The sequence below is a fragment of the Lachnospira multipara ATCC 19207 genome, from assembly GCF_000424105.1.
Taxonomy (GTDB): Bacteria; Bacillota; Clostridia; order Lachnospirales; family Lachnospiraceae; genus Lachnospira; species Lachnospira multipara.
This window is the reverse complement of record NZ_AUJG01000019.1, coordinates 1-43,600: the sequence shown is the minus strand read 5'-3', so window position 1 is coordinate 43,600 and position 43,600 is coordinate 1. Positions and strand designations below refer to the sequence as shown.

The following is a 43,600-nucleotide window of genomic DNA, read 5'->3' as shown; positions in this document are numbered from 1 at the left end:
ATTAGACATCCCTTATGGAGAAGACATTTTTGATATAGAGTTTCCGAAGCAAATGCAGGAGGAATAGCGTGCTTGTTATTAACTGTGGATCGTTACGGGAAGGATAATGATTACGGAATGTTGAAACATCAATTTGGAATAATGATGACGGATCCGGCGCCGGAACAGATATTTGAAGAGTATGAGCCGGAAAAGTATGACTGCATCGCAGTTGACGATGAGTATGTTCAGGAAGTGGCTGAGATGCTGGCAGGAGTCAGTGTTTATTGGCACGGCTTGGACAGACCTGAGTCGGGGCTGGCGTATCATGGGATCACATTAATCCCGCCAGAGTCGATTGAGGAAGTGATAGAAGCGGTCAAGGATGTTCCCGAAATGAGGCGGCTGATGGAAATGTTGGTGGTCGCAGAGAGGGAGCGGAAGTTTGTGATACATTTTGGGGTGTAAAATGATGTGAGGCAAGGTACCCGTGGTTGTCGGTGATGAGCCGATGGCTGCGGGCTTATTTTGTTGTAGTAAGATATTTTACTGCAAAAAAAGCGTCGTTCACTGCAAGAAGGTGAAAAGCAGATACCATTATGACGATATAATAATGATAAGGTAATCTATGATGAAGGGAATGATTCTATGAATGTTGCAGTATGTGATGATGAAAAGAAGACGAGAGAACAAATCGTGGCAATGATAAAGGAACAATACTCTGATGCAAAGCTCAGCTGTTTTACTACAGCTGAGGAAATGATTGCAGGGAGAGGCTTCTTTGATATCTGTTTCCTGGATATAGAGATGGGGAGTGTATCAGGGATTGAGCTTGCAAAAAGGATCCGGAAAGTGCAGGGAAATTCCGGGAAACGGAGCATCATCATTTTTGTGACAGCATTTCGGGAGTATATGGAGGATGCTTTTGATGTGAATGCCTTTCATTATCTTGTGAAGCCAATAAAGGAAAAGAAGTTTGCTGAAGTTTTCCAGCGGGCTGTTAAAGAGGTTGTGACCGGCGATGAACGAAGAGAGAAATACATTCTAGTCAAGGATGGTGAGAGTAAGAGAAAATTGCTTCTACGGGAGATTCAGTACATTGAAAGCAGTGACAGGAAGGTGGTATTCCATATGGATAACGGGCTGACTGAAACCTATGCCCGTATGTATGACCTTGAAAATGAGCTGGGAGATTTGTTTTTCAGGACACATAGGTGCTATATCGTAAATCTTGAAAAGGTGACGGCATATTCTGCGAACAGTATTCAGATGCTTAATGGTGACAGCGTTATGCTTGCGGAGAAGAAGTACACGGATTTTGTAAAGACATATCTTCGCTACGCTAAAAACGGAGGTATTGTAAATGTTTGATCTTTCGACTTTAACATTGACAGTTCCGTTATATATTGCAGATGCTGTTTTGAGCGGTTTATATGGGCTGGATTTGTTAAAAACACGATATGAAAAGAAGATAACGGTCATTCTTTGGACTATGATCTATCTTGCAGTAGATATTGTTATATATGAGATTCTTGGGATAGATAGAGATGTGATGGGGATTGTTATCAATCTCGCTGTACTGTTTGCGCTTCAATCACTTTTATTCAAATGGGATTATAAGAGACAGATTTTTGTTACCTTCAGTTTTGCAGCTGGGAGAGGATTGATTAAATATATTATCAGTGTGCTTTATTATTTAATCTCTATGTTGACCGTAGGCATAATAGAGCGAATCATATCATCTTCCGAAGGAATGACGCTGGAAAGGGCAAATGCAGTTTCAACAACAATTTTGATCATACAAGGTATGATCTGTGTAGCGGTATATGTAATCATATTATGCGTGTATCTGAAAACGCTAAGCAGAAAGTACATTTACAAAGGGTATGAGACAAGCTTTGGCGAAAACATTTTCTTGGTGTTCCCTTGTTTTGCGGCTCTTTGTGTTTCAATCACCATGCGGATCCTGATACTAAGATTCAGTGAAGGGATAGGGGTGCTGGTATATGAACAAGTCCCGGAAACAATGTTTTGGGTCATAGTAATCTGCATTTTATTACTTGGAACTATCATAGCGACTATGATGCTGTTCCAATATTTGATAGAGCGCAATGAAGACAGTAGGAAACAGGTAATTCTTGAAAATCAAGTGGAGCAGCTGCATAGGGAAATTGAGGATATAGAGGAAATCTACTCTGATCTGCGGGGGCTGAAGCATGATATGAGAAGCCATCTGAACAATATCACGCAATATGTAAAAGGTGTTGAAAATGGCGATACCAGAGAGCTTGACGAATACATTGGACAAATTGAGGATACTGTAAACAGGCTAGATTTTTCATCAAAAAGCGGAAACCCGATTACGGATATCATCATCTATCAAAGGCAACAGGAAGCCAGGAAGCATAGTATATCTTTTGATGTTGATTTCGTGGCTCCTAATACTGAGCAGATCGATATCTATGATGTCGCCGTTATACTGAATAACGCATTGGATAATGCTTTTGAAGCCTGTCGGGGATTGGATGGACACCGGGAGATTTCACTTAAATCCTACATGAAGGGAACACTTTTCTTTATTGAGATTGAAAATGATTTTGATGGAAGCGTGACTATGGACAGAGAAACTGGACTACCTATAACAAGTAAGAAGGATAAGAGGGTGCATGGTATAGGCCTGTCAAATATCCAAAAATGCGCAAGAAAGTATATGGGCGATGTGGATATCGAGATTCGTTCAGATGGCGGTAGGAAGAGGTTTATGCTGACCGTGATGATGAGCGGAAAGATTTCACTGCAAAAATGACGGTGTTCACGCAAAGTCTGTTAATTAGTGGTGATTATCATACGATAGAGTAGGTAGAAGAATAATCTCATACTATGAGAGACAGGAGGATTTGCATATGAAGATTTCAGGTTCATATAACCCTTATTCGATAAACAATAATATGGGAACAACAAGTAAGAAGCCGACTAATGTGAAGGACTATTCAAATTATCTGACGCAGAAGTTCGGTTGTCTGACTCCAGGGAAGAGTGCTTCGGTATCTGTTACTGGTGGATTGTTGAGAAAAGCTATGTCTGATGAAAAAACCGGGGAATGGCTGGAAAGAGAATTATCGAAGGTGCCGGATTATATTGAGGCAGCTCAGAAATCTTCCATAGCACACGGAGGCACACTTAAATCGGTATCCATCGAGTTTGGAGAAGAATACAGTACAATGACAACGGTAGGTGTATTTGGAGACGAAGGAAGTACAGATCCAGAGATAGATAAGTGGTTGGATAAGATTAAAGAGAAAAGAGCAGAGCAAAAAGAAGCTGAGAAAAAACTTGAACAGAAGCAGCAAGAACAAAAGATTGATGAGGCTTCATTTAACATGGAGTTTAGAGGAAAGGATTTGGAGGATCTGACAAATCAGTTCACGATGAAGCTGTCGGGAACGATGACACTGCTTTCTGGTGGGGCGTTTGATATACGCGGATGAATTGAAGAAGGTCAAAATTATGTCGATGGAGATAAGCAACGGTGTTACATCGCAGGTTATGGATTTGAAAACCCCTACGTCGGGTGTGACGAAAAAAGAAGAAATCAAGACCGGTTATAAGAATGTGGATGATTATTCCAAATACCTGCAGGACAAGTATAGTTAAATGAATGCAGGTAGTACTTCTATGCAAGGTGTTCCTGTTAATGTGAATGTATCGAAAGCTTTTTTGCAGAAATGCAAGGATGATCCGGAAAAAGCCGCATACCTGGAGGAAAACCTAAAAGCGATTCCTGATTGCGTTAAGTCGTTATGCAGTGCAGTAAATGCTGCTCCGGGAAGTCCGGTTGTGACATATGCCTCGTACAACATAGATGAGAATGGAAATATTTCCTGCACAAGTGGAAGTACAAACGATCCCGATGGGAAAATTGCAAGAGAGAATGCTAAGAAAAAAGCTGAGGAAAATAAGGCAGCTAAAGAGAAGGTGGAAAAGAAACGTGCTGAGAAAAAGGCAGAACAGGAACGGATTGAAAAACGCCGGATAGAGAAAGCTGAAGTGGATGGAAAGACAGATGAGTTTACTATTTCTGCTGTTGGAACAAATGTCAGAAGTGTTACCGCTAAGCTGGCTGAAGGAGTGTCATCAGGGGGCGTAAGCGGTACTGTGGGATTTGATGTGAAGGCGTGAGTGCATAATTAGGTTTCTTATAGCTTATATAATGACGGCTGGCGGAGATTTGGGTCTCTGTCAGCCGCTTTTTTTCTTATTCCTCAATCATCCGAAGAGCCTCAACAATGTAAGCAAAGGCTTTCGGACTTTGGCTGCGCATATAGGAAAGCTTTTTGTATTGGCTTTTGCCTATATTTGCCTGAAGATATGGTTCGGAATCTTCTATAGGTGTGAAGGGCTGACCTGTGAGCATACAGGAGGCGAGGTACATCACACGGCTTGCCTGGTTGGCGGCGATGGTTGCACTGTATTTCATGGACAGGACATGGCCGCCGATGGAGTGAATTCCCTTGATAAAGAGAGGGAATTCATCTTTGTCATAGACACCTTTTCCAATGATGCAGGCGCAGGAACGGATGGTATCCCGGAGGACATCTTCACGGGTTGCCGTTATGTCGCGGTAGCCAATTTCATCCAGAACAGCGCGGTTATAAGTGGCAACGAGATTCTGGTAGTTGTCTATTTTTTCGGAGAGGGTTGCAACATCGAATAACTGCTTGATGATTTCAAGTTCTTTGTCTATTCCGAATGGTACGCCGGTGGTGTGCGGAGCAAAGGCTGTGAGCTTGTCTCCGAGGATGCATTCCGGAGATGGAACGGTGACGGTTATCGGCGTGCTGTCGGTGAGAAGCAGGTCGTTCTTTATTTCGCAGGTCTGTGTGGCAAGATATGGACTATCAGCAAAGACAATATCCAGAAGGATATAAAAGTCATCATTCCTCAGTGGTGAGTCATAGATGAACTTGAAGTGGCGCTTCTCTATATTGTTTTTGCCGACACGTCGGTCTTCCTCGAAGGTCTTGAACGGGAATATCTTGGCTGCTTCGTTTATGTAGTGGTCAACATCGGTACCGGGCTTTACGAGGATATCAATGTCGGTTGAGAGCCTTAAGGGGTGGTCGAGGATTAGCATCAGGGAAGTTCCGCCCTTGAAGATGAAGGGCATTCCGACACGGGTGATGGCTTCCAGCAGGCCAAAGGCAAACAGGACTCTTTCCAAAAGGGAAGGGTCTTTCTTATATTTCTCGCGAAGAGAGTTCACATATTCTATGGTGTAGGTTTCTTTTGTTATCATGGGGTTCTCCTTATCAAATGGTCATCAGATGTATGTCGGTTTTTGTCTTTATGAAGGATAGCAGGCTGTCATAGAGATTGCGGCGTTTGGCATACCGGAACATACGGGTTTCGTCTATATTGTATTTGCGGAAAACATCTTCATATATGCGTGGATATTCGCTTCGCTCGATCAGGCTTCCTGAAAGTTTCTTGGACAGCAGATCCACCAACAGTTTTTCTATCACGCAGGAATGATTTGCATCCGATGCGGGAGCCTCAGAGAGGAGCTTTTGAACGACGATATCTGTTTCGGGAGCACGCTGCTTGTAAAAGGTATCGTATGTCGGCTGGATCATGGCATAAGGGTATTTTTCATGAAGCAGTTCGTAGACTGTATCCACAAGCATTGCTTCCACTTCTATAAATATTACATTCTTTGCGATCTGATGATTGATGAAATCGTTCATCTGGATCAATTCCCACATTTGAAAATTCACAAGAGGGTAGGCCTCGGTGATCTCTTTTTCAAGATCAAGGTATTCTTGGGAATGCGGGTAGGAATAATGTTTCTTTGCAGGAGCATCCTGAGGGATGCGGTAGTATTTACCGGTGCCTGCGGATGCAAGGCTGCCTTGTTTGCGCAGGGTGACAAGCATCCAGTTGATGGAGGCTTCGGTGCAGTCAGGGTATATGGAGTGGACTGTTTCGCGGAATGTATTTTTATTGAAAACCTCTCCGGTGGGGAGGTGCGGTAGTACGGTGGCTGCATTCATGGTAGGGATCACCTCGTGTTTGTAAATTCTATAATTCGGCAAAAAAATGAGAAAGTGCCGATTTATAGTTTTTATTATAGCGGATGAGGAGATAAAGTCAACTATAATTCGGCAAAAAACATAAAAGGTGACATAATATAGTTCTGAGAACTTTTGATTAGTGATGAACAAAAGAAACAGGGGAAATATCCGATAGAATAATAAGGTGTTGAATATGCAAAAAAATGTAAAGAAATTTTTGTTGTGGCCGCACATTTTACTAGGAATGAGACGGTTTATTCTGTGGTGTATGGTAACGGTGTGATGAAAGAGACAGACTCTTTTACGGCGGATGAAGCCGAGTTCCTGTATGCGGATGCAGATGATTTTGCTTCAGCCGTTGAAAACGGTAAGGTTGTTGTGGAGCTTAAGGCTACCAAGATGATTGATATCGGAAGGAAATTAGGTAGAAGAGGATGGGACGGTTAAGGTGATTATGCAGAAGTTAGCCGATGAGGCTGAGCATGATCTGAGCAGGATGACCGTTATTTCCGATGATGGGAGCTATTATGCGTTCGTGAAGTATAATGTAAATTGGCAGAATCTGTGTGCGCTGTATAGGTATGATGGCAGTGAGGGTAAACTTACTGAGGTTTGCCGGTGGGATAATGTGGAAATGACGGGGATTGCGTTAGATTAAGAGGTATTCGTCTTGTCTTTGAAACATATATTTATAGCCAATAAGGATTACGGCTCCCAAAACGGGATATATTTCGGCAGTGCTTATGACAGAAGAGGATTATGTAGAAGAATAAACTACATATGTTTACTGTAGGTGGCGGCTGTGCTAAGCTGACCCTCGCGAAAAGGCTCTCTATTCGGGTTTTGATTACTCGGGTATGGGAGCCTTTCTTTATGCCTTTTTGCACAGCCGTGGGTCCCTGCAGTCAACTTATGAGTAAGGATTGGAGGGGATTTTAACTTTTGGTCCAGTGGACCAGAAGTGGACCAAGATGATTTTAGGGAAGGATATCCTAAAGCGGGCGACATAGGAGCACGGAGTTTTTTGCGTAAAGTGGTTGTAACTTTAGGCGTATCCTGTTAATCACTTTATAGGATGACCCACCAAAGAAAGACCAAAATGACCGAAGGGTGGCAAGCATTGATTTTACTGGAACCAAGACTTGGCGAAGCAGAAAAGAAAGCAATTTATGTGAAGTGACAAAAAAGAACTCGCCAACACATAGCGGAGATGAAAATGCCAATCAGTGGCGGAAGGTTAGCAGGCTGAAATGCCTGTTTTTTTATTGCCCATTTAGTAATGAGGATAATTCCAACCCAAATGTAATTTAGAAGATTACCCGAAGGGAGGAACGATTCATGGGTACGAAGAAAACAATTTTACATCCTTTGGATACCTACATAGATCTGTATTCATATCTATCCAAGGGACAACACACAGAAACAGATACAAAAACGTATCTGGAGAATAATGGCCGAAGCAATACAAATGCTCGTAAGTGCGTGGCATCCGCAAGAGATGGTGAAATGCCCTTTATCACTGTGGAAGACGGAAAGGTCAGTTTAGATTTAAAAGCCTTATCTAAGGAATTAGAAGGAGTCTGTGCTGAGTTAAATCTTACGGCGGATATTTCTGAAAAGAAAAGGAAACCTGAAGATGATATCCCGACCGTTACTACGGGAAAATCACAAAGCTTTGAATCGATGCGAAAAGACAAGAATGCTGCAGTTGCTGAAACCAAAAAGCTGAAAGACGAACTGGCAGCAAAAGATGCAGAAATCTTGGAATTAAAAAAGAAGGTATCGGAAGGGATATGTGAATCCATTTTGTTGGATATGGATAAGAAGATCCTGATTCCTGCATCCGTAGCATCTGAACCTGCCGAGGTTCTGGCAAAGGACTTCTTTAAGGATAGCCCCGGTACAGATATCGACTTCATAAAGTATGCATCCAAATCAACAGAAGAGACGGAAGTTGATAGCCCATATGAGAGGAAGGTCGAACCCGAGAAGGCACTTACTGTTCGAAATGCAATCCGGCGTGTGTGCAGTCAGTTCAAGGACGGTAGGGTGTTTAAACGCATTCTTAACAGGCAGGCCGTTGAAGCTCAGCAGGATAACGAGAGGCAGAAGGCAATTCGGATGTTGCTTGAAAACAACGAGATGGATAACCAGACGAAGCTTACCACCTATGCGTTGTGGTATTTCCATGGGGATCCTGAGATGGAGGCATTACTTACCTATGCAGGAGATTACTGTATTGATGCAAATTATGTGATCCAGCTTTTGGAGCAACCCAAAGAGTATCAGAATTACAGAACCATCCATACATTTTTAAAGCAGGCATTATCGGCAAGCGAAGCCCATATCAAGAAACAGACCGTAAAGGAATTGTTATGTGGAGATTGGCAGGCGGTGGCGAACTATTGTGGAAAAGCTTGTCATTTCAGATTGGTGCCTGTGGAAGAGATACAGACATTTAAGGAGTTGCTTTTGAAAAATGATCAGACAGGTGCTGCCTGTGAAGCTTGCAAGATGTTAAAGACCACTTTTGGTCCAGTGGACCAAAAGTTGAATGGAACTCATATTGCGGATGAAAAACCGCAGATTCAATCGCCAGGATTTTTGCAGGAGGCGTATGGCGATGTGGATATCCACGTTCAGGTAGATGAAGACATGGTCTTTGATGATTTTAACGAAGAGGAGGCTGATGGAAATGATTAGTAAGAAAGTACATCTGTCTTTGTCGGAGGAAGAAGTAGCGAAATTCGACATGCTGAGAAATGAACTTGGAATGAATCGTTCTCAGTACTTCTGTTATCTCCTGTCAGGGCAGAAGAAGCAAATGCCGGATTCCATCAGATACAAAAATCTGATAGCAAAGCTTTCGGATATAGATCTGCATCTTAAACACATTTGTTTAAAGGAAGGTATGGATGCCGGGGATATTTTGTACGTGCATGAGGCAATTAAGGATTTAAGAACAGCACTTGATATTACTTCTGGTCCAGTGGACCAAAAGTCGAAGGGAGGTGAAAAGCATGAAAAAGTCAAAGTCTAATCGCGAGGAAAAGATGAGCGAGATACAGGAACGTTTGATGAATGGAACCAAGGAGATATACGAGAGTGGCAAGTGGGCAGAGTACATTTCTGTCATGTCAAAGTTTCCAAATTACAGCATCAACAACTGCATTTTGATTGCATCACAGTGTCCGCATGCAAGTTATGTCTGCGGATATAAGAAATGGAATGAGTTTAATCGAAACGTGGTAAAGGGTGAGTCCGGCATCATGATCTTTGCTCCTATAAAAGGAAAGGTTGAAGTGGAGGAGCCTAAGTTTGATGAGAGAAATCAGCCAGTACTTAACGATGACGGTACCCAGTCCACGGAGAGGGTGACAAGGGAATATAAGTCTTTTCGTCCGTGCTACGTATTTGATCTGTCACAGACAGAAGGTGATCCGCTTCCGTCACTTACCACGAGGCTGGAAGCAGGTGTGGAGGATTACGAGAAGCTAAAAGAAGTACTGATATCAATCAGTCCGGTTCCGGTGAGTTTTGAAGAAGTGCCCGGTTCTGCAAATGGCTTTTATTCGCCGACAGAAATGCGAATCGTGGTGCAGGAAGGAATGCCGGAGCTTCAGACTATTAAAACCATGCTTCATGAAATCGCTCATGCAACCTATGGTCATGGCAGTAAAGAAGATAAGTGGGACAAGCAGAGTAAGGAGATTCAGGCTGAGAGTACTGCGTTTTGGGTAGCAGGAATGCTGGGACTTGATACCGGTGATTACAGCTTTGGATATATAACCGGCTGGAGCAAAGATCGTGAAGTGTCAGAACTTAAAGAGAATCTGGAACTTATAAAGAATACAGCAAATGAACTGGTAACAAAGATTGATGAAAAGCTTGCGGAGTTGGAAGCAAAGCAGGAAATGCCGGAAGAATCAGAGACCCAGATTCCGGTAAAGAAAAAAAGTAGATAAAAATTTTGCCTCAGTTTAGTAATAAGGATTTTTCCAACCCAAATGTAAGGTGTAGGAACAAATCCAACAAAATTTTTTAGAAGGAGGAAAAAGCTATGGATTTTGTAACCAACACAAATGTAGTCATTGACTACGAAAAGAATGCTAACAACAGAGCAGCGGTTTTAGCATACGACACACTTATTGCTGCAAAGAAAAATAAGGAGAGAAAGGAGAAGAAACATGCTTAATTTTTCTGAATTTCAGGATTATGCGTTGATGACTATTCCGGAGCGTTTGCCGGAAGAGTACAAGGGCGCACAGATCCGCTCCCATGAAGTGGAGAAGAACAATGGTCTTGTGCTTCACGGGATTACAGTAACTCCGGAGGACAGCAACATTGCTCCGAATGTTTACCTTGATGGCTATTTCAAGCAGTACGAGGAGGGCAAGGATCTGGATGCTATCATGGATCAGATCACTCATACAGTGGTATCCAATATCAAAGCACCGGAAGAGTTCGGTAATATCGCGGAGAAGTTTCAGGACTTTGATTTTGTGAAGAGCAATATCGTTATGGTGGCAGTAAACACTCAGCGTAATGCGAAGCTTCTTTCACAGATTCCGCATAAGGAGAAAGAGGATTTATCCCTTATCTATAAGGTGATGATTGGTCGCGATTCGGAAGGCACTGCAACCATTACCATCCGTAATGAGCACATGGCTATGTGGGGAGTGAATGCGGATGATCTTTATGAACTTGCTGTTGCAAATACGAAGGAAATCCTTCCGGTAACAATCCAGTCCATGAATGAAGTTATGAGAGAGATGTTTGGAAAAGACGGTATGCCTGCGGAGATGGCAGACGTGATGTTTGAGGAAATGCCTCCGACACAGCAGATGTACATTATCTCCAATGCAGCAAAGGTCAACGGTGCAGCGTCCATGTTTTATGAAGATGCACTTTCTGAACTTTCCAAGAAGGTCGGAACCGATCTTTATATCTTACCTTCTTCTGTGCATGAGGTTATTGCGGTAAGTACCGATATGGGTACACCGGAGACCTTATCCGAGATGGTAAGAGAGGTAAATGGCACTCAGGTATCCGAGGAGGAACAGCTTTCAGATCATGTTTATCGTTTCGATGCAGCCAAGAAGACATTGTCTCTTGCTGACACAACGATGGAAGAGCTTAAGAAAGCAGCAGGTGCCGAGAACATGTCAGTTGAACCGGTAGCAGAGGGCAACCGTCCTCGCCACACACGCAGATAGGAGGAAGTGTTATGCAGGTATCAGAAGTAAGACTTAATTTGCTCAATACCGACAATGCGGTAAAGGCAATCGGTAGCTTCGCACTTGACGGAGCATTTGCAGTTCGTGGAGTAAGAGTGATGGAGGATAAGAACGGCCACAATTTTGTGGCGTTCCCATCCAGAGCAAAGTCAGATGGATCCTATGAGGATTTGGCTTTTCCACTTAGTAAGGAATTATATGCTCACATCACCGGAGCGGTAATTGATGAGTATAACGCACAGGTGGAAAAGCAGGCGCAGGAGCAGAATCAAGCCCAGGAGGCTTCTCAGGAAGCGACCCAGACAGAGGCCGCGAGCGAAGCAAAACCTGCTCCGAAGCGCGGAAAGGGCAGATAAGGAGGAGTGCTACATGCAGGTAACGGAAGTCAGACTCAAAAAGTCAGATTCCACCGATAGCTGTAAGGCGTATGGAAGTATCACATTGGATGGAGACTTTGTGGTATGTGGAATCAGGGTTTTGGAGCGAAAGGATGATGGACAGCTTTTTGTGGGCTTCCCGTCAAGGGAGAACCAGAAGGGTGAATACAAAGACATTTGTTTCCCGATGGCACAGACCTTAAGAGAAGATATTACCATTCAGGTTTTATCGGAATACGAAAAGCTGGCATAGCAGTTGGGACCGTCCTTTATGGGCGGTCCTTTTTTAGGAGGTAGCGATGGCAAAAGGAATCGTTGTTAAGGTATGGAATGTAAAAGCCGGTAGTTCAACAAGAAGCGCGGCATCACAGATATCGGATTCCATTGATTATATTGAGAATCCTGAAAAGACCGGTGTGCCACTAAATATCGCAAATGTAAATCAGCTGGGGAATGAGCTTACCTATGTTACGAATGAGATCAAGACAGTGGCAGGTCTTTATGTGGGATGCAGGCATATATCTGATATTTCCCATGCTACAGATGAAATGATGCAGATAAAAGAGTTTTACGGAAAGCTTGATGGCAGAGTGGCAACACATGGAATTATTTCTCTTGGTGCTTCAGAGTCAGATTCTAAGAACGCTGCAAAGCTTATGGAGCTTTTAAACGAACTGATGGAGAGTATATTCCCTAAGCATCAGGTTGTGTATGCAGTTCATACCAATACAGAGAACCTGCATATTCATTTCATCATAAATACTGTGGGCTTGGACGGCAAAAAGATTCATATGGATAAATCCTTTATGCGTCAGGTGATGGAAGTGGAAGTAAATAAGCTGGCTGAAAAATATGGGTTTACTCCAAATGAAACATGGAAGAAGGAAAAGGTAAAAGATCCGATTCCATTTCCTCAGCGGAAGATGATGCTTCGGGAACTTGTTGATATTGCCATCGAGCAGACGGATGAGTTTGATATATTTATCGCATATTTAAGAAATGAAGGCCTTTCGGTAAATGTGGGGCGCAATATCACGTTGCAGACAGAGGAAATGCCGTTTGCACTTCGAAGTGGACAGCTTGGAGAAAACTACTCGATATCAGCAATCAAGAAAAGGCTGGATTCAAAATATGATCCCTTTAAGCCTGTTGTTGCAGGGGATTATTATTCTGCGGTTATGCCGCAAGAGATGGCAAATATCGTGCCAAAGAAAATGAAGGCATATAAGGATATGTCAAAAGAGGAAAAACAGGAAGCGATACATCTTCTTCGTCTTGGCAGAAATCCATGGAGTGAAGCCAGGTGGGATAACTGGCAGATGCAGAAGATGGCGGATGAGCTTAAAAATGTCGGGTATGTTTATAAGCTGGTCAGACATTATTCCGGTGGAAATGATCATGCAAACATGGCAATGGAAAAAATCATTGAGCTTCGTAAGCAGATATCGCAGGAAAGAAAAGATGTCCGAAGCCTTATGAAGGAGTACAAACCAATTACATCCATATATCAGGAAATGAAAAGATACATGGTTCGGGCTTGCCTTTATGATGCTTATGGTTACAGCGAATATAAAGATGATTTTGAACGATATAAGGAATTATGCCATAGGCTGGAGGTTGGGTATGGCAAGAACGTGGAAGAAGTAGCGGAGCTGGTATTTGAGATGAATGCAAAGTTCGAATATCTGAAGGCACAGGATAAAGAGCTTAATGCACAGTATAAGGCAATCAAAGCATTTGTAGAAAATGGGAAGCTTAAGACAGTTAGCGATAATTATTCCTTCTTTCATGCAATCGGTCATAGCAATGCATTATATGAAGCCAAGCATTATGGCATATATGCGAGTGATATGAAGTATATCATCCCGGCTGATACGGATATAAAGATTCGTGTGGTAACAAGACCGGCAATGAATGACGGCAAGCCTACGGTGGAAACTGTTCTTGCCATTGTTGATAAGGATGGTCACGTTGGGGATGAAATATCATCGCTTACCATGTCGGAGAAGGAGTTTAATCAGAAGATATACGAGATTCAGAAAGATTATCGCATCAAGCGTTGCGATGTCAGCAGAAAAAATATTGCGGAAAATGTACGGCGAGTTTAGTAATGAGCGTTTTTCCAACCCAAATGTAATTTAGGAGGTGAGGAAAATGCAGCTAAATTATAAGCCGGCAAGTGATGGCAGGCTTAAATGTAAGTCTGCCATTTATCATGTGGAGTCAAAGTATCAGGAAAAAGAACTTAAGTCAGTATTTCTGTCATTAAAGGCAAATGTATGTGACTTAAACCCTGCGCTGATTACAAAGTGCATTACCGGTACTGAGCAGGACTTCATCATGCTTATGAACCGGGCTGGCGATTACCTTGCAAGGCATCATCCTGATTTGCAGGAAGATATGCGAAAGACTCTTATGGAAATGCTAAGCGATGCAGTGTTTGGGTATTACGTCCTTACACCGCTGATCCTATCAAAAGAGGTATCGGATATTAAGGTTTTGGCGTATGACCACATTGTTGTAAAGGCAAACGGACAAAGGTATCTGACGGATGTGAGCTTTGATTCGGAAGAGGATTACAGAACATGGTACGACAGAATCCTTCGCATTCACAGGCTTGGTAAGTCGGAAGAATATGCCCTAAACCATTGTACGGACAGAAAAGGTGTGGATGCTTTTTATCTTCGAATTGATGTGCAGCTATCCTGCATTACATCAACAGAGATAAATAACCTACATATCCGTAAGATGCCAAAAGAAAAACTTTCATGGGAGTACCTGAAAGATAACGGCATGCTGGATGATGCAGCTATGGATTATCTGAAAGACCGTATTCTTAGCGGCTATGGATTCTTGATTTCCGGTCGAGGTGGATCCGGAAAATCGACGCTACTAAATAACATGCTGGACTGGATCCCATTTGATGAGTCCATTCTGGTCTCGCAGGAGTCCGATGAGCTTTATTCTAACGTGCATCCGCAGATACAGTTCGAACACACCATGACGGTTAGAAAGAATGATGTTGTTACGGATTTTACGTTGGAGGATGAGTTAAGGCTCGGATTATTACAGGACATTGATAATTTCGTTATCGGCGAGATCAAGGGCGGAGAAGCACTTCATGTGTTTACTACAGCCATGAGTACCGGCGCGAGGTTCTTTGGAACGATTCATAGTAACGATGCCAGAACCAGCGTTAGAAGACTTGTACAGTGTGCGAGATATGTAAGCGACTATCCTATGGAAACATTGGAAGAGATGCTTTCTGCAATGCCGTTTGTACTTATCCATATGAGCAGGTTTTCGATTGATGAGATTGTGGAGATAGAGGGCTGGGATGCAAAAGCAGGAAAGCTTATATTCCACGAAGTATACAGGAAGGAGCAAGGGAATTGATACAGGAAGTAATGCTTATAACGGTTGCGATAACAGTAGCGTTTATGGTGCTTTGTTTTGCAACAGATCTTAGGGAGAGGATGATATACGCCTTTCCTTGCATGACATTGATAGCACTTTGGGCTGTGCTTTGCGCGATAAGTACCGGTCAGTTTGTGATGATTGGAATTGCGGTTTCGGTGCATTTGGCAATTTATCTTGCGCTTAAGATCACAGGTATCTGGGGAGATGGAGACAGCGATGTTTTTTTGCTTTACGGAATGATTTTTATGACCATGATGCTTACGGGCAAGTATGAAATCGGAATAACGATGTATATGATCCTAGAGCTTATCGTAATGGTGTTTGCACTTATTGTTTCATTTGTTGTGGCACTAATAGAAGCGAAGATCAAAGGACAGAAGCTTACAAAGAAAAGCTCCGTTGCCGTAGTTCCGGGCTTTGCAGTCGTAATCATTCTTATGGTTGTAAAGATGGTCTTTTGGAGGTGATTTGATGACAGAGCAAGCCATTATTAAGCAGTCACTAAACGGTATGGCTCAGATTATCAATGCCATCCCCGGTGAGGTGTATGTAAATAAGGAAGCAGAAACACTTCTAATCATGCAGCACCGATTACCGGAAAGTGATCTGAAGAAACAGATAGAAATATATAATGCGATATTTGCCAAGCAGGGTGGAGCAAGCATTTCAGATATTACCGACAGTGCGATTGCTTATGTAAAGATAAAGATTTTATCAGAGGCAGAGCTTTTGGATTTTGATGCCAAGAGTCTTCGTGACTTGATAAAGGAGTGCAGGGTCAATATTGATAAGACCACAAATATTCTTAGGCTTTCAAAGACTCACCTGCTTACGGCGGATGATTTTCAGAAGGAAAGAATCGAAAAGACGGCAAAGAAGAACGAGGCATTTATCACGGCACTGGACGATGTGATTGCCGAAGTTGAAAAGAGAATTGAGAGAATGCCAAAGCCGCTTGAACTGCCGGAGCAGGAATTTGATTTTGCAGATGAAGATAAAGAAGCCAAAAAGCCTGTGCAAGATAAACCGTTACAGTCGAAGGTTTCCGTTACAGAACGAATCCAAAAGTTTATATCTTCCGGGCGTGAAAAGCGTGAGATGGAAGAGAGACTTAAGGTTGTTGAAAAAGAAGATGCCGAGACCGGGTGTAAGGAGATCCCGTTCTATGACAAAACGCTTTTTGCAACGGAGGTTATACCTTGTAAGGACTTTGGATGTTATAGCCTGCTTAAGAGAAAAGACAATGTGTACTTTGGCCTTACAAAGAATCTGAAGGAAAAGATTTACGACAACAAAGACCAGAGCTTAATTGAGCTTACGGAGATAACGGAAGAGTTTTTGCAGTTTATGACGGCGGATGTTCTGACAGAAGAGTATGAGCTACATACCTTCACTGAAGATGAAAAATTCGGGATGCGTATGTATTTCAACTTCGTATCCAAGTGCTTTGAAAAGCATATCGGAAATACACTTACGGTTTCGGAATACCTGGCATTTAAGCGTTATTATAACCGACTTGTCAGGGAAGTGATGAGACTTGATGAAGAAAAGCATAGGAACTATTATCGGGCACTCCCGATAGCGGAGGATTACATGGAGCTTATGGCTTCTTACAACATGGTTCTTAGCGAAAACAAGCGTGAAATCGTGGAAGGAATTATCGCAGGCAAAACGGATGCATACGTGGAGAATCTGGATCTTATCATAGAACATCACATCGTTGATGAGGAAGCTAAGAAGGATCTTTTGCTGTTAAAGGAGCGGATTATCTATTTTGCAGATGAGGATCACTTTTGCAAACCGGATAAAGAACAGGAGCCTGATAAAGCGAAACCTGTGCAGGTACTTCCGGCAGGATTTATTCCGCAGATGCCAATGCTTCAACAGGCAGGAGCACCACTTATCGGAAATATGTATTTTACGCTTCAGTGTCTGAATGAGAACAGAGAAGTTGTGGATGAAGCTTATTTTGCGACAGCAAACATGCCACAGGCAATGGAAGATTACAGAAACAAAGAAGCATATATCAAGCGATTTGGCTTGATTCAGGATGGGCGGTTTGTACCGCTGTTAAGTTCAGAAGGAGGAAGTGAACATGAAGAATAACTCATTGATTATTATGATAGCCGTAGTTTTTGCAGTAACCATAGCTGTAGCACTTATTATTCGCGTGATCTTTTTGGATAAGTACACGGAAGAAAAAGTCCCGAAGGAAGTGATCACGGCTGCCAGTGAAGAAGTTGCCGAAGAAAACACCAAGGAACCTGAAGATATTATTTCCGAAGATGTAAAGGAAGACTATGCAGGTGCTGAGAATGCTGTAGTAGAGCTTGTGGAGAGAACTACGATTGAAGGAAATGGCGAATTTGAAACAGTGTATGACAGATACATTGTCTCGGATGTGAACTTCACGGAAAAAACCGATGTGACAAAGGATTACCATGAAGCTCTTGCAAATAGCGAAGGCGAGATTGGGGACGGTATTGAGATTTCATTTCGCGAAGCTTTCGATATGTCCTATACCGGACTTGATGGATGGAAGTTATATGAGAAGCTGATTAAGCAGTGTGGATTCTCTACAGACTTTAATGATGTGACATTTGACGAAGAAAGCCATGATCTTACCGGTCAAAACCTCTATGTCTATAATGGCAAAAATGACGTTATAGATAAGCTCTTATGGGGTGAAACCTACGATGAGATCTTGGACAGCAAGGTTTGTTATCAGCTTACGGAAAACGAAAAGATGCCGGAGTATTTTTCAGCGACAGTAAGCTATAAATATCACGAGCAGGTAATCACAAAGAGCCGGTATTTATCGGTTTCTATAGTTAGCGGAAAGGAGGGCTAAGATGCGGTGGATGAAAAGAATAGTGTGTACCTTAATGCTGGTGGTAGGAATGATGTTATCCTTTTCAACCACGGCATTTGCAGATGATGTAGGAGATACCGGTGGTACGGATGGTGGAGGAAGCGGAACCAATGTATATACCTTTTACTATTCCTATGATTCCGGCAAAGACGCGATTGTGCTGACGGTTAATTGTCTTCGCTCAATCAATGATTTTGGAAACAGTACTAGTCATACGTTTGGCAGTGCATCTGATAGCACCTACATTCCGTCAAGTAATCCAAGACTTGGTTCTTCTTTGGAAAGTGCTATCTCTGCCATGAATTCAGCAGGCGGATACAATCTATCTATAAGTGATGTGAAGGCAAAACTTAACAATCTTGGTTATTACGATGGCGGAAATGGAATCTGGCGAAGAACCGGAGGTTATCTTACTTACATTGATGCAGTAAAGATCAGACCAAAGAAACATACGGTTCATTATGATGCTAACGGCGGTACCGGAGCACCTTCGGATCAGACAAAGCAGGAGGGAATTACCCTTACTCTAAGAACAAAGAAGCCGACAAGGACAGGATGGACTTTTAAGTATTGGGTAGCGAGTATCGGGGGTCATTATAATCCCGGTGGAAGCTACACCCATGATCAGGATGGCGGTGTCGTTACCATGAAGGCGTACTGGAAAGATGAGACAGCTCCTAGTCTTGCAGATTTTTATGCTATTCCAAATTACTGGAGTGCAGGTAATGGTACGATAGGTTTTACCGTGCAGGATGAAGGAAGTGGTATCACATCCATTGTGCTGGAACGATATTCCTACGTAACACGAAGCTGGAACACGGTAAGAACATGGTCATATGGCGGCACGACATCCGTGATATCAAAGACATTGTCAGAGACAAGCGAAGGCGTGTTTAAGTATCGCCTGACTGTAACGGATAAGGCTGGAAATTCCGCTACACGTACATCTGATACCATTTATCTGGATCACAGTAATCCGGTGCTTTATGGGATGGAGAATACCAATACAGAGTGGACGAATATCGCTCCGGTAATCAATGTCAGTGCGACAGATTATTTGTATGGCACAACCTATACCGGTTCTGATCTTTCAAGTGTTGAAATATTTGATGATTCGGGAAGATGCGTGGCAGATGGCATTCGTTCAGCGGTATATACGCTGGAACCAAGATACGAGGGTATTCATACATGGAGAATTGTGGCTACAGATAATGTGGGACATACATCTTTTGCATCAGTAACGACAAAGTATGATATCACAAAGCCTGGAATTGATGGAACGGAGATAACATACGTATTGCCGGACGGCACTTATGTATCCGGGTATTGTCAGGATAACATTATCAATCAGCATATTGATGACGAGACTTGGCGAAGTGTAAATAATCCTAATGTAAGTTCCGGCCTTAAGAGTGTGATACTTTATCGTGTAACCGGAAGAAGCAGGGAGGCAATCTGGTCCGATCAGACGAGAGCAACGTTCGGATATAGCAATACTCACAGTGCATTTAATATGTATTATGAGATTCAGCGTAGTGAGAGAACAGCAAGCTATTATGAGATTATTGTTACTGACTTTGCAGGTAATATCACACGAAAGAAGCTGACGAGCCAGTATAGTTTGCTTACTTGGTTCCATACCAGCATTGACAGAAGCAGCTATAACTAAATTTGCAGTGTTCCCCCTGGGAGATGGGAAGGGGGCTAGGGGGTAGGAATGGTACCATGAATAAAAGACCAAGCCTTCAGCTAAAAACCATCTAAATTACAATTTCATAACGAAAAAAGATAAGAAATCTTCGGAAACCTAAAAAATTTCCGGAGATTTTTTTGTTTGATTTAGTAATGAGCATTTTTTCAACCCAAATGTATTGTGAAGGCGCAGGAGAGATGTAGCTACACCTTCAAAAATACTAGGAAAGGAGAAAGTTGTTCATGAACAAAATCGTTTCAGCAATCGACATGGCTATTCTGAAGGCAAAGATGGCACTCATGGAGAAGAAAGAAGCAAGTGACCAGCTCATTGTAATGTTCATCATTATCGCAGTGGCAGCCGGAATCGCAGGACTTCTTTACATCTTCGCTACAGGAACACTGCTTCCGAACTTTCAGAACAAGCTCACGAACCTGATCAACAACTGGTTCAATCATTCATAAGGAGGGCGTATGAACAAAGGTGAAAGAGCCATCGCCAGAGAAGAAAGGCGATTGGAAAAAGAAAGAAAACGCCGTATCGAACTTGCAAACAAAATGCTCATCCCCACGGGTGGAAAAACCCGAGAAAGTTTAGACCTCATCTCGTTTGACCCGAGCGGAGTTTTCCGCTTCGGGGGCGACAGATGGCTTAAGGTATTTGAAATTGACGGAGCAGGGAAAAGTTTGATAGATGCGGCAAAAGGTCTTTCCGGGCGGATCCGCATCACCTTTGCCCTAAGTGAAAGTGGCAGGGAAACCTGCCATTTGTCACTTATGGAAGAAGGAGAAATCTATGAGGATGTACGCCGGAAGATGACAGAAGATGAAGGCATATTGCAGGGGGCGTGTCAGATGCATGCACTTAGCGTGGATGAAGTCATGAACCTCGTTGCAGTTAATTTTTATCAGGATCTCCGGTTTTCTTACGCATCATTTGTACGTGGTAAGAAAGACTGGAAGAAAGAATGCTTTTTTGACAGCACGGAAGAGGCAGCAGGCTTTAACGCAGGAAGATTATTTGGAGAGAGTTTTACGGTCTTGGCATACCCGGATGATATGGAAGAAGGAATGTTTTCACATATCAGAAATCTTGGATGTCCGATGTACGTAAACCTTGATCTTAACGGCCTTCTTGAAGAAGAGAAGCTTAACTTCAAGCGTGAGCTGGAAAAGAAGTATAACAGAAGACTTTCTGTAAATGAATCTGAGGACTATATCAATCTATCCTTATCAATCACGATCTTGTGTGATTCAAAAGATGCAAGGCAGATTGTGGAGGAAACGTTGATCTCGGTCTTCTTAAAATACGGGGTTGTGATAGCTCCGAGTTTTCATAATCAGAAAAGAGTATCAGAAAGCGCACTTAGTCTTGGTCTTATAGATGAGACTTTGATGCGAAATGTAAAGACAGATGTAGCAAAGAAATTGATGGGAGGTGATGCGGATGGAGATGCCAAAGTCGAAATACGAACAGACGAAGCAGAATGATGCACCGAGAGTAGCAGAGCTTACATCGGTACAGGATGTTTTATCTGTGGTAAGCATTGATGATTCCGGTATCTTTGAACTTCCGGGAAAGAGATATTCCAAGCTTTATGCGTTAAGCGATATCAACTTTGCAGGCGTTACTGATGAAGAGCAAAAGAGTATCATCATCAATTTTTCCAAGGTATTAAAGGCGATACCTTGCAGGTTCTCTTACACGGTAGCCAATGAGCATGTGGACGAGCGAGCATTTCATGAGAAGGTGCTTTATCCCATGAAGGGCGACAAATACGATCCGCTTAGAAAATCATACAACAAGATCATTGCGGATAAGGTAAGCGATGCCAAGCAGGGTTTGTATCAGACAATCTATCTGACGCTCACCATAAAAGCGGAAGATATGGCTGATGCAAAGAGCACCTTTTCATCCATGGAAAGTGCTATTCGTTCTGCATTCATCGGGATTGGTGTAAACGGCATCCAGGGTTCTGTGATGCGAAGCGTTGGAATTGATGAAAGAATGCAGCTTTTATTCAACCTGATGCATGCAGGGATTGACCATCATTATCAGTTCAGTTTTGAAAGGGAGCTTAAGAGTAGGCATGATTGGATGAATACTATTTGTCCGGCATCCCTTTGTTTTGAAAATGAGGGATTTACCATTAACGGTCAGGTGGGACGCATTTATTTTGTAGATGAGTACCCGAAGAGCTTAGAGAGCGATATCATATCCGCTCTTACCAAGATGAACTGTACCAGCTTTGTAACGGTGGCAAACGAACTTCTTGATATTTCAGGCTTTAAGCAGGAGATAGCAAGGAAGTACATGGCTGTCGGTATGAAGATTGAAAACGAGAAGCAGAGAAATCGTAATAACAACGATTATTTGGCGGATGCATCGGCAAAGCTGTTAAACGAAAAGGATAAGCTGGATGCTTTTTCAAAGAAGCTTGATACGGATGATGATCACTATTTTAACAGTACCATGTTGATCTTTGTTCAGACAAAGGATGAAGAGGAACTTACGCAGATTGAAGAGAAGCTGATGAATGCAGCATCTTTAAAATCCGTAAAACTTAAGACTTGCTTCGGAAAGCAGAGGGAAGCACTTAACACGGTGTTACCGCTTGGCATACAGGAATTTAAGAGGGTAGTTAATCTTTCTAGTTCCTGTCTTGCGATGCTGATGCCGTTTAAAACGCAGGAGCTTAATGATGCAAACGGCATTTATTACGGTATCAACCAGCTTTCGCAGAACGTGATTTTTGCTGATAAGAAACTTCTTAAGAACCATAATGGCCTGATTTTAGGTCAGTCAGGTTCCGGTAAGTCGGTATTTTCCAAGTCGGAGATCATCAGTACTTTTGTAAATTATGCAGGAGACCAGATTATCATTATTGATCCGCAATCGGAATATGGAAGTCTTGCAGCTGAAGTGGATGGTACGGTGATTTCTTTTGACAGTACGAAGGAATACTACCTTAATCCCATGGATGTGGATTTTGAAGGCGTAGATTACGGAAGACTTCAGGAGATAGTTGCCGAGAAAGCGGATTTCATATTGACGCTGTTATCTTCTTGCCTTCGCAGGGATATCCTGCCGGAGGAGCAGGGCATCATCGACAAGGTGATTGATAAGGTGTACTCCGAAAATTACGCGATGAGAAAGAGACTTAACGGTATTGAAGAGAGCCAGGGAGAATATGAGATCCCGGCATATCTTAGGGCTGATACCAAGGGCGTACTGGATACGACCACATTATCAAACGAAGAGCAGATAAAGGCATATTCTCCGACATTGCAGGATGTATATCAGGGACTTAAGGATTATGGAAATGATCTTGGGGACCATTTGGCATCTGCTATGGAGATCTTCGTAAACGGTTCGCTTAACCTGTTTAATCACAGAACGAACGTTGATTTACGTAACCGTTTTATCGTCTTTGATCTGTCAGGGCTTAAGGATAACCTTCGTGTGACATCCATGCTGATCATGATGGAGACTGTAAGAAGTTCCATTAAGGCAAATGCCACAAAGGGCAGATGGACACATCTTTATATTGATGAGTTCCACGAGCTTTTGGCAGTAGAGCAGGTGGCAAACTTTGTGCTTAAGCTTTGGAAGGAAATCCGAAAGATGAGCGGTATCTTAAACGGTATTACTCAGAACATGTCGGATCTTTTAAATAACGAGAATGGTGGCAAGCTTCAGGCGATTCTTTCAAACACGGAGTATTTTGCACTGCTTAGCCAGTCTACCCTTGATAAGAATAAGCTGATGGAGTTTCTGCCAAGCATCAGTCCGGCAATGTTTAATTTCGTTGACAATGCGGATTCAGGAACCGGGCTTCTTCGTATGGGAGCGGTGACAGTACCATTTGATATGAAGATGAGCACGGATAGTGAGATTTATCGGATTGTGAATACAGATGGAGGTGGCTATGGAGTTTAATGCATCAGGAGCTGTCTTTGCAAAAAAGAATAACTTTGCGGACTCCATGAGGCAGTTTATTTCAGAGGAAGCAGCTATTTTTTCTCCGGAAAAGGAAGAGGCTGCTTCTGCCTCCATGGATAGGACAGCAGAAAAGATTGTCCGTTTTTCAGCGGATAAAAGTAAGGTGAAGGCCAAGGAACAAAAGAGAATCCTAGATTCCATTAAAGAAGATAACATTAAGTCCGAGACCGGACATGTAGCGAAAGGTAAGACAGAAATAAAGGCAGTATCTTCCAAGATGGATAAGTTTACGGATGAAAGGTCCGGTAGTGATGTGAAAGCATCGCAAAGTAAACCCAAGGAAGTATCTTCATCAGAAAGATCGGCAAAGAAAGCTAAGTCTAAAGAGACGAAGGCGGCTGCAACAAAGACAGCGGTAGCAAATCTTTTTAAGGCAAAGGCGGATATGTCAAACGATCTGGTATCAGATAAAGTGACAGGCGATGCCCTAAAGGATGGAAACAGTGGATTGGTAAAAACATTTACCACATTCATAAATCCAATGACTTACGTAAAGAAATGGCTTGCTAAGATTGCAGCACTTATTGCTCCGTACATCTTGATTTTCACTACAGTTGCGGCGGTTGTGTTTATCATTATTGCTTTGCTTTTTAGTGTGTTACAGCCGATTGCAGAGGTTGGAGAAGCACTAAGTGGATTTGTGGCCATGTTTACCGGAGATGGTGGAGGACTTAGAAATACTTCATTTTCGGATGGAGAGATTGATGAGATTGTGGCTGCTTCCGGTGCCGATGAAACACAGGAAAAGGTTATACGGTATGCTCTGTCGAAAGTAGGATACCCATACAGTCAGGATTATCGTACTAGCGGTAAGGCGTATGATTGTAGTTCGCTTGCTTATTATTCTTGGGAGAATGCAGGTGTAGATATTAGTTATGGAACAAATTATCCTCCGACAGCCGCAGAAGGGGCAAGGATGCTTGAGGCACATAGTAAAAAGCTAAGTACTTCGGATCTAAAGCCTGGAGACCTTATCTATTATGGTGGAGAGGCAAATGGAAGATACATGGGGATTTATCATGTTGCGATTTATGTCGGTGATGGAAAGGCGGTAGAGGCACTTAGTACAAAGTATGGAGTGGTCTATCAGAAACTTAGAACAAAGAATGCCTGCATGGTTTGTAGGCCAAATATGTAGAAAAGGAGATTTTAGATATGGCAGATGAAATTTCACAGGTTGTTGAGATGGAATACAAAGGTGTGTATTACCTCTTTAAGGGAACGAAAGCTATGATTGCTGCAATGGCTCGTATGGTAAAGGCTTTGCAGGAATGGCACAACGAGAAGTATTTGAAAAAACCCGGTAATTGTACTTGGGAGAAACTGCAGGAAGTGAGCGAAGGAACACCGGCTATTTTGGAGTTCCCAAAGGAGATGTTTGATGCACCACCTATTGGCAAGGATGAGAAGGGAAATATTCTTTACGGTAAATCGGATTTTGATATCTACTGCGAGAAATACAACCTTCGCTACTGTATCATGCCGGATCTAAACCCGAATGATGACTATATCCCTGTTGCGGTACCTGCGCAGGATATGGGTATTCATCAGGAGCAGATCAAGGCTGTCATGGGAAGACGTATCAAGACAGAAGAAGAAAAGGATGCAGAGTACGATGCAAAGATTGTAGCGGTAAAGGAGAAGATTTTAAATGCCACTACAGATGAGGAAAAGGCGGAAGCTGAGGCAGAGCTTAAGATGCTTGAAGATGCAAAGGCACAGAATGAGAAGCTTCTTAACGAATCTAAGGCAAAGGCAGACCGTGATAATGTGCTTGATTTTGCGGAGTACTTAAAGCAGGGAGAAGGAACCCTTGCAGAGTATAACCCTGATATGGCATTAAAACAGGAAAATGCCTGTGGCATCGTAAAAGAATATGAGCCGTATGACTGCATGTGGCCTGTTCGAGATGCGGAGCTTGTTCCGGAAGGCAAGGAGATTTACTACAGCCAGCGTACCAAGGATGACAAGATCCATTACATTAGAAGAAAGTTTGTGGAGGATGAGCAGGGGCATATCTACTCTGAATACTATGTCAGAATCCCGGGAACATCCAATGAGAAGGTATACTCTGATTTCGGACTTTCACAGACGGAGTGGGAGAAGCAGTTACCGCACCTTCTTAAGGAAGCAGGTCTTGAAAACGAACAGCCGACAGCAGTGGTTCAGTCAAAAGATCGCTTCGTGAAGTATCAGGAGTTTATCGAGGAAAATTTTAAAAATGCCCGTGATGAGGTTTCGGGCGAAGAAAAAGATAAAACCTACAGCTCTGATGAAGCAAAGGAATTCGTGGAAAAGCATAACGAGAACGAAGAAGTTAAAAAGGCATATGAGGATTCCCAGTTTACCATCATCAAGGTAGACTCGGAGAAACTTATGTATGACGAGAATGATGTTCTTTGCCTTCAGACGGAGGATGGGTTGCTTCGTGGTGTTATGGTGGATTCTATGGATGAAAAGTATGCAGAAATCTTTATCAAGGGTGACAACACCTATGCGATAGTACAGCCGGATGGCAAGAAGAAGGAGCTTTACGGTGCTGACATCATCGAAAGAAATTCTGAATCTGTAGTTGATGCAGTTGCAAAAGCCGCTGGCAGAAAGGGCAGATAATATGAGAGAAGCAGGAACATCTATAAAGAAGCGTACCCGTAATGTGAAGGAAACGCTTGTGATATATGGTATCGGCTCATTTCTTTGTATATATCTGGGGCTTTTATGTGGAGCTTCATGGATGCCCGGCAATGACTTCGGGGAGTTTATGAATAACTTCACGGATTTTGTTCTCATAAAGCATCATTTTATTGTGGGGGTCACTTCGGCGACCCTCCCTTTTATAGGGAGCTTTTGGGTAATGTTTTCGCTGGTGTTCATCATGATATTTACGAAGTTTGAGCATCCTTTCGCAGGACAGGAATACGGTATAGCCAAGTGGGGCAGTGCCAAGGAGTTTACCAGAATGTTTGCCAATCATGATGAAAGCAATGTTGTTGAGGTTAATCCGGGAAAAGACCACATTAGCGGTTCGCTTACAGTAAACACAAAGAATTATTGGTTGGCTGAGAATGTATATCTGTCCATAGATAACGTAAAGACTTCGAACTTAAATATTCTCGTAGTAGGGCCTCCGGGATCAGGAAAATCATTTCGACTTGCAAGACCTATGTTAAGCCAGTTATGTGGCAATTTCCTAGTCACGGATCCGAAGGGTGAGTTATATAAGCAGACCGGCCAGTATTTTGAAGATAACGGATATGAAGTCATGGTTATGAATGTGGAATCAGAAGATGGGATGCCAATGAGTATACACTTTAACCCATTTCGGTATATCCGAAATGAGTCCGATATCATGAGCATTGCCGGTATTCTTATGAAAGCAACAACTCCGCAGGATGAGGCTGGTGGTAGTAATGATCAGTTCTTTGAGCAGTCAGCGGAAGTGCTTTTAACATCGCTCATATATCTTATCCATTATTACTATCCAGAGGAACTAAGAAACTGGCGTACTTTTGTAAAGTTGTTGGATGCAACAACGGTTTATACAAAGGCAGATGGATCGATTGATAACAGAGAAGGTGGCATTATGTCTATCGAGAGAAAGGCACAGATTCAGTGGAAGAAGACACATGATACGGATTTTCCTGGGTATGTAGCAGTAGAGAAGTATTATAACGGCGCGGCGGAGACAACCAGTTCTATCGTAGCTTCACTTGATGCACATTGCAGATATATGAAACTTCAGTGCGTTGTAGATCTTTTATCTGAGGATGAGATTCAAATTGCAAAGAGCTTTGGTTATAGCAAGCCATCTGAGGAGAGTAGTACCGGAAAGAGAATCCTTTTTATCGTTACATCCGAGGATAAGAGATATTATGACTGGATTCCGTCCATGGTATATTCGTTGTTCTTTGATGAGCTTTATCATCTTACTGCTATTGATCCGAGTTTGCATGAGGCATTGCCACAGCACCTTACCTTTTTGATGGACGAATTTGCAAATGTCACTTTGCCGGATTCCTTCGTGGAAAAGCTTTCTACCATGCGAAGCCGTAATATGTCTGCGGTGATCATCGTACAGAACTTGATACAGCTGAAGCGAAAATTCCCGAAGTTCGACATGGACAAGGACCTTATTGGTAACTGCTCCATCATTGATATTTTGGGTGCACCTGACATGGATTCTTGCGAATACCTTAGCAAGCACTTCGGTACGCAGACAATCCATAAAGCCAGTGATTCTGATGCCAAGGACTATAAGGGACAGAGTAGCCGTTCTGAAGATGTTATGGAAAAGAGCCTGCTTAGCGCAGAAGATATCTTTGCCATGAAGAAGGATGGAGAGTGTGCCATCGTGATTAAGGGTACAGATCCTTTGTTTGAACCGAAGGTACAGATGGAGAAGACTGATTTTGTAAAGCTTCTTTGCAGAAAGACAAGACCTTATGATCCGAAAAAGAGGCAGTTAAAGCGTATGAGTAGTGAGGCTGGTATTCCGCTATTTTTATCCGGTAAAGATGCCAAGAAGGAAGCGGAACAGTTAAGGAAGAAAGGTACAGCTATCCTTACCCTTACCATGCAGGACTTATCCAACATGGTGATAGCAGGTGAGATGAGAGAGCCTGTTACAACGCTAAAGATGACGGAAGAGATGCAAAAGAAACTCCATGAAAACCATGAGCATTATCTGGAGGAATATTGTAATTTAGAGGAACTTGATTTTGAGAAATACAGAGATGAAGGCGGATATGACGAAGAAGGGCAGAAAAGATTCCAGAGTCGTTGTATTACCGTGCAACAGCTATCGGCGTCAGGATACACGCGAAGCCAGATTAAGCATTTATACAAGCTTATTATGGCAGATTTTGGCGCAGAAAAGATTATGAGTATGTTTCCAAGAGAGACAACCACAAAACAAATTGATAATTTTTCAAAAGTTTTTTGATCCTATTTAGTAATGAGCGTTTTTCCAACCCAAATGTATTGTGAAGGAACTGATAGACGGCTTCCTTTAATACTTCGGAAAGGAGAAAAGCAATTATGGGAACAAATATGGTTTTAGCAGCAGCAAGCTACACCCATGCGATTACAAGCTTAAAGTCAGTGCTTTTGACTTTGGGTAGTGCAATCGGAGCGGTCATGCTGGTATACGGCGGTATTAAGTTCGCAATGGCGTTCCGCCAGATGGATCAGCAGGGCGAGCACCAGGCGGTGTATTCCGTAGTAGCCGGAGGCGTTCTTGTAGGGCTTAGTGCACTTGTTACTGCGCTGACTTAAGGGTAGGGACCTGACTCAGTGTAAACGCATTGGGTCAGGTCTATTTTCATGGAAAGGAGTTTTATATGGCAGATATCGTAAAAGCTTTATACAACTGTGCCTTCTCCGTATGGAATGCTCTTATCGGAATAGCAATGACACTCTTTACAACAAGTCCGAAGACGGCAGGTGGAGGAACCCCATATTCGGTGGTGCATACGTTTTATAACGCGATAAGTGATGCGACAGTTCCAATAGCAACGGTTTTCTTTATCATAGCCATCTATAAAGCCGTGGTTTCAGCGCCTCCGGGGCAGCAAGCGTACAGATTTCTTCAGGACGCATTAAGGTACTGCATCATTCTTTATATCGCAGCCAACATGTGGTCGATCATGGGATACATCATGACGTTTGCGGATGGTATTACAGGAAAGATTGCAGCGACAGGAACATACACCTTATCCGTATCGGGAGATATGGAAAGCATCATTGATTCCTGCTTAAAGCTTCCGGATTTTGAATTATCGGGTGAATGGTTATCAAAGTTTTGGAGTTGTGTTGGATGCTCACTTTTATTCCTGATAGGCGGTGTGGTGCTTCTATTCATTATGGTGGCAAGCTGCTTATCCATTATAAGTTCAGCATTCCAAAGAATCTTAAAGCCTCTGATGGTGTTACCGTTTGCAGGAATTGCGATTGCACTTGGCGCAGGCGGACATGATATTTCGAGATCGCTTGTATCGTACATCAAGACATTCTTCGGATTTTGCATCTCGGGAGCCATGATGGTTGTGGCGGTAAAGTGCGGAGTCAGTCTTTGTACGAATCTTGTGAACTTTGATTTGACCGGAGCATCGGACATTTATAAATGCATTCTGATAACCGTGCAGATGTCCATCACACCGATTGTAATCAGCGGACTTGTAAAGGGTAGTGATTCCATCATAGCGAGAATGTTCTAAGGAGGGAAATGAAATGGCACAGATGAACAGAAACGTGAATCTGGAAGAAATCGATGCAGATGCTCTCTTTGGCATAGATGCATTGAAGAACCAGACCATCCTGCAAAAGATAGTTTTCTTTGGAAGCGTGATTGCAGGAGTACTTTTAAACGTATTATTGCCACTGTTTTTTAGCACACCAAGAATCGTATGCATTCTGATTTTTATGGCACTTCTTATGGTAGGCGTGGCGGTTGGTTGTAACTATACGGAAGATATGACTTACGGGAAATACCTGTATTATTTCTTCTTTAAGCCAAGCACACCGCTGTATTATCGTTCGACGGAAGATGCAAAGAAGATCAGGGAGGCGGCAAAGAAGTTGGAGATAGAAGAAGAGATGCTTCTTCGTAAAAAACAGCAGGCAGATCCAAAGGCACAAAGGAAGTTGCTTATCAAGGTGATTGCCTTTGTGGTGATACTAAGCGTTTTAATTGGCGCAGTATTTGTCGCCGGACACATTAAGGATAAGAAAAATCTCCACCATAGAGCGGAGGAGATAACGGAGGTAGTAGATGAATAGAGATGATATAGCTTATGAGAAGCTGGCAACCTCTCTTTGTGAGGAATTTCATAAAAAGCAGGGCGCCGGGCTTCTGGCAAATTTAGAGAAGCGTAACCTTGACGCGTTGGAAGTATCAAGGGAAAAGATATTGGAAAATATGAAGTCTGAACTCGGACAATATGAAGACGAGAACGGACAGGGGCTTTCTGAAGAGGATAAGCAGATTGTGTTGGAACTTATCAGAAAAGATCTTTGGGGATATGGACTTATTGATGATCTGATTCATGAGAGAGACATTTCAGATATCAAGTTGTATAGCCCTGAGAATGTACGCATTAAGAGAACCGGAAAACGCTATGGGAGTGATGTTACATTTTCGGATGTGAATTATTACAAGCGATTCGTAAATAAGATTTGTGAACGCAACAAAGTAAATCTTGGTACAGCGAATGCCATCCAAACCTTTACGGATGCAACACAGGAAGATTTTATCCTTCGTATCACCATCATTTCCGGACTTCTTACGGACAGCGGACTCCCGCTGGTGGCAATCAGAAAGGTGCCTAAGACAAAGTTTACCTTAAGAAGCCTTGAGGATGCAGGTATGTTTAACCATAAGGCTTCGGGAAATGGCAAGAAGAAGTTAAAGATTAACTTTGTTCCCAAGTTCTTTTCTGAAGAGAATGCAGTGTTAAACGAGCTGATGTTTAAGATGATTGCATCGAAGGGAATCCTTTTTACAGGGAAGGGAGCCAGCGGAAAGACCACACTTATGAACGCAATGATTGCGGAGATTCCGCATGATGAGTCAGTCATGATCTGTCAGGAAAACGCAGAGCTTTTTGATAAGAACCATCCGGATTTATTTGCGGCACATGTGCTTACCAACTCTGGGGATTCCAAGATTTCATATGAGCTTGGTGATCTTACGAGAGCAGCACTTCTTGTAGATCTTGACCGTGTGATTGTAGGTGAGGTTAAGGAAGGTCAGGAGGCTGCCGGATTATCTAAGGCATCCATGACAGGACATAAGTGCTGGACTTCCGTGCATGGCGAAAGCTGTGAAATGGCAGTAGATAAGATGGCAGACTATATCAGCCAGGCAACAGGTTATTCAACAAGAGATTCATTAAAGCAGTTGCAGGGCTTTGAGTATGTGGTTCATTTAAAGGATTTTCATGTGGATGAGATTGTAAGGATCGCCGGATGGGATAAGGAAAGGGAGACCCTTATTTATGAGAAGGTATATCCGGTCGTGAAGGAAGGTGTGTGATATGGGCAACAGAAAAGTGCTTTTAATCGTTGTCATAGCTGTCGTGGTTTTAGCAGTAGGTGCCGTGGTAGCAACATTTCTCGGAGTAGATTTGTTTGCAACCGTAAGCGGTGAAGCCGGAAAGCAGCCGGACGCATTTTCGTCCGTGGATGATCTTAAGAGTGGCAAAGCTTATGTCTGGCATCACGATGGCGGTGATATCAAAGAGGATTTAAAGAAGGATGCAGGTGAGAACGTGTATTTCACCTGCATCACCGGGGATTATAACTTCAAGAACGAAGAACTTGGAGAAGCGATTGAATATCCAAGATCCATATGGGTAGATTCCGCAACGGATGACAGGATTCCTACAGTCACATCCAAGGACAGACTGATCTACGTATCGAGTACAGAAGTTCCGCAGGAAATTGTATTTGAGAGATTTGCAGATTACGGATACAGTATCGGCATTTCCAATATGGAAGCTGATAAGGGCGGACATTACTTTATGACATTTGCTGATGTGGATGACGATGATTACAAGTATTTCATCGATATGAATTCTGATGCGTCACAGCTTACGGAACTTACGGCAATCACGCGGTTATATCTGGATAAAGTCGGTGATGTGAAGGTAAATGAGGATAGCGTGTCGGATGGTGGAACGGTTTTGGGGCTTAAGAAGGATAAGAAGTATACATGCGAGTTTTATACCGGAACTTACTATCAGGACTTTAATCTTACGGCCAATATCCACTGCTTTGGAAGCATGGAGCGGTTTGTAAATTATGATTACGAGTTCATGCATTCCAATTTCATTGTTGTCGAGATCCCGGAGTACTTCAAAAGCGGATATTACTTCGTAAATGGAGTGGGGCTGTTTCGATATGTGGCAGATAGCGATGTATCGAAGTATAACGGCAAAGCCTATGATGCCTCTATTGACTGGAATGACCCGATTATCCTTTATGACGATGACGGTGTTGTAATTTACGATCCGAGTGATCCGGATTTTGAGGAAAAGCAGAAACAGAAGGAGATTGAAGAGAAATCGGATAAAGGAGATGAAGACTATGACATTACAGATGAATAGCATTCTCCCTTGGGCGGTAATGTTTTTACTGATATTTACCTTTTCAGCTATCGTGCATAAACGATTCAAGGAAAGAAATGTCTGGGATAACATTGTAAAACGCTACAGGGAGAATACGGATAAGAAGCTTCTAAACGAAGCAGAGTTTGTTACAAGGTTTGGCTCCATCGAGAATAATTCCATCCTGTATAAGCTTGACCGATTGGTGCTTACCAGCGGTATCAAGAATTATCTCCCTTGGGTAACAGGGGAAGTGATGTTACTTGGAATGGTGATGGCAGCTATGGCAGGCTTCTTTGAAGGAGCCATCCTTTTTCAAAATGTTTTTGTAGCAATCTTTTTAACAGCTGCACAGGCAGTGGCGGTATATGTGTTTTTCAAAGCATTGTCAGGAAAGACCTATAACGAGATTGAAGACGGGACAGCGATATTTATATCAATCCTATCCAATCATGCCAAGGGAAGCAGTGACATTGTAACTATTATGGACAACACTATCCCTGCTCTTAACGGCCCGCTTAGAGGAATCGTTCAGAAGTTTGTAGCAGATGCGGAGAATACGGGAAACGTAGATATTGCATTCGATTACATGAAGGAGTCCGTGGATAACAGACAGCTTCAGACCATTATCATCAATTTAAAGAACTGTATGCATTATCAGGCCAATTATGAAGAGGTGCTGGTGCAAATGATGGGGCAGATTGCAGCGGGATTATCAGCAAGGGAAGATAGAAAGAATATCCTCTTTTCCAGTAAGCTTACGCTGGTGGTTATATCCATAATGCAGGTAATCATCGTATGGATCATTGGTGCCGGACTTGGCATAGATGTAAAGCAGATACTTACCGGTAATGCATTTGGACAGCTACTTCTTCTTGTAACAGGGCTTTTGTACCTGATGGTTGGCGTAAAGATGTTTGGAACTGACAGGTAGGAGGTGAAAGCAAGTGGTTTATTTACTAACAGGGCTGCTTTTTGTTTTGCTCTTCGGTATCGTGCAGGGAATTGTATATCTGATCTCAGGCACAACTCCGGCGAAGGAAGCAAAGAAGCAGATAGAAAAAATAAAGAACTCCCAAGGTTTTATCCGCTTTGTATATGACAAGCAGATCCAGCTTAAGAAGATGGGAGCCGGGGTGCTTTTAAAAGACCATTTGACGGTAAGCCAGTGGTATCTTTTCAAAGCTCTTATGGCGGGATTATTCGGGCTGATTGCATTTTTCATTAGTGCAGGTGTTTTAAAAAGTGATATGGCAAAGCCTATATCCATTGGAGCAGGCATTATCGGATGGTTTTTCCTTGACCTGATTCTTCGACTTAAGAACAAGGCATCAAACGATGAGATGATGCCAGACATTATGGAGATGAGCAGATCAGTATTATACGGAAAGCGTGGCGGTCAGTATATCGCTGATGCATTAAAGGATTCCGTGATTGTAGTGGAAAACAAGCGATTAAAAACAGCACTGCTCCGACTTCGAAATGATTTGGAGTCCGGACTTAGCCTGGATGAGTGTCTGGACGAGCTGGAGCTTAGCTTTTCGAACGGTGAGATTTCAAGTTTCTGTACGGTGATCAAATCGCTACAGTCCACAGGACAGGTGGATGAAGCTTTACGTACCTTAGAGAACAATATCGAACGAGAGCAGGCAAGTGTAAACAAGAGACGATGCATGATCTTGGAGCATAAAACCATGATGTATGTCATTTTCATAGCCATGGATTTAATGGCAATGATTTTGTATTGCATCATTATGAAGCTCCTTGAAATGCAGATTGGATTTTAGGAGGTGATGGGATTGATTGATGCAATCAAAAGAAAAAAGAAGGCATCCATGGTAGAAAACATGCTGGTTATGATGATTAACATGGTTGTACTTTGTGCGTTTTTAGTCATCATCTTCGGAGCCTTTTCCGGTATTTCAGATAAGTGGGGCATGAGACAGACGGCAAGGGAGTACATGCTGATCATGGAAACGGAAGGCTATCTTACACCGGCAGACAGGGCAAACCTGATATCGGAACTTGAAAGTTATGGCTTATATAATATCAGCCTTAGCGGAACCACCACATCGGAAGTGGATTATGGAACAAGAATCTATCTTAAGATAAGCGGTACATACAACGAGAATGTTCTTTCTTTTGCAGGCGGTTTATCGAAGGTAGCAGACCATCCGGTGCGTATCACCATCAATCGTCAGACTACGGCGAAACAGTAGGAGGTGGCTGGAATGGTTTTGAAAAAGAAAGCAGCTACAGGTTCCATGGGTTATGTGGTGATGTTTACGATGGCACTTCTTATGGTTGTTCTTACGCTCTATATGGCGCAGGTGGCAAGACTTATGACTCATCAGCATCATGTGGATGATTCTTTGGCGGATTCGGTATTGGCTTCACTTGTAGCGGATGACATTTACTATTTTGAAACCTTGGAAATGACGGGAACTCCGGTTGTTCGGTTTCAGAATGTAGACAGATCACACAGAATCTTTATGGATAGTATGAATGAGGCCGTAGCAGAGACTACAGGATTTTACTATAACTTTTCGTTCGATTCTTATATCTGTTATGAGGTGGAAGGCTCTCAGGTGAAGATTACAACCTATACCGGACCATCCGGTGCGAAGAGCGTAAGTTATGGCAGGCTTGGAAGCGTGTATTCACCAAAGGGCGAGCGTGTAAGAGAGACGTCCGCATATGGGCGAGTAAGGTTTGATATCAAGAACATTATTGATGGCAGTTACATTAAAAAAACCAAGGATATATATTGCACCTTGGAAATCAACGGTTAGAAAGGAGATTTTTAGATATGTTTCAGAAGAAAGCGGCAGTAAATGCCAAAGATGAAAAGAAGACGGTAACAAAAAAGAAAAAGAGCGGCAACGTAAAGGCGAAGCTTATATCCGTTCTTAAGGTAGTAGTGCTTCCGGCGCTCTTTGCAGGCATTGTGGTATGCGGATTATATCTTTCCATGCAGAACAAGCTGGAGGCAGAAAGCCTTAAGGGACAGGTGCTTGTCATGAAGGAGAATGTGGCAGCAAATACCTATGTTCAGGCGGAAGACATGGATAAGTATTTTGAGACCGTGGCGGTTGAAAGGATGGCAATTCCGGAATCGGCGTATAGTACGGTATCAGACTTACCAAAGGATGGTTTTTATATTGACCGTGCCATGACAAAAGCGCAGATGGTCTTAAAGACTGACATCCTTACCAAGGATCTTGTAATGGATAAGTATAAGGCTGGATATGAGATTACATCCTTTGCAGCTGAATCCTTTGATGATTCTGTAAATGGTTCTCTTAGAAAGGGCGATATCGTGGATGTATATGCCGTGGATCCGGCAACAGAGATGCTTACCCTTATGGCAGAAAATGTATATGTCAGCGAAGTATATGATAATGCCGGTAAGAAGATTACGGAAGACGATGGTGTAGCGACATCTTTTACGGTATGGGTAACACCGGAGGAAGTGGAAAGTATCAATACTGCGGTTGTATATGGCGGTATACAGATGTATTTGAAAACTGAATAAAAAGTGTAGCGTGCTTTGTGGGTGTAAGGCACGCTACTTTTATATTGACATTGTTCGTCATACTACCTAAAATGTATAGTAAGGACTATTAATGGATTTAAAATAATATAGAGGTGCAAATGGAAGGATATATGACGATCAAAGAAGCGGCGGAAGTTTGGGGTGTCACGCCTCGACGGATTCAGGTACTTTGTGCAAATGGCAGAATTGAAGGTGCCACGAAATTTGGCCGGGATTGGGCTATACCGAAAGATGCAGACAAGCCAGTAGACAAGCGCGTTACTACCGGAGCGTATAAGAATTGGCGGAAGAAGAAAGACTAGATTCTTTCTTGTCAGAGGAAACCACTCGATTATCTGAGTAGTCGTGGAGGGGAGGTTTTATATTTGAGGGAATTTAATTACGGTGGCTATGTACGTGAATTTGAAAAAGGTCTACGTAGCCGGAACATGACGAAAATAGCTAAGATTTTATTTGATCCCATTTTTGAGTGGCCGGGAGTGGTGAATCATTATGGGAATAAGTATACGACTAGAAATGCCGGTGCTTGGTTCAAGTATGAGGCAGATATACCGGAAAATATAAAAGAGGCTATAGATGACGCCGCATTAATTAATAAAATCATGGATTATTTTAATGATGTGGTTATTGGTGATTATATTGATCCTATGCTTGAAGAGGGAATGTATAAGGCACTTAAGGAATATATATTTGATTCTAGTCTAGATGAAGCCACTAAAATAGAATTATCGGAATTGTTAGATCAGAATGAGCAGGGGGATTTTCTTGGAAGAGCTTTTATTCTGGCTTTATCAGGTGATAATCGAGTTCAAGACACACCATATGATAAGCTCCCGATTGCGGATGATTTAAAATATTATCATGAGTTAATGAAGAGATATACCAAGCCTCAGATGATACAGGTACCAGATGAACCGGAAGATCATGAAATGCCATATGTGTCAGAATTGTATAGAGCATATGGTGAGAAGACTGGAAATACTTATATCCGACCTGAAGACTTGGAAGATGAACCGGCGTTGAAACGAGACTTTGATAGACAGAGGACCAGTTATTATCAGGCTGAGACAATACGTCGCGAGATGCGTGATACACTAAAAGTTGACGAGGAATCAAACTTTTCGGATTTTAAAGATGAAGTATATGATGGAGTAATTGACACCTGTGATGCGGATTATGATAACGGCTATGAGCGTATGAAGGCAGTTATACAACATGCTACAACGGTTCCTCTTTCAAGTAATACGGAAGATCGGATGTTGCGGTGGGTTGGCCCTGGAGAAAAGAAAGGAGCCTGTCATATGTTGGTAAACGATGAGAAACTTTATTGGTGTAATGGAGACGGAAATGAAGAATAATTTGTTTAACTCTCCGTTTGAAATGTCCTTACGAATCTTAATCATGTTGGACGAATTCGGAGATAAATGTACGGAAGATAAAATTCTTGCATTTGATTTTATGGCTTGTTATTCTACGGAGTTTGAAGTGAAGGATGTAAATCTACATGGTAATAATGCATTGAAGTTTGCGGAACTTGTCAGTAGAAGACAACTTGTATCTGAAGCTATCAAAGATCTGGTTTTAAAAGGGTTAGTGCTTGCTGAAGCAGGTGAGATTTTTTTGTATTCAGTAACAGATTCCGGGAAAAATTGCATTCACAAGCTGGAAAGCCCTTATGCATTAGAGTATAGAAATATCGTTAATATTATTAAATATAGGTATGCTGATAAATCGGATGTAGAGTTGTTGAATCTTATTCAAAGAAAATCTGTTTATCAAGAGGTGTAGCGATGTATTACATAGAAGAATTAAAACTGTATTTAAAAAATGGAAAAACTTCAATCATTAAATTCGGCAAAGGTCTCAATATTATATACGGAGAGTCTAATACCGGTAAGAGTATGATATACAATTGCTTGGATTATATGATGGGGGGCACAAGTTCGGAGCGTATAAACGTTAGACTCGGAATAAGCCATATATCACTTACGGTAATTACAGAAGGAAAGAAAATTATTATATCCAGAGAGATGGATGTCAATTCCTTTAATGTTAGCAGTGAGTTCGATGGAATTGAATCAGGAGTATATAAAACCGGTGGTAATAGTAATGGTAATAAAATTAGTGATTTGTGGTTCAAACTAATGAAGATTGATAAACCAGATAAGATTCTAAAGAATCTTTCTGGGGAAACACAGACAATGACCATAAGAACTATATATCACCTCTTTATGATTGACGAAGGTAGAATACCGATTCATAGGAGTATTTTAATCCCTACTATTTCTCAGAATGCGAAGATGCATGCACCGACAATCTCGTCTTTGGTATATCTTGCAACGGGGGAAAGTCATGCACCCAAAGTAGAGGGAATGACTGATAGGGTAATCGGGATTAAGAATAATGCCCTTCAAAGCTTTGTTGATGCCAGCCTTTTGGATCTTGATGAATATCAAGATGAAACAGGCGGAGAGATGGAGGGATTGTCTCCGGTTGAGATTCAAAAACATATAGATGAAATTTTGGGAGAAATAGCTTCTTTGGAGAGCAATCTTTCAAATGCATCAGCAAAAAGAAAAGAGGTGTCTGATAAGATACTTGCATTGGAGGATACTGCGGCAGAGAATAAAGTGCTTAAGAACAGATATAGCTCTTTACAGACTCAGTATGCTGCTGATATTAGAAGGTTGACTTTTTTGATTGAAGGCTCAATGGCTCAGGATGATATTGAAATGCCAGCTCAATGTCCGTTTTGTAATGGCACATTGCCAAAGGACAAGGCAGAATCCTGTGTGGAAGCTGCTGCAAATGAAGTTAAAAAGATTGAAAGCCAGATAGAAGATCTGGCATCAGTTCAAGATGTATTGGCTGAGGATATCAATAATAATGCTGCTGAAATAGAACGCTTGAAAGCAGAAAAAGCACAATATGATGAAATCATTCGAGGAGAGATAACTCCGCAGATAGAGAATCTAAGGGAGTGCCTTGCAGAATATACACAGGCGTTGTCGAGGAGTAAAGCAAATGAAATGATCAAGGGCTTTAAAAGTATTCTAACCAGACAACTTGGGGTAGCAGTAAACGAAGATGAAGATTTACATATTGATATTAGGAAGAAGTTTTTAGAGTCTTATGAAGGCAAGATAAATGATGGTGTAAAATCCATGCTAGAAATCTGTAAATATGATAATTACAAGTCTTCGCAATTTGACAATTCTTCTTTGGATATTATTGTTAATCAATCGCTAAAATCAAGTCAGGGAGAAGGCTTTAGAGCATACTTAAATACCGTGCTTGCTGTAACAGTACAAAATATCATCGAGGAGAATGCATTGTGCCATATAGGATTTATGTGTATAGATTCACCAGTGCTATCTTTAAAAGAAAAGAATGATGAAGCAGAACCTTCCGAAACAATGAAAGCGGGATTATTTAAATATTTTGTTGATCATTCGGATGAGCGACAGATGATTATTATCGAAAATACTATTCCGGATATCGATTATAAAGATGCTGTAATTCATAGATTTACAAAGGATGAGTCAGAAGGAAGATATGGACTCATTGAAGATTATCGAGATTAAAAAAAGAATAAGGAAGTTGAAGAAACTGCCCAGGCTTTTGCGGGGCAGTTTTTTTTGTCACATTGCAATGTGCTATGGATGTGTAAGATGCTCAGATGTCAGATATAAAGATGTGTAGTAATATGATTATCATCAAGGGACGCCTTGGTAAGTATTTCGCGAGATACATGAACCTTTCAATAAAATATGGACGAGGAAATAAACACAGGTAGTATTGATTTTTGATCCGGAAACTGATATCATACAAACAGATGTTCGATACATCAAAAAATGATCAGTTAAGGAGTTGTGTGGTAATCGTGTTATACTCTGGCACTTACGGAATGGTTACTGCATTTGCCGACCGGATCAACGGCAATGGTATACATGTGAGAGGTGACATTTCCCTTTTCCTCTTCCAGTATCGGATAACGAATACAAGGAGGAGTCTCATTATGAAGATCGAGTTTTTTTGTAAATATTGTAGAAAGAGTTTGCATGTGGCATACGAGACCACTGGTGATAAGAATACAAAGGTTTTGCAGGGAATCATAATGACCTGCGGACGTTGCCACAATAAGCATCCAAGAGCGATGTCCCTTCACAATGTTACTGAAGGTGAATTGCTCGAAAAGGCAGTCGCTGGAAAGATTTACATTTAAGTAGCAGACGGCAATCATAACAACTGAATATTGAAGCACGTATGGGCGTGATGGCTTCCTTGGTGGAGCGTACATGAGGGGCGTGTAGACATTACCGGGTTAGAACCTGGAATAGTTTACACAGCCCCTTTTTGTGTGCTTTTAATCTTTTGCTCTTCTTCCCGGTAAGATACCGGGAGGAGGAGCTTTTTTTGTATCTCATTCGTTTATACCGGCGTTGCCGGGAGCGCGGATGTGACTGATATTTATAACCTTATATAACCTACGGGGCTCTGCCTTCCAAGACAAAAGTTTTAGGAGGTAGAATCCATGAAAGAAACATTAAAACGTAACCCAGAGGAATCTTATAAGGAGTATTTGACAAGAGTAGCTGCATATATTGCATTACTTAAGAAGCAGGGACTTTTGAATGAAGCAGATGAAGCGTCTAATATAGCTTTTTGGGAAATCTTTGATATTATCAAGGAGATGGTGGAATGTGAAAGCCGACGCTGTAAGCTGGATGATCAGACACAGGAAGCATATATGACTAAAGTTATGAATGTAGCACCGAAATTGATTTATAAGTTTAACAATCCGGAATACATGGATGATAAATATGAAGGTAAGCAGTTTGAGGTTAAGACATTTTTTAAGAGCAGAACGCAGTACTGCATAAGAGAAGCGGTGGCATCTGTACTTGAGATTACACCGGAAGAAGCGAAGGTACTTTTGAAGATTCGTTCTGCACGTGCTGCACTTGCCAGTGAGAATGATAGGACCGAGGATGATATTACTGTTGAAGAAATCTTTACCAAGTTAGGCGAGAAGATTTCGATAGCACAAATTACGGAACTTATCCTGATTGAGAAGGGAAAAGAATCCTATAATATGATAACTGAACAGGGAATCGAAAAGTTTAGACCACTTGGCTCTTCTGCGGGAGGCCAGGAATCATATGATATCGATGAAGTTGTCTTTGGAAAATCATTGGACGATGATGTAAAGCAGATATTCGATGGTGTATTTGCAAAGATGAGTCGTTTAGAGATATATTTGTTGTTGAAAAACTACGGTTTCTTGGGTGAGGATATCCGTTCCATGGACATGGAGGATTTTGTACAAGATTCTGATTTCAAAAGATTCTTTGCTGAGGATACATCGATTCGTTCAAGAAAGGATCCAGTCAAGACAGCATATAACAAGAATGTTAAGATTGAGAAAGCAATTGCTGCAATGGCAATGCAGGTAGCAGAAAGACGTTACAACGTGGATGGTGGCTTAGAAGAATATCTCTTTGGTCTTTTGGAAGATAAGTAAGTGTTTCAAAGAGGGGTATGGACCTTAGGTCCGTATCCCTCTTTTAATAGAAATAATTTTACTGGTATTGCTAACTTGAAATTGTAAATTCCAGTGAAATGGTAAATTCCACCGGTCTTTAAAATTTCCTTGGTTTTTAATATTTCAGAGAGCAATATTTAGGCTTAGCTGGTATAATTGCAGTAACTTTCCATAAAATATCCGAATTGAAGACATGGCAAACAAGCCTCTGGATATTCCGTGTGCGAGACTGAATTCCACAGGCCACATTGAAAAAATGTGAATTGTTTATTTCCAGTCTGACAGCAGATTTTTATGTAAAGTTAATGGTTAAAGCGTATCAGCTTAGGCGTCAGATTGACATCATCAGGTGCAATCGGCCTAAGCTGAAGTGCTTTTAAGATGTCTATGCCGTAAGTTTCTAATGCAACCTCATATGGGGTACGCCCATTTAGACTTTCGCGTGGCGTCGAGTTGATGTGGTCAACAATTGTGCGTAAGTCCCACTGGGTCAAGTATTCAAAACTTGTTCCTTTAGGAAGCACCATACGTAGCATGGTATGTGCCTGCTCAATGCCGCCTTTTTGGCCGCTGCGCATTGGGTCACAATAGTAAATACTTGTGCGCTCCATTCCAGATATGCCGGTCTCTAAAGAGTCCGGATCTCCAAACTCAGTACCTCTATCGGTAAGGATAGTGCTAAACAACGTCAGGAAATCATATGTATCTAGCTGACGTTCTAACTTATCAAAGATTAGTCTCACGGCACCTTTGGTGCAGCGATTCATGATAAATGCTAGAAATAGTTTTTCACGAGTCAGGAAGAATGTAAGGATGACACGCTTCGATTCTCTTGAGGAATGAACAGTATCCATCTCGGCGAAGGAATCCAGTTCCAAAGCTTGAAAGTCCGAATAAAGGCGCCCTTGAAATACGGAACGATCCTTTATCTGAGTCTTATGTACTTTTCGTGGCTTGAACTTAACTTTACGCTTTAAATCAATGTTTCTGGCAGTAATGAGACCATCATTGATGTATGAATACAATGTTCGAACCGACATGTCTAATTCAGGATGATTCGTCACTATCTGATAGGGCGATTGTCCTTGGAAGATGAGTGGCGAGATGATGCTATCCTTTTCGCGCAGTTCATGCTTGGTCATATTTATCCCAGCTCGCGAAGATGAAAGCTTTTCGCGATACTTACGGTCAGCAAAGTAGGGATCGTAGTGATATTTATGAGCAATGGTACAACGTGAGATTTTATGGCATCCGTTACAGACGTATGGAGCCTTATCTAATCGGTTGCAGTGCTCTCGAACAAAGTCTTTACACGTTTGATTACAAGTAGGACACGAGGCACATTTAACACCACAGAGGATGATTTTGTCACAGGCATTTAGCTTGTTACAGCGAAAGCGTTTTTCACAAAAGTTTTTCTTGTTGTAAAAAGGACCTCGACGATACCACTCATCCAGTCGGTGGAGTTTAATCTCCTTGGAAATAGTAGTCGGATCCTTACAAAGATACTTTGCGATGTCTTTAAATGTGATTCCGCTATCAAGAGATTTCTTGATGTATTCTCGGTCTTCGAGAGTTAGATGTTTTTGGTTACCAGGTATGTATTTGCTCATTGAGCCTCCTTCTACTGCTGTCAGAAGGAAGTCATGAGTATACCATGGATGTGTGAAAGATTAAACTCTACTTATGTAGTAGTTAATTCCATCACTTAATCGGGAGGTGGAATTTAAAATTTCAATTTTGG

General features: G+C 42.1%; 45 protein-coding genes and 1 pseudogene. 43 read left to right on the top strand and 3 right to left on the bottom strand.

Annotated elements, in window-relative coordinates; all coding sequences use genetic code 11:
• Positions 1-72 precede the first annotated feature (72 nt).
• From G600_RS0112235 to G600_RS14610, 6 genes are all read left to right on the top strand, one after another.
• The gene (locus tag G600_RS0112235; RefSeq protein ID WP_051195516.1) at positions 73-447 is read left to right on the top strand and encodes a hypothetical protein; all 375 of its coding nucleotides are present in this window, start codon (positions 73-75) and stop codon (positions 445-447) included.
• 180 nt (positions 448-627) lie between these two features.
• Entirely contained in the window at positions 628-1,350 is a 723-nt protein-coding gene (locus tag G600_RS0112230) for a LytR/AlgR family response regulator transcription factor (protein ID WP_027432162.1), read from the top strand.
• The gene (locus tag G600_RS0112225) at positions 1,343-2,785 is read left to right on the top strand and encodes a sensor histidine kinase (protein WP_027432161.1); all 1,443 of its coding nucleotides are present in this window, start codon (positions 1,343-1,345) and stop codon (positions 2,783-2,785) included. The genes G600_RS0112230 and G600_RS0112225 overlap by 8 nt, the downstream gene beginning before the upstream one ends.
• Before the next feature lie 97 nt (positions 2,786-2,882).
• Positions 2,883-3,467 (top strand): hypothetical protein, encoded by a 585-nt coding sequence (locus tag G600_RS14615; protein ID WP_051195515.1) that lies wholly within the window; start codon positions 2,883-2,885, stop codon positions 3,465-3,467.
• A gap of 19 nt (positions 3,468-3,486) precedes the next feature.
• Entirely contained in the window at positions 3,487-3,633 is a 147-nt protein-coding gene (locus G600_RS15755; protein WP_155885982.1) for a hypothetical protein, read from the top strand.
• The gene (locus G600_RS14610; RefSeq protein WP_051195514.1) at positions 3,634-4,158 is read left to right on the top strand and encodes a DUF6033 family protein; all 525 of its coding nucleotides are present in this window, start codon (positions 3,634-3,636) and stop codon (positions 4,156-4,158) included.
• Between the two features lie 76 nt (positions 4,159-4,234).
• Here the strand turns inward: G600_RS14610 and G600_RS0112210 are convergent, their stop codons facing one another.
• Positions 4,235-5,275, bottom strand: a complete 1,041-nt coding sequence (locus tag G600_RS0112210; protein WP_027432160.1) for a nucleotidyl transferase AbiEii/AbiGii toxin family protein — start codon at positions 5,273-5,275, stop codon at positions 4,235-4,237.
• Between the two features lie 13 nt (positions 5,276-5,288).
• On the bottom strand, positions 5,289-6,029 hold the full coding sequence (locus tag G600_RS0112205) for a DUF6577 family protein (protein ID WP_027432159.1): 741 nt from the start codon (positions 6,027-6,029) through the stop codon (positions 5,289-5,291).
• 303 nt (positions 6,030-6,332) lie between these two features.
• Between G600_RS0112205 and G600_RS0112200 the strand changes: the two genes are divergently transcribed.
• From G600_RS0112200 to G600_RS0112010, 37 genes and pseudogenes are all read left to right on the top strand, one after another.
• Positions 6,333-6,497 (top strand): hypothetical protein, encoded by a 165-nt coding sequence (locus G600_RS0112200; protein ID WP_155885981.1) that lies wholly within the window; start codon positions 6,333-6,335, stop codon positions 6,495-6,497.
• Positions 6,498-7,388: 891 nt separating this feature from the next.
• A complete protein-coding gene (locus G600_RS0112185; RefSeq protein ID WP_027432156.1) occupies positions 7,389-8,753 on the top strand; it encodes a hypothetical protein in 1,365 nt (454 codons plus the stop codon).
• Positions 8,746-9,090, top strand: a complete 345-nt coding sequence (locus G600_RS0112180; protein WP_027432155.1) for a hypothetical protein — start codon at positions 8,746-8,748, stop codon at positions 9,088-9,090. Before G600_RS0112185 ends, G600_RS0112180 begins: the two co-directional genes overlap by 8 nt.
• A complete protein-coding gene (locus tag G600_RS14605; protein WP_051195513.1) occupies positions 9,071-10,015 on the top strand; it encodes an ArdC-like ssDNA-binding domain-containing protein in 945 nt (314 codons plus the stop codon). The genes G600_RS0112180 and G600_RS14605 overlap by 20 nt, the downstream gene beginning before the upstream one ends.
• A 95-nt stretch (positions 10,016-10,110) precedes the next feature.
• Positions 10,111-10,245, top strand: a complete 135-nt coding sequence (locus G600_RS16045) for a hypothetical protein (protein ID WP_278244418.1) — start codon at positions 10,111-10,113, stop codon at positions 10,243-10,245.
• Positions 10,238-11,266, top strand: a complete 1,029-nt coding sequence (locus G600_RS0112160) for a DUF5688 family protein (protein ID WP_027432153.1) — start codon at positions 10,238-10,240, stop codon at positions 11,264-11,266. The genes G600_RS16045 and G600_RS0112160 overlap by 8 nt, the downstream gene beginning before the upstream one ends.
• 11 nt (positions 11,267-11,277) lie before the next feature.
• Positions 11,278-11,643, top strand: coding sequence for a SpoVG family protein (locus tag G600_RS14600; RefSeq protein ID WP_051195512.1), 366 nt, complete (start codon positions 11,278-11,280; stop codon positions 11,641-11,643).
• Between the two features lie 13 nt (positions 11,644-11,656).
• Entirely contained in the window at positions 11,657-11,917 is a 261-nt protein-coding gene (locus G600_RS15850; RefSeq protein WP_027421658.1) for a SpoVG family protein, read from the top strand.
• Between the two features lie 46 nt (positions 11,918-11,963).
• Positions 11,964-13,772 (top strand): relaxase/mobilization nuclease domain-containing protein, encoded by a 1,809-nt coding sequence (locus G600_RS0112145; RefSeq protein WP_027432152.1) that lies wholly within the window; start codon positions 11,964-11,966, stop codon positions 13,770-13,772.
• A 46-nt stretch (positions 13,773-13,818) separates the two neighbouring features.
• Complete coding sequence (locus G600_RS0112140) at positions 13,819-15,060, top strand: ATPase, T2SS/T4P/T4SS family (protein ID WP_027432151.1); 1,242 nt, start codon at positions 13,819-13,821, stop codon at positions 15,058-15,060.
• Positions 15,057-15,551, top strand: a complete 495-nt coding sequence (locus tag G600_RS0112135) for a hypothetical protein (RefSeq protein ID WP_027432150.1) — start codon at positions 15,057-15,059, stop codon at positions 15,549-15,551. The genes G600_RS0112140 and G600_RS0112135 overlap by 4 nt, the downstream gene beginning before the upstream one ends.
• A 4-nt stretch (positions 15,552-15,555) precedes the next feature.
• The gene (locus tag G600_RS0112130) at positions 15,556-17,190 is read left to right on the top strand and encodes a hypothetical protein (protein ID WP_027432149.1); all 1,635 of its coding nucleotides are present in this window, start codon (positions 15,556-15,558) and stop codon (positions 17,188-17,190) included.
• Complete coding sequence (locus G600_RS0112125) at positions 17,180-17,935, top strand: hypothetical protein (RefSeq protein ID WP_027432148.1); 756 nt, start codon at positions 17,180-17,182, stop codon at positions 17,933-17,935. The genes G600_RS0112130 and G600_RS0112125 overlap by 11 nt, the downstream gene beginning before the upstream one ends.
• Before the next feature lies 1 nt (position 17,936).
• Positions 17,937-18,569, top strand: a pseudogene (locus G600_RS16270) (InlB B-repeat-containing protein); the annotation flags it as partial.
• 240 nt (positions 18,570-18,809) lie between these two features.
• Complete coding sequence (locus G600_RS16000) at positions 18,810-19,625, top strand: hypothetical protein (RefSeq protein ID WP_242826386.1); 816 nt, start codon at positions 18,810-18,812, stop codon at positions 19,623-19,625.
• A 266-nt stretch (positions 19,626-19,891) separates the two neighbouring features.
• A complete protein-coding gene (locus G600_RS0112115; RefSeq protein ID WP_027421650.1) occupies positions 19,892-20,113 on the top strand; it encodes a hypothetical protein in 222 nt (73 codons plus the stop codon).
• A gap of 9 nt (positions 20,114-20,122) precedes the next feature.
• Entirely contained in the window at positions 20,123-21,139 is a 1,017-nt protein-coding gene (locus G600_RS0112110) for a hypothetical protein (protein WP_027432146.1), read from the top strand.
• On the top strand, positions 21,096-23,588 hold the full coding sequence (locus tag G600_RS0112105) for a VirB4-like conjugal transfer ATPase, CD1110 family (RefSeq protein WP_027432145.1): 2,493 nt from the start codon (positions 21,096-21,098) through the stop codon (positions 23,586-23,588). The genes G600_RS0112110 and G600_RS0112105 overlap by 44 nt, the downstream gene beginning before the upstream one ends.
• The gene (locus G600_RS0112100; protein ID WP_081669486.1) at positions 23,566-24,789 is read left to right on the top strand and encodes a C40 family peptidase; all 1,224 of its coding nucleotides are present in this window, start codon (positions 23,566-23,568) and stop codon (positions 24,787-24,789) included. Before G600_RS0112105 ends, G600_RS0112100 begins: the two co-directional genes overlap by 23 nt.
• A gap of 17 nt (positions 24,790-24,806) precedes the next feature.
• Complete coding sequence (locus tag G600_RS0112095; protein ID WP_027432143.1) at positions 24,807-26,264, top strand: hypothetical protein; 1,458 nt, start codon at positions 24,807-24,809, stop codon at positions 26,262-26,264.
• Positions 26,265-26,526: 262 nt separating this feature from the next.
• On the top strand, positions 26,527-28,593 hold the full coding sequence (locus tag G600_RS0112090; protein WP_162141505.1) for a VirD4-like conjugal transfer protein, CD1115 family: 2,067 nt from the start codon (positions 26,527-26,529) through the stop codon (positions 28,591-28,593).
• A 95-nt stretch (positions 28,594-28,688) separates the two neighbouring features.
• The gene (locus G600_RS0112085; RefSeq protein WP_027421644.1) at positions 28,689-28,925 is read left to right on the top strand and encodes a hypothetical protein; all 237 of its coding nucleotides are present in this window, start codon (positions 28,689-28,691) and stop codon (positions 28,923-28,925) included.
• A gap of 65 nt (positions 28,926-28,990) precedes the next feature.
• Positions 28,991-29,866, top strand: a complete 876-nt coding sequence (locus G600_RS0112080; RefSeq protein WP_027432141.1) for a hypothetical protein — start codon at positions 28,991-28,993, stop codon at positions 29,864-29,866.
• A gap of 13 nt (positions 29,867-29,879) precedes the next feature.
• Positions 29,880-30,428, top strand: coding sequence for a hypothetical protein (locus tag G600_RS0112075; protein ID WP_027432140.1), 549 nt, complete (start codon positions 29,880-29,882; stop codon positions 30,426-30,428).
• Positions 30,421-31,683, top strand: a complete 1,263-nt coding sequence (locus G600_RS0112070; protein ID WP_027432139.1) for an ATPase, T2SS/T4P/T4SS family — start codon at positions 30,421-30,423, stop codon at positions 31,681-31,683. Before G600_RS0112075 ends, G600_RS0112070 begins: the two co-directional genes overlap by 8 nt.
• A 1-nt stretch (position 31,684) precedes the next feature.
• Positions 31,685-32,755 (top strand): hypothetical protein, encoded by a 1,071-nt coding sequence (locus tag G600_RS0112065; RefSeq protein WP_027432138.1) that lies wholly within the window; start codon positions 31,685-31,687, stop codon positions 32,753-32,755.
• Positions 32,736-33,689, top strand: a complete 954-nt coding sequence (locus G600_RS0112060) for a hypothetical protein (RefSeq protein ID WP_027432137.1) — start codon at positions 32,736-32,738, stop codon at positions 33,687-33,689. Before G600_RS0112065 ends, G600_RS0112060 begins: the two co-directional genes overlap by 20 nt.
• A 13-nt stretch (positions 33,690-33,702) precedes the next feature.
• Positions 33,703-34,542, top strand: coding sequence for a type II secretion system F family protein (locus G600_RS0112055; RefSeq protein ID WP_027421638.1), 840 nt, complete (start codon positions 33,703-33,705; stop codon positions 34,540-34,542).
• 12 nt (positions 34,543-34,554) lie between these two features.
• Positions 34,555-34,974 carry a hypothetical protein gene (locus G600_RS0112050; protein ID WP_027432136.1) on the top strand — a complete coding sequence of 140 codons (420 nt, stop codon included), beginning with the start codon at positions 34,555-34,557 and terminating at the stop codon, positions 34,972-34,974.
• Positions 34,975-34,986: 12 nt separating this feature from the next.
• Positions 34,987-35,547 carry a hypothetical protein gene (locus G600_RS0112045; protein WP_027432135.1) on the top strand — a complete coding sequence of 187 codons (561 nt, stop codon included), beginning with the start codon at positions 34,987-34,989 and terminating at the stop codon, positions 35,545-35,547.
• A gap of 17 nt (positions 35,548-35,564) precedes the next feature.
• Positions 35,565-36,290: a CpaB family protein gene (locus G600_RS0112040; RefSeq protein ID WP_027432134.1), complete on the top strand. Its 726-nt coding sequence runs from the start codon at positions 35,565-35,567 to the stop codon at positions 36,288-36,290.
• A gap of 119 nt (positions 36,291-36,409) precedes the next feature.
• Entirely contained in the window at positions 36,410-36,613 is a 204-nt protein-coding gene (locus G600_RS0112035; protein ID WP_027432133.1) for a helix-turn-helix domain-containing protein, read from the top strand.
• A gap of 63 nt (positions 36,614-36,676) precedes the next feature.
• The gene (locus G600_RS15285; RefSeq protein WP_051195511.1) at positions 36,677-37,669 is read left to right on the top strand and encodes an ABC-three component system protein; all 993 of its coding nucleotides are present in this window, start codon (positions 36,677-36,679) and stop codon (positions 37,667-37,669) included.
• The gene (locus tag G600_RS0112025) at positions 37,659-38,099 is read left to right on the top strand and encodes an ABC-three component system middle component 2 (protein ID WP_034246449.1); all 441 of its coding nucleotides are present in this window, start codon (positions 37,659-37,661) and stop codon (positions 38,097-38,099) included. Before G600_RS15285 ends, G600_RS0112025 begins: the two co-directional genes overlap by 11 nt.
• A 2-nt stretch (positions 38,100-38,101) precedes the next feature.
• Positions 38,102-39,895 carry an AAA family ATPase gene (locus G600_RS0112020; RefSeq protein WP_027432131.1) on the top strand — a complete coding sequence of 598 codons (1,794 nt, stop codon included), beginning with the start codon at positions 38,102-38,104 and terminating at the stop codon, positions 39,893-39,895.
• Positions 39,896-40,329: 434 nt separating this feature from the next.
• Positions 40,330-40,536, top strand: coding sequence for a hypothetical protein (locus G600_RS0112015; protein WP_027432130.1), 207 nt, complete (start codon positions 40,330-40,332; stop codon positions 40,534-40,536).
• Positions 40,537-40,845: 309 nt separating this feature from the next.
• The gene (locus tag G600_RS0112010) at positions 40,846-41,835 is read left to right on the top strand and encodes a hypothetical protein (protein WP_027432129.1); all 990 of its coding nucleotides are present in this window, start codon (positions 40,846-40,848) and stop codon (positions 41,833-41,835) included.
• Between the two features lie 323 nt (positions 41,836-42,158).
• On the opposite strand, the gene G600_RS0112005 is transcribed toward G600_RS0112010, so the two are convergent.
• On the bottom strand, positions 42,159-43,469 hold the full coding sequence (locus G600_RS0112005; protein WP_027432097.1) for an IS30 family transposase: 1,311 nt from the start codon (positions 43,467-43,469) through the stop codon (positions 42,159-42,161).
• Positions 43,470-43,600: the final 131 nt, after the last annotated feature.

Excerpts from the sequence above, each read along its gene's own strand:
- G600_RS0112230 (WP_027432162.1), top strand. The coding sequence starts at position 628 with ATGAATGTTGCAGTATGTGATGATGAAAAGAAGACGAGAGAACAAATC.
- G600_RS0112225 (WP_027432161.1), top strand. The coding sequence starts at position 1,343 with ATGTTTGATCTTTCGACTTTAACATTGACAGTTCCGTTATATATTGCA.
- G600_RS14615 (WP_051195515.1), top strand. The coding sequence starts at position 2,883 with ATGAAGATTTCAGGTTCATATAACCCTTATTCGATAAACAATAATATG.
- G600_RS15755 (WP_155885982.1), top strand. The coding sequence starts at position 3,487 with ATGTCGATGGAGATAAGCAACGGTGTTACATCGCAGGTTATGGATTTG.
- G600_RS14610 (WP_051195514.1), top strand. The coding sequence starts at position 3,634 with ATGAATGCAGGTAGTACTTCTATGCAAGGTGTTCCTGTTAATGTGAAT.
- G600_RS0112210 (WP_027432160.1), bottom strand. The coding sequence starts at position 5,275 with ATGATAACAAAAGAAACCTACACCATAGAATATGTGAACTCTCTTCGC.
- G600_RS0112205 (WP_027432159.1), bottom strand. The coding sequence starts at position 6,029 with ATGAATGCAGCCACCGTACTACCGCACCTCCCCACCGGAGAGGTTTTC.
- G600_RS0112200 (WP_155885981.1), top strand. The coding sequence starts at position 6,333 with ATGAAAGAGACAGACTCTTTTACGGCGGATGAAGCCGAGTTCCTGTAT.
- G600_RS0112185 (WP_027432156.1), top strand. The coding sequence starts at position 7,389 with ATGGGTACGAAGAAAACAATTTTACATCCTTTGGATACCTACATAGAT.
- G600_RS0112180 (WP_027432155.1), top strand. The coding sequence starts at position 8,746 with ATGATTAGTAAGAAAGTACATCTGTCTTTGTCGGAGGAAGAAGTAGCG.
- G600_RS14605 (WP_051195513.1), top strand. The coding sequence starts at position 9,071 with ATGAAAAAGTCAAAGTCTAATCGCGAGGAAAAGATGAGCGAGATACAG.
- G600_RS16045 (WP_278244418.1), top strand. The coding sequence starts at position 10,111 with ATGGATTTTGTAACCAACACAAATGTAGTCATTGACTACGAAAAGAAT.
- G600_RS0112160 (WP_027432153.1), top strand. The coding sequence starts at position 10,238 with ATGCTTAATTTTTCTGAATTTCAGGATTATGCGTTGATGACTATTCCG.
- G600_RS14600 (WP_051195512.1), top strand. The coding sequence starts at position 11,278 with ATGCAGGTATCAGAAGTAAGACTTAATTTGCTCAATACCGACAATGCG.
- G600_RS15850 (WP_027421658.1), top strand. The coding sequence starts at position 11,657 with ATGCAGGTAACGGAAGTCAGACTCAAAAAGTCAGATTCCACCGATAGC.
- G600_RS0112145 (WP_027432152.1), top strand. The coding sequence starts at position 11,964 with ATGGCAAAAGGAATCGTTGTTAAGGTATGGAATGTAAAAGCCGGTAGT.
- G600_RS0112140 (WP_027432151.1), top strand. The coding sequence starts at position 13,819 with ATGCAGCTAAATTATAAGCCGGCAAGTGATGGCAGGCTTAAATGTAAG.
- G600_RS0112130 (WP_027432149.1), top strand. The coding sequence starts at position 15,556 with ATGACAGAGCAAGCCATTATTAAGCAGTCACTAAACGGTATGGCTCAG.
- G600_RS0112125 (WP_027432148.1), top strand. The coding sequence starts at position 17,180 with ATGAAGAATAACTCATTGATTATTATGATAGCCGTAGTTTTTGCAGTA.
- G600_RS0112115 (WP_027421650.1), top strand. The coding sequence starts at position 19,892 with ATGAACAAAATCGTTTCAGCAATCGACATGGCTATTCTGAAGGCAAAG.
- G600_RS0112110 (WP_027432146.1), top strand. The coding sequence starts at position 20,123 with ATGAACAAAGGTGAAAGAGCCATCGCCAGAGAAGAAAGGCGATTGGAA.
- G600_RS0112105 (WP_027432145.1), top strand. The coding sequence starts at position 21,096 with ATGGAGATGCCAAAGTCGAAATACGAACAGACGAAGCAGAATGATGCA.
- G600_RS0112100 (WP_081669486.1), top strand. The coding sequence starts at position 23,566 with ATGGAGGTGGCTATGGAGTTTAATGCATCAGGAGCTGTCTTTGCAAAA.
- G600_RS0112095 (WP_027432143.1), top strand. The coding sequence starts at position 24,807 with ATGGCAGATGAAATTTCACAGGTTGTTGAGATGGAATACAAAGGTGTG.
- G600_RS0112090 (WP_162141505.1), top strand. The coding sequence starts at position 26,527 with ATGATATTTACGAAGTTTGAGCATCCTTTCGCAGGACAGGAATACGGT.
- G600_RS0112085 (WP_027421644.1), top strand. The coding sequence starts at position 28,689 with ATGGGAACAAATATGGTTTTAGCAGCAGCAAGCTACACCCATGCGATT.
- G600_RS0112080 (WP_027432141.1), top strand. The coding sequence starts at position 28,991 with ATGGCAGATATCGTAAAAGCTTTATACAACTGTGCCTTCTCCGTATGG.
- G600_RS0112075 (WP_027432140.1), top strand. The coding sequence starts at position 29,880 with ATGGCACAGATGAACAGAAACGTGAATCTGGAAGAAATCGATGCAGAT.
- G600_RS0112070 (WP_027432139.1), top strand. The coding sequence starts at position 30,421 with ATGAATAGAGATGATATAGCTTATGAGAAGCTGGCAACCTCTCTTTGT.
- G600_RS0112065 (WP_027432138.1), top strand. The coding sequence starts at position 31,685 with ATGGGCAACAGAAAAGTGCTTTTAATCGTTGTCATAGCTGTCGTGGTT.
- G600_RS0112060 (WP_027432137.1), top strand. The coding sequence starts at position 32,736 with ATGACATTACAGATGAATAGCATTCTCCCTTGGGCGGTAATGTTTTTA.
- G600_RS0112045 (WP_027432135.1), top strand. The coding sequence starts at position 34,987 with ATGGTTTTGAAAAAGAAAGCAGCTACAGGTTCCATGGGTTATGTGGTG.
- G600_RS0112040 (WP_027432134.1), top strand. The coding sequence starts at position 35,565 with ATGTTTCAGAAGAAAGCGGCAGTAAATGCCAAAGATGAAAAGAAGACG.
- G600_RS0112035 (WP_027432133.1), top strand. The coding sequence starts at position 36,410 with ATGGAAGGATATATGACGATCAAAGAAGCGGCGGAAGTTTGGGGTGTC.
- G600_RS0112025 (WP_034246449.1), top strand. The coding sequence starts at position 37,659 with ATGAAGAATAATTTGTTTAACTCTCCGTTTGAAATGTCCTTACGAATC.
- G600_RS0112020 (WP_027432131.1), top strand. The coding sequence starts at position 38,102 with ATGTATTACATAGAAGAATTAAAACTGTATTTAAAAAATGGAAAAACT.
- G600_RS0112015 (WP_027432130.1), top strand. The coding sequence starts at position 40,330 with ATGAAGATCGAGTTTTTTTGTAAATATTGTAGAAAGAGTTTGCATGTG.
- G600_RS0112010 (WP_027432129.1), top strand. The coding sequence starts at position 40,846 with ATGAAAGAAACATTAAAACGTAACCCAGAGGAATCTTATAAGGAGTAT.
- G600_RS0112005 (WP_027432097.1), bottom strand. The coding sequence starts at position 43,469 with ATGAGCAAATACATACCTGGTAACCAAAAACATCTAACTCTCGAAGAC.